At 63.1% G+C, this 55,374-nt stretch carries 58 protein-coding genes, 1 tRNA gene and 1 pseudogene (2 of these 60 only partly in view); 25 read left to right on the top strand and 35 right to left on the bottom strand.

Translation table 11 applies throughout. The features are described from left to right. Positions 1-914: the 3' portion of a glutaminase gene (locus AB4Y40_RS14935; RefSeq protein ID WP_368688346.1), read on the top strand. The gene continues 13 nt to the left of window position 1, outside the view; only the last 914 of its 927 coding nucleotides appear in the window; the start codon falls outside the window, past its left edge; its stop codon occupies positions 912-914. Between the two features lie 150 nt (positions 915-1,064). On the opposite strand, the gene AB4Y40_RS14930 is transcribed toward AB4Y40_RS14935, so the two are convergent. Together AB4Y40_RS14930 and AB4Y40_RS14925 are read right to left on the bottom strand one after the other, a co-directional pair. Next, a complete protein-coding gene (locus tag AB4Y40_RS14930) occupies positions 1,065-1,772 on the bottom strand; it encodes a carboxymuconolactone decarboxylase family protein (protein ID WP_368688345.1) in 708 nt (235 codons plus the stop codon). A 179-nt stretch (positions 1,773-1,951) separates the two neighbouring features. Then, positions 1,952-2,926 carry a LysR family transcriptional regulator gene (locus tag AB4Y40_RS14925; RefSeq protein WP_368688344.1) on the bottom strand — a complete coding sequence of 325 codons (975 nt, stop codon included), beginning with the start codon at positions 2,924-2,926 and terminating at the stop codon, positions 1,952-1,954. A 135-nt stretch (positions 2,927-3,061) separates the two neighbouring features. On the opposite strand from AB4Y40_RS14925, the gene AB4Y40_RS14920 reads away from it, so the two are divergent. After that, positions 3,062-3,616: a flavodoxin family protein gene (locus tag AB4Y40_RS14920; RefSeq protein WP_368688343.1), complete on the top strand. Its 555-nt coding sequence runs from the start codon at positions 3,062-3,064 to the stop codon at positions 3,614-3,616. A 51-nt stretch (positions 3,617-3,667) separates the two neighbouring features. Here AB4Y40_RS14920 and yfcF read toward each other — a convergent pair whose 3' ends face one another. Then, positions 3,668-4,300, bottom strand: coding sequence for a glutathione transferase (gene yfcF / locus AB4Y40_RS14915; RefSeq protein WP_368688342.1), 633 nt, complete (start codon positions 4,298-4,300; stop codon positions 3,668-3,670). 98 nt (positions 4,301-4,398) lie between these two features. Then, positions 4,399-4,668, bottom strand: coding sequence for a hypothetical protein (locus AB4Y40_RS14910; RefSeq protein WP_324159220.1), 270 nt, complete (start codon positions 4,666-4,668; stop codon positions 4,399-4,401). Here AB4Y40_RS14910 and AB4Y40_RS14905 point away from each other — a divergent pair. After that, positions 4,655-4,912, top strand: a complete 258-nt coding sequence (locus tag AB4Y40_RS14905) for a hypothetical protein (RefSeq protein ID WP_368688341.1) — start codon at positions 4,655-4,657, stop codon at positions 4,910-4,912. The two genes, AB4Y40_RS14910 and AB4Y40_RS14905, sit on opposite strands and share 14 nt — an antisense overlap. A gap of 175 nt (positions 4,913-5,087) precedes the next feature. Here the strand turns inward: AB4Y40_RS14905 and AB4Y40_RS14900 are convergent, their stop codons facing one another. Together AB4Y40_RS14900 and AB4Y40_RS14895 are read right to left on the bottom strand one after the other, a co-directional pair. Beyond that, positions 5,088-5,756 (bottom strand): response regulator transcription factor, encoded by a 669-nt coding sequence (locus tag AB4Y40_RS14900; RefSeq protein WP_368688340.1) that lies wholly within the window; start codon positions 5,754-5,756, stop codon positions 5,088-5,090. 18 nt (positions 5,757-5,774) lie between these two features. Continuing rightward, positions 5,775-6,680 carry a S1C family serine protease gene (locus AB4Y40_RS14895; RefSeq protein WP_368688422.1) on the bottom strand — a complete coding sequence of 302 codons (906 nt, stop codon included), beginning with the start codon at positions 6,678-6,680 and terminating at the stop codon, positions 5,775-5,777. Between the two features lie 162 nt (positions 6,681-6,842). On the opposite strand from AB4Y40_RS14895, the gene AB4Y40_RS14890 reads away from it, so the two are divergent. After that, on the top strand, positions 6,843-7,775 hold the full coding sequence (locus AB4Y40_RS14890) for a hypothetical protein (protein WP_368688339.1): 933 nt from the start codon (positions 6,843-6,845) through the stop codon (positions 7,773-7,775). Positions 7,776-7,886: 111 nt separating this feature from the next. On the opposite strand, the gene AB4Y40_RS14885 is transcribed toward AB4Y40_RS14890, so the two are convergent. Together AB4Y40_RS14885 and AB4Y40_RS14880 are read right to left on the bottom strand one after the other, a co-directional pair. Beyond that, positions 7,887-8,507, bottom strand: coding sequence for a glycine zipper 2TM domain-containing protein (locus AB4Y40_RS14885; protein WP_368688338.1), 621 nt, complete (start codon positions 8,505-8,507; stop codon positions 7,887-7,889). A gap of 203 nt (positions 8,508-8,710) precedes the next feature. Next, positions 8,711-8,956 carry a hypothetical protein gene (locus tag AB4Y40_RS14880; RefSeq protein ID WP_368688337.1) on the bottom strand — a complete coding sequence of 82 codons (246 nt, stop codon included), beginning with the start codon at positions 8,954-8,956 and terminating at the stop codon, positions 8,711-8,713. 303 nt (positions 8,957-9,259) lie between these two features. Here AB4Y40_RS14880 and AB4Y40_RS14875 point away from each other — a divergent pair, with 303 nt between their 5' ends. Continuing rightward, positions 9,260-9,448 carry a hypothetical protein gene (locus AB4Y40_RS14875; RefSeq protein ID WP_110386691.1) on the top strand — a complete coding sequence of 63 codons (189 nt, stop codon included), beginning with the start codon at positions 9,260-9,262 and terminating at the stop codon, positions 9,446-9,448. Between the two features lie 48 nt (positions 9,449-9,496). Here AB4Y40_RS14875 and AB4Y40_RS14870 read toward each other — a convergent pair whose 3' ends face one another. Next, positions 9,497-10,504, bottom strand: a complete 1,008-nt coding sequence (locus tag AB4Y40_RS14870; RefSeq protein ID WP_368688336.1) for an alpha/beta fold hydrolase — start codon at positions 10,502-10,504, stop codon at positions 9,497-9,499. 333 nt (positions 10,505-10,837) lie between these two features. On the opposite strand from AB4Y40_RS14870, the gene AB4Y40_RS14865 reads away from it, so the two are divergent. The 3 genes from AB4Y40_RS14865 (at position 10,838) to AB4Y40_RS14855 (ending at position 14,806) form a co-directional block, all read left to right on the top strand. Beyond that, positions 10,838-11,380 carry a hypothetical protein gene (locus AB4Y40_RS14865; RefSeq protein ID WP_368688335.1) on the top strand — a complete coding sequence of 181 codons (543 nt, stop codon included), beginning with the start codon at positions 10,838-10,840 and terminating at the stop codon, positions 11,378-11,380. Positions 11,381-11,522: 142 nt separating this feature from the next. Continuing rightward, positions 11,523-13,202, top strand: a complete 1,680-nt coding sequence (locus AB4Y40_RS14860; RefSeq protein ID WP_368688334.1) for an AMP-binding protein — start codon at positions 11,523-11,525, stop codon at positions 13,200-13,202. Between the two features lie 242 nt (positions 13,203-13,444). Next, complete coding sequence (locus tag AB4Y40_RS14855) at positions 13,445-14,806, top strand: MFS transporter (RefSeq protein WP_368688333.1); 1,362 nt, start codon at positions 13,445-13,447, stop codon at positions 14,804-14,806. Positions 14,807-14,825: 19 nt separating this feature from the next. On the opposite strand, the gene AB4Y40_RS14850 is transcribed toward AB4Y40_RS14855, so the two are convergent. Next, the gene (locus tag AB4Y40_RS14850; protein ID WP_368688332.1) at positions 14,826-17,054 is read right to left on the bottom strand and encodes a SulP family inorganic anion transporter; all 2,229 of its coding nucleotides are present in this window, start codon (positions 17,052-17,054) and stop codon (positions 14,826-14,828) included. Positions 17,055-17,239: 185 nt separating this feature from the next. Between AB4Y40_RS14850 and AB4Y40_RS14845 the strand changes: the two genes are divergently transcribed. Then, positions 17,240-20,554 carry an adenylate/guanylate cyclase domain-containing protein gene (locus AB4Y40_RS14845; protein ID WP_368688331.1) on the top strand — a complete coding sequence of 1,105 codons (3,315 nt, stop codon included), beginning with the start codon at positions 17,240-17,242 and terminating at the stop codon, positions 20,552-20,554. A gap of 28 nt (positions 20,555-20,582) precedes the next feature. Here the strand turns inward: AB4Y40_RS14845 and AB4Y40_RS14840 are convergent, their stop codons facing one another. The 5 genes from AB4Y40_RS14840 to AB4Y40_RS14820 all read right to left on the bottom strand — a co-directional run bounded on the left by AB4Y40_RS14840 (position 20,583) and on the right by AB4Y40_RS14820 (position 26,750). After that, the gene (locus tag AB4Y40_RS14840) at positions 20,583-21,377 is read right to left on the bottom strand and encodes a DUF899 domain-containing protein (protein WP_368688330.1); all 795 of its coding nucleotides are present in this window, start codon (positions 21,375-21,377) and stop codon (positions 20,583-20,585) included. A gap of 190 nt (positions 21,378-21,567) precedes the next feature. Beyond that, positions 21,568-23,004, bottom strand: a complete 1,437-nt coding sequence (locus tag AB4Y40_RS14835; RefSeq protein WP_368688421.1) for an aspartate ammonia-lyase — start codon at positions 23,002-23,004, stop codon at positions 21,568-21,570. Next, positions 22,961-23,962 carry a LysR family transcriptional regulator gene (locus AB4Y40_RS14830; RefSeq protein WP_368688329.1) on the bottom strand — a complete coding sequence of 334 codons (1,002 nt, stop codon included), beginning with the start codon at positions 23,960-23,962 and terminating at the stop codon, positions 22,961-22,963. The genes AB4Y40_RS14835 and AB4Y40_RS14830 overlap by 44 nt, the downstream gene beginning before the upstream one ends. A gap of 76 nt (positions 23,963-24,038) precedes the next feature. Next, positions 24,039-25,400, bottom strand: coding sequence for an MFS transporter (locus AB4Y40_RS14825; protein WP_368688420.1), 1,362 nt, complete (start codon positions 25,398-25,400; stop codon positions 24,039-24,041). 282 nt (positions 25,401-25,682) lie between these two features. Continuing rightward, positions 25,683-26,750, bottom strand: coding sequence for an asparaginase (locus tag AB4Y40_RS14820; protein ID WP_368688328.1), 1,068 nt, complete (start codon positions 26,748-26,750; stop codon positions 25,683-25,685). Between the two features lie 444 nt (positions 26,751-27,194). Between AB4Y40_RS14820 and AB4Y40_RS14815 the strand changes: the two genes are divergently transcribed. Then, positions 27,195-27,380 (top strand): hypothetical protein, encoded by a 186-nt coding sequence (locus AB4Y40_RS14815; RefSeq protein WP_368688327.1) that lies wholly within the window; start codon positions 27,195-27,197, stop codon positions 27,378-27,380. A 71-nt stretch (positions 27,381-27,451) separates the two neighbouring features. Here the strand turns inward: AB4Y40_RS14815 and AB4Y40_RS14810 are convergent, their stop codons facing one another. From AB4Y40_RS14810 to AB4Y40_RS14800, 3 genes are all read right to left on the bottom strand, one after another. Next, on the bottom strand, positions 27,452-28,639 hold the full coding sequence (locus AB4Y40_RS14810) for a porin (protein WP_368688326.1): 1,188 nt from the start codon (positions 28,637-28,639) through the stop codon (positions 27,452-27,454). A gap of 121 nt (positions 28,640-28,760) precedes the next feature. Beyond that, entirely contained in the window at positions 28,761-29,555 is a 795-nt protein-coding gene (locus AB4Y40_RS14805) for an ABC transporter substrate-binding protein (protein WP_368688325.1), read from the bottom strand. A 39-nt stretch (positions 29,556-29,594) separates the two neighbouring features. Then, positions 29,595-30,716 carry a M20 aminoacylase family protein gene (locus AB4Y40_RS14800; protein ID WP_368688419.1) on the bottom strand — a complete coding sequence of 374 codons (1,122 nt, stop codon included), beginning with the start codon at positions 30,714-30,716 and terminating at the stop codon, positions 29,595-29,597. A 179-nt stretch (positions 30,717-30,895) separates the two neighbouring features. On the opposite strand from AB4Y40_RS14800, the gene AB4Y40_RS14795 reads away from it, so the two are divergent. The 5 genes from AB4Y40_RS14795 to AB4Y40_RS14775 all read left to right on the top strand — a co-directional run bounded on the left by AB4Y40_RS14795 (position 30,896) and on the right by AB4Y40_RS14775 (position 34,957). Then, the gene (locus tag AB4Y40_RS14795) at positions 30,896-31,849 is read left to right on the top strand and encodes a LysR substrate-binding domain-containing protein (RefSeq protein ID WP_368688324.1); all 954 of its coding nucleotides are present in this window, start codon (positions 30,896-30,898) and stop codon (positions 31,847-31,849) included. Positions 31,850-32,366: 517 nt separating this feature from the next. Next, the gene (locus AB4Y40_RS14790; protein WP_368688323.1) at positions 32,367-32,873 is read left to right on the top strand and encodes a GNAT family N-acetyltransferase; all 507 of its coding nucleotides are present in this window, start codon (positions 32,367-32,369) and stop codon (positions 32,871-32,873) included. A 235-nt stretch (positions 32,874-33,108) separates the two neighbouring features. Next, positions 33,109-33,336 (top strand): hypothetical protein, encoded by a 228-nt coding sequence (locus tag AB4Y40_RS14785; protein ID WP_368688322.1) that lies wholly within the window; start codon positions 33,109-33,111, stop codon positions 33,334-33,336. 307 nt (positions 33,337-33,643) lie between these two features. Continuing rightward, complete coding sequence (locus AB4Y40_RS14780) at positions 33,644-34,453, top strand: DUF4377 domain-containing protein (RefSeq protein WP_368688321.1); 810 nt, start codon at positions 33,644-33,646, stop codon at positions 34,451-34,453. A 216-nt stretch (positions 34,454-34,669) separates the two neighbouring features. Then, positions 34,670-34,957 (top strand): DUF1330 domain-containing protein, encoded by a 288-nt coding sequence (locus tag AB4Y40_RS14775; protein WP_342918781.1) that lies wholly within the window; start codon positions 34,670-34,672, stop codon positions 34,955-34,957. A gap of 26 nt (positions 34,958-34,983) precedes the next feature. On the opposite strand, the gene AB4Y40_RS14770 is transcribed toward AB4Y40_RS14775, so the two are convergent. Beyond that, entirely contained in the window at positions 34,984-35,226 is a 243-nt protein-coding gene (locus tag AB4Y40_RS14770; protein WP_368688320.1) for a hypothetical protein, read from the bottom strand. Between AB4Y40_RS14770 and AB4Y40_RS14765 the strand changes: the two are divergent. The 3 genes and pseudogenes from AB4Y40_RS14765 to AB4Y40_RS14755 form a co-directional block, all read left to right on the top strand. Beyond that, a pseudogene (locus AB4Y40_RS14765) lies at positions 35,222-35,992 on the top strand (metalloregulator ArsR/SmtB family transcription factor); the annotation flags it as partial. The gene AB4Y40_RS14770 and the pseudogene AB4Y40_RS14765 overlap by 5 nt on opposite strands. After that, complete coding sequence (locus tag AB4Y40_RS14760; RefSeq protein ID WP_368688319.1) at positions 35,985-36,506, top strand: SRPBCC domain-containing protein; 522 nt, start codon at positions 35,985-35,987, stop codon at positions 36,504-36,506. The pseudogene AB4Y40_RS14765 and the gene AB4Y40_RS14760, both read left to right, overlap by 8 nt. A 399-nt stretch (positions 36,507-36,905) precedes the next feature. Further along, positions 36,906-37,613 (top strand): RibD family protein, encoded by a 708-nt coding sequence (locus tag AB4Y40_RS14755; RefSeq protein ID WP_368688318.1) that lies wholly within the window; start codon positions 36,906-36,908, stop codon positions 37,611-37,613. A gap of 175 nt (positions 37,614-37,788) precedes the next feature. On the opposite strand, the gene AB4Y40_RS14750 is transcribed toward AB4Y40_RS14755, so the two are convergent. The 8 genes from AB4Y40_RS14750 to AB4Y40_RS14715 form a co-directional block, all read right to left on the bottom strand. Beyond that, a complete protein-coding gene (locus AB4Y40_RS14750) occupies positions 37,789-38,577 on the bottom strand; it encodes a hypothetical protein (RefSeq protein WP_368688317.1) in 789 nt (262 codons plus the stop codon). 441 nt (positions 38,578-39,018) lie between these two features. After that, positions 39,019-40,263 (bottom strand): MFS transporter, encoded by a 1,245-nt coding sequence (locus AB4Y40_RS14745; RefSeq protein ID WP_368688316.1) that lies wholly within the window; start codon positions 40,261-40,263, stop codon positions 39,019-39,021. Positions 40,264-40,266: 3 nt separating this feature from the next. Beyond that, positions 40,267-40,989 carry an arsenical resistance protein ArsH gene (arsH, locus tag AB4Y40_RS14740; RefSeq protein ID WP_368688315.1) on the bottom strand — a complete coding sequence of 241 codons (723 nt, stop codon included), beginning with the start codon at positions 40,987-40,989 and terminating at the stop codon, positions 40,267-40,269. Between the two features lie 30 nt (positions 40,990-41,019). After that, the gene (arsB, locus tag AB4Y40_RS14735; RefSeq protein WP_368688314.1) at positions 41,020-42,090 is read right to left on the bottom strand and encodes an ACR3 family arsenite efflux transporter; all 1,071 of its coding nucleotides are present in this window, start codon (positions 42,088-42,090) and stop codon (positions 41,020-41,022) included. Between the two features lie 22 nt (positions 42,091-42,112). Continuing rightward, entirely contained in the window at positions 42,113-42,607 is a 495-nt protein-coding gene (locus AB4Y40_RS14730) for an arsenate reductase ArsC (RefSeq protein WP_368688313.1), read from the bottom strand. Positions 42,608-42,630: 23 nt separating this feature from the next. Next, positions 42,631-43,107: an ArsI/CadI family heavy metal resistance metalloenzyme gene (locus AB4Y40_RS14725; protein WP_368688312.1), complete on the bottom strand. Its 477-nt coding sequence runs from the start codon at positions 43,105-43,107 to the stop codon at positions 42,631-42,633. 12 nt (positions 43,108-43,119) lie between these two features. After that, positions 43,120-43,443, bottom strand: a complete 324-nt coding sequence (locus AB4Y40_RS14720) for an ArsR/SmtB family transcription factor (RefSeq protein ID WP_368688311.1) — start codon at positions 43,441-43,443, stop codon at positions 43,120-43,122. 435 nt (positions 43,444-43,878) lie between these two features. Then, positions 43,879-46,818, bottom strand: coding sequence for a GH92 family glycosyl hydrolase (locus AB4Y40_RS14715; protein ID WP_368688310.1), 2,940 nt, complete (start codon positions 46,816-46,818; stop codon positions 43,879-43,881). A gap of 321 nt (positions 46,819-47,139) precedes the next feature. On the opposite strand from AB4Y40_RS14715, the gene AB4Y40_RS14710 reads away from it, so the two are divergent. After that, the gene (locus AB4Y40_RS14710) at positions 47,140-47,529 is read left to right on the top strand and encodes a cupin domain-containing protein (protein ID WP_368688309.1); all 390 of its coding nucleotides are present in this window, start codon (positions 47,140-47,142) and stop codon (positions 47,527-47,529) included. A 126-nt stretch (positions 47,530-47,655) separates the two neighbouring features. Here the strand turns inward: AB4Y40_RS14710 and AB4Y40_RS14705 are convergent, their stop codons facing one another. From AB4Y40_RS14705 to AB4Y40_RS14670, 8 genes are all read right to left on the bottom strand, one after another. Next, complete coding sequence (locus AB4Y40_RS14705) at positions 47,656-48,060, bottom strand: SRPBCC domain-containing protein (protein WP_368688308.1); 405 nt, start codon at positions 48,058-48,060, stop codon at positions 47,656-47,658. Continuing rightward, complete coding sequence (locus tag AB4Y40_RS14700; RefSeq protein WP_368688307.1) at positions 48,057-48,371, bottom strand: metalloregulator ArsR/SmtB family transcription factor; 315 nt, start codon at positions 48,369-48,371, stop codon at positions 48,057-48,059. The genes AB4Y40_RS14705 and AB4Y40_RS14700 overlap by 4 nt, the downstream gene beginning before the upstream one ends. An 82-nt stretch (positions 48,372-48,453) precedes the next feature. Beyond that, positions 48,454-48,720, bottom strand: a complete 267-nt coding sequence (locus AB4Y40_RS14695; protein ID WP_368688306.1) for a hypothetical protein — start codon at positions 48,718-48,720, stop codon at positions 48,454-48,456. Positions 48,721-48,825: 105 nt separating this feature from the next. Then, a complete protein-coding gene (locus AB4Y40_RS14690; protein ID WP_368688305.1) occupies positions 48,826-49,101 on the bottom strand; it encodes a DUF6566 family protein in 276 nt (91 codons plus the stop codon). A gap of 79 nt (positions 49,102-49,180) precedes the next feature. After that, positions 49,181-49,594, bottom strand: a complete 414-nt coding sequence (locus AB4Y40_RS14685) for an Hsp20/alpha crystallin family protein (RefSeq protein WP_368688304.1) — start codon at positions 49,592-49,594, stop codon at positions 49,181-49,183. Positions 49,595-49,628: 34 nt separating this feature from the next. Continuing rightward, positions 49,629-50,069 (bottom strand): Hsp20/alpha crystallin family protein, encoded by a 441-nt coding sequence (locus AB4Y40_RS14680; RefSeq protein ID WP_368688303.1) that lies wholly within the window; start codon positions 50,067-50,069, stop codon positions 49,629-49,631. A gap of 287 nt (positions 50,070-50,356) precedes the next feature. Next, positions 50,357-50,429: transfer RNA gene (locus tag AB4Y40_RS14675), tRNA-Lys, on the bottom strand. A 45-nt stretch (positions 50,430-50,474) separates the two neighbouring features. Further along, positions 50,475-51,050, bottom strand: coding sequence for an Hsp20/alpha crystallin family protein (locus AB4Y40_RS14670; RefSeq protein WP_368688302.1), 576 nt, complete (start codon positions 51,048-51,050; stop codon positions 50,475-50,477). Positions 51,051-51,264: 214 nt separating this feature from the next. Here AB4Y40_RS14670 and AB4Y40_RS14665 point away from each other — a divergent pair, with 214 nt between their 5' ends. The 6 genes from AB4Y40_RS14665 to AB4Y40_RS14640 form a co-directional block, all read left to right on the top strand. Continuing rightward, on the top strand, positions 51,265-51,909 hold the full coding sequence (locus tag AB4Y40_RS14665; protein WP_368688301.1) for a diguanylate cyclase: 645 nt from the start codon (positions 51,265-51,267) through the stop codon (positions 51,907-51,909). A 169-nt stretch (positions 51,910-52,078) separates the two neighbouring features. Then, complete coding sequence (locus tag AB4Y40_RS14660) at positions 52,079-52,396, top strand: co-chaperone GroES (RefSeq protein WP_238468356.1); 318 nt, start codon at positions 52,079-52,081, stop codon at positions 52,394-52,396. Positions 52,397-52,471: 75 nt separating this feature from the next. Next, positions 52,472-54,094, top strand: a complete 1,623-nt coding sequence (groL, locus tag AB4Y40_RS14655; protein WP_368688300.1) for a chaperonin GroEL — start codon at positions 52,472-52,474, stop codon at positions 54,092-54,094. Between the two features lie 109 nt (positions 54,095-54,203). Further along, complete coding sequence (locus AB4Y40_RS14650) at positions 54,204-54,464, top strand: hypothetical protein (protein WP_368688299.1); 261 nt, start codon at positions 54,204-54,206, stop codon at positions 54,462-54,464. Positions 54,465-54,517: 53 nt separating this feature from the next. Continuing rightward, the gene (locus tag AB4Y40_RS14645; RefSeq protein WP_368688298.1) at positions 54,518-54,937 is read left to right on the top strand and encodes a hypothetical protein; all 420 of its coding nucleotides are present in this window, start codon (positions 54,518-54,520) and stop codon (positions 54,935-54,937) included. Between the two features lie 374 nt (positions 54,938-55,311). Then, positions 55,312-55,374: the 5' end (the start) of a PadR family transcriptional regulator gene (locus AB4Y40_RS14640; RefSeq protein ID WP_368688418.1), read on the top strand. It continues 582 nt past the right edge of the window; 63 of the gene's 645 nt are visible here — the first part of the coding sequence; it begins with the start codon at positions 55,312-55,314; the stop codon falls past the right edge of the window.

Below are 55,374 nucleotides of genomic sequence, written 5' to 3'. Positions count from 1 at the left end.
TCGACTACACGCCCATCCTCGACGCCATCCATCGCGACCTGCAGCCGTATATCGGCACGGGCCGCGTGGCCGACTACATCCCTGAACTCGCCACGGTGCGCGCCGATCACTTCGGCATGGCCATCGTCACGGTGGACGGCCAGGTGTACCGCACCGGCGACGCCGACGTGCGCTTTTCCATCCAGAGCATTTCGAAGCTGTTTGCCTGCACACTCGCGTTCCAGCTGCTCGGCGACGCACTCTGGCAGCGCGTGGGCCGCGAGCCGTCGGGCACGGCATTCAACTCACTCGTGCAGCTCGAATTCGAGGCGGGCAAGCCGCGCAACCCGTTCATCAACGCGGGCGCGCTGGTCGTGACCGACGTGCTGTGCCGCCGCTTCGTGCAGGCGGAAACCGCGCTCGTCGATTTCATGCGGCGGCTTGCGGGCGAGCCCGGCATCGGCTACGACCTGCGCGTTGCGCAGTCGGAACTCGCGCACGCCGAGCGCAACCGTGCGATGGCGCATTTCATCGCGAGCTTCGGCAATCTGGAGATGCCCGCCGATGCCGTGATCGACGCGTATTGCCGCCAGTGCGCGATCTCGATGAGCTGCGTGGAACTCGCGCGCGCGGCGCTCTTTCTGGCCAACGGCGGCGTTTCGCCCGCGAGCGGCGAACCCGTGCTCGACGCGAGCTCGGCCAAGCGCCTTTCTGCGCTGATGCTGACCTGCGGCACCTACGACGCGGCTGGCGACTTCGTGTACCGCGTGGGCTTGCCTGCGAAGAGCGGTGTGGGCGGCGGGATCATCGCGGTGCTGCCCGGCGAATTCGCGGTGTGCGTGTGGTCGCCGGGCCTCGACTCGACTGGGAATTCGCTTGTCGGCTCGCTGGCGCTGGAGTGGCTGACGACGCGCACCGGCCGCTCGATTTTCTGAGGGTGCGGCGAACCGTTCATCGTCGACGCGTTGCGCGGCGAAGCACCCGCCGCGACGGTGCGATATCACACGGATGTCGAGGCGGGCTGAGGTCAGTCGATCGAGATCTCAAGTCATCGGCCCCGTTTGCTCAACGCTGCTCCCACAGCATCAACCCGGCTTCACCCGCTTTTCCAGCACCTCTTTAATCACAGGCATCGCCGCAAATGCACAAGGCCAACCCGAGTAGAACGCCAGTTGCGTCACGACTTCGGCAGATTCCAACTGAGACAGCCCTGCGTCCATTGCGCGGTTGAGGTGATATGGCAACTGCGCCACATGGCCAAGCGCGATCAGCGCGCTGACCGTTACGAGACTTCGGTCACGCGGCGCGAGATCCGGGCGCAACCAGAGATCACGAAACAGCGCGTCGGTGGTGTACTGCACCACGCCTGGAAAAAGATCGCCAAAAAGCTCGGACACCCGCTCGGCACGCTGTGACTCGCCGACTTCATCAAGCGGCAAGAGTTTGGGATCTGCCAGCGGGACGGCCGCAGTGTCGACGCCGTGCCGCAGGAAACACTCACGGATCACTGGGACTACGGAGAGCGCATTCGGCCAGCCCGCGTAGTACGCCAGATGCGTGACGAGTTCTGAGAGTTCGCGCGGTGTAACGCCATTCTCAAGAGCCAATTCGACGTAGTGCGGGTAGCCTACCGTCTGGCTGCGCGCAATCAACGCAGCTAGTGTGACAAGGCTACGATCGCGTGGCGAAAGTCCGGGGCGTTTCCAGAGGTCCTCAACGATACGAGAGCGCGTATGAGCGCTGAGTGCAGGCGCAACTGCAGTGACATCATCAAACGAAACACTAGCTGCCATGATTCTCTTCCTGGACCGTGAAAAGGTCCTCGCCGAAAAACGCGACTCAGCCGCTTGCAATCAAATCAGGGCCTTGCACTGGAAGCATGGACGGCGCGCTTGTGGGCATGGACCGGGATTCCATTATCTGCGATGAGACCGGCAGGCAATCGGGCGTTCAGGTCGTTGGTGTTTCAACCTCAGGTTGAAACTTGCCTTGACGCCGCAAACGCATCCAACGACTCGACGGGGAGATGCAAGGCGGGGTCGGCGGCGAATGCGTCAGACAGGTAATCGAGCGTTGCCCGGACGCGAGGCGCGATCAATGCCCTGTGCGGATATTGCATCACCATCTCGTACGAGCCGGTGTGATGGACTTCGTGCAAGACCAGCTTCAACGCCCCTGACTGCAAATGTTTCCATGCGAGATGCAAACCCACCTGCCCAATGCCTACCCCCGCAAGCGCCGCCTGGAGTACCGCCTCGGGAGCCGACAGGGTCAAGACGGCAGATGCTGACGGGTCCAGCGAAATAACGCTGCCATCGTCTCCGCGAAATCCCCAAGTCGACATCTTGCCGCCCAGAAAGCGCCGCGCAATGAGCTTATGCTTCATCAGGTCCTCGGACGAACCGGGCACGCCTCTACGCGCAAGGTATTCCGGTGAGGCCACCAGAGCCAGGCTCATTCGGAATACCGGCTTGGATACGAGATTTGAATTCGGAATGGCCCCACCCCGAATAGCAATGTCATAGCCGTCTCGAACGAAGTCGACAACCCGGTCGTCGAAATCGACTTCCACCGACAACTCCGGATAAAGCGCTACCAGGCCAGGCAACGCGGGCATGAGGTGATCCCGGCCGAACGCCGAACTTGTCGAGATGCGAATCCTCCCGCTTGGCCCCTCGCGTCGCACCGCAACGGCGTCGACAGCGACATCGAGCGCATCGAGAGCGACACGGGCCTGGTGCAAGAAGGCATCGCCCTCATCGGTAAGCTGGAGAACACGCGTCGTACGATTCATCAGTCGTACGCCCAGTGCTTTCTCAAGACTTGCGACGTTCTTGCTGACTGCTGCAGACGTAATGCCGAGATTTCGTCCTGCGGCGGAGAAGCTCCCCGCGTCTGCAGCATGAACGAAGGACAGTATTGCACGCACTCGCTGGGACGAATCCATCGACTCCGCTACCGGAAAAAGGTCGGGACATTATCAACCTTAAGTTTAGGGAAGTTCAACCCCGCCCCAACTTCCGGCTACGCGTGCGAACGGCCACAATTTTCCGGACCGACAAACTAAAGGAATGGCACGACCATGATGATCTCCATCGTCTATGACAGCGGATATGGCCACACCGCAAAGCAAGCTGAGGCAGTGGCACAGGGCGTCCAGCGCGTGCCGGGGGCTGAAGCAAACCTCATCGCCGTGGCGGACGGCGCTGCTCCCTGGGACGTTTTGGCAGCGAGTGATGCCATCATTTTCGGGTCGCCAACGTACAACGGGACCCTGAGCTCACGACTCAAGAAGTTCATGGAAGAAAGCACCCGTCCCGCATGGTTGCCGATGGCCTGGCGCAACAAAATCTCCGCAGGCTTCACGAACTCCGGCGCACAAAGCGGCGACAAGCTGAACACGCTGATTGCTTTGGCAATGTTCGCTGCCCAGCACGGAATGATCTGGGTCGGTGTCGATATGCTCCCGGGCCGCGGAGAAAACGACATGAACCGCCTGGGCGGCTGGCTCGGCGCCATGGCACAGTCCGACGACGTCTCGCCCGAGATCTCACCGATTGCGAGCGACCTGCAAACGGCAGCGCATCTCGGGCAACGCGTCGCCGACCTGGCACGCCGCCTGAAGTCGACGAGTTGATTCTCGAAGGCGGGCGCTTACATTCACAGATGCGGCCGCGACGACGCAGCCTCAGAGCGGCGGCCGCTCGAGCGTGAGCCAGCGCTGCACGGAAGGCCTCTGCCACTGAGCCAGGGCGTAATGCGCCAGCCGATGCGGCACCGGATCGCCGTTCAGCACCACACGGTTCAGCATCAGCGCCAGGTCCACGTCGGCGATGGACCACTCGCCGAAAAGATGCTTTTCGCCTTGCGCGAGCAGCGCTTCGGCCATCGCAAAGAGCTTCTCTGCCGCGAGTTGCGCCGCGCCGGAAAGCGGCACCGGGGTCGGGCCGTAAAACACGACTTCGGTCGAGCGCTCCTGGCGAATCGGCATGAGATCGCTGCGCAGCCACGCCTGCACCTGGCGCGCGCGGGCGCGCTGCTGGCGATCCGCCGGATAGAGCGCCACGCCGGGGAAGGCTTCGTCCAGATACTCCGTGATCGCCGAGGACTCCGAGAGCGCGAAGCCGTCGTGGATCAGGGTCGGCACGCGCCGCGTGAGCGAGATCGCCGCGAATTCCGGCTGCTGGTTTTCGCTCTTGCCGAGATCGACGGTCGAAAGCTCGAACGCGAGCGCCTTCTCGTGCAGCGCGACGAAGACGGACATCGCATAGGGACTGGCGTACTGGGCGTCGGCGTAGAGGTGGAGAGTGGGGTGGGTCACAGTCGGCTCCGTTATTGGCGCCGACGATAGTAGCAAGCGCAGCCGCCGTTGCGCTCGATCATCGACAGGCCGATCGAATCGGCCCCGCCCCGCTCCGCTCACGCCGTCGTGGAAACCAGCCCCGTGGTCTTGCCGCTCGCGACCATCAACTGCGCCAGCGAAGTCTGCACGCTCGCCAGTTGCGACGCGATCTGGCTGACCTGGCTCGTGTCCGATTGCGACGCCGAGCTCAACGCGCTCTGCGCATTCTGGATCTGCGCCTTGATCTGGCTGATCTCGCCCGAGTTCGAGCCTTGCGCCGCGGCGCTGGAGGTCTGCGACGACACCTGCGCGAGCTGGGCCTGAAGCGACGCGATGAGCGCGTTCAATTCCTCGACTTCGCTCGATGACGAACTGCTGGAGGATGCCGCGCCGCCACCACCGCCACCGCCCGCTTTCGAAGAGGCCGAAGTGCTTTGCGTCGAAGTCGAAGTCGAAGCCGAGGTGGTGCCGCCGCTCGACGCGCTCGTCGACGAACTCGTCGTGTTGCTGTCGTTTGAATTCGACGATGCCGCGCCCGAGGAAGCGCCGTTGCCTGCGCCGCCCGTCGAAGCCTGCGTGCCGCCGCCGTAGGCAGTCGTCGTACTCGTCGTCGCGGTAATGGGTTGAATCTGCATGGAATCTTTCTCGCCGTAAGTCAGGGGCTGCGCCGCTGCCGAATAACGCCCTATCCGTGTGTTATCGGCAAGCCTGAAGGTTTCTTGAGCGCTGTCCGTGCCGCCTTTATCGCGGGGCGGTCGTGGCCTGCTTACACCATGATGTATCCGTGCCGCATGCCGAGCATCACCGCTTCGGTTCGATTGGTCGCGCCGAGTTTGCCGAAGATGGACGAGAGGTGGGATTTCACCGTGTTGTCCGAGATGTCGAGTTGCCGGGCGATCTCCTTGTTGCCGAGCCCGTCGGCGAGCATCGCCAGCACTTCGATCTCCCGTAGCGACAAGGCCTCGAACGGTCCGCCGGATGCCGGCTGGCGCAACGGTTTTCGTCCGGCCAGCAGCCTTGCGAGGATATCGGGCGACAGCACGCACAGGCCAGCGGCAGCGGCTTCGATGGCCGCGACGATTTCGGCGGGCGTCACGTCGCGCGACAGGATCGCCGTCGCATAGGCGGGCAGTTCGTCGAGGAACGCGTCGCTATCCGGGTCGTCGAGCAACAGGACCAGCGCCGCGGGTGCGTGGCCTGGGTCGAACAGCGTCTTGAGCGCGTCGCTCGCCTGAGGCTCGATGTCGGCTACGACGACATCCGGCACCGAACCGGCGAGGTAAGCGGCGAGCGTTTCGGTGTCGGCGGCGCTACCGAGGAACGCGAGTGCCGGGTCCGACTCGACGATCGTCTGCAGGCTCGCGCGCAGCTGCGATGACGCCGCAATGACCGCGACCCGCACCGGCCCCATGTCTTCCATCGTTCCATCCGCCATTTCGCCACGTCCCGGACTTCACCTGCATGCGTGTCGTTGGGGCCGTTCGCCCACGGTGACCGTGCACGCGTGGCGCTCGCCGCCCCGGATCAACGTGACGGGCAACGGCTGCCCGATGCCCGTCGAGCCCAGCGCGGCGTGCAGGTCGCCCATGTCGCGGCAAGGTTGGCCGGCCAGTTCGATCAGCACATCGCCGATGAGCACACCGGCCTGTTCAGCGGGACCGCCCGGCGCAAGCGAACTGATCAGTAATCCGCTATTGAACGACAGGTTCATTTTGTCCACCCATGCGTTCGGCAGGCTGACCTGCTGTGTGCCGACGCCAAGATAGCCGCGCGAGACGCGCCCCTTGACCAGCAGCTCGTCGGCGACGCGCTCCACCGTCGTCGCGGGAATCACCATGCCGGCGCCGCGCATCAGCCCCGACGTGCAGATGCCCACGACCTGGCCGCGCATGTCGGCGAGCGCCGCGCCCGAGAATCCCGGGCGCAGACCGCCGTCGAGCCGCACGAACGCGTCGAGCTGGCCGCCTCGCCACGTGCGCCAGGCACCGCCCGTGCCGCCGATCACGCCAAAATCGGCGCTGACGCCGAGTTCGTCGGTGCGCGCGACCGCGAGCGCCAGATGACCCGGCTTCAGTGAGCCCGCATCGCCGGACTCGACTGGGTCGAGGTCCACGCCGTCCAGTTTCAGCACGGCGAGGTCGGTGCCCGGATCGAGGCCTGCGAGGATCGCGGCGACCGTACGACCGTCGGTCAGGGTGATCTTGATCCCCTCCTCGCGCCGGATCGTGTGGGCAGCCGTCACGACGACGCCATGGCGCCAGATTACCCCACTCGACGGCATGCGATGCCGGCCGTGAATTGCCACGACGCTCTGCCCGACTCGCGCGACAATGTCGGCCAGACCGTCCGAGAAAATCACTAAAGGATTTGCGCTCGAGGATGTCGTTTCCATTTCAAGTCTCCTGCCAATGTGGGTTCACCATTCGTGGGTTCACAATGACAGAAGGACAGGCGGCGCACACCACCCAAATGGGTAGTCGGATCGATGCAGTGCACACGGAGTCAACACGGGAGGAAGGCCATGAGTACGCTTGCCCAATTCGCATCAGGCCTCCGGCGCACGCGCCAGTGGTGGATGGCCGTGATGACCGCGGCGCTCTGTTTGCTGGGCCAGGGCGCTTTCGCGCAAGCGGACGCCAGGGCGACGAGCCTGCGCGAAAAGTACCAGAGTCTCACGCAGCAACTCGCGCAAAACCAGTTCCAGCGCCCGCTGTACCTCGAATCGCAGGAACTGCCATCGGCACTCAAAGGCGATATTTACGGCGTGGTCAACTTCCCTTTCGCGACGGTCAACGACACGCTCAACCACCCGACTGAAGGGCCCGCGAACTGGTGCGACGTGCTGATCCTGCACTTGAACATCAAGTACTGCCATGCCTCGACCAGCGCGAGCGGTACGGTGCTCGCGGTGAATATCGGCAAGAAAACCGAGGAATCGCTGTCCTCATCCTACCGCGTGCAATTCGCCTGGCAGCAGGCCGTGAGTAGCCCTGATTATTTTCGCGTGGAGCTTACCGCCGCCACCGGCCCGCTGAGCACGAAAGACTACCGGATCGTGCTGGAGGCCATCCCCGTGGGCGACGATCGCACCTTTATTCATCTGACTTACGCCTACGGTTACGGCACGGCGGGACGGCTCGCCATGAAAGCCTATCTGGCGACGATAGGCAGCGACAAAGTCGGCTTTTCCACGACCCGCGATCCGTCGACGAACGAGACGCGATACATCGGCGGCGTGCGCGGTCTGGTCGAACGCAACACCATGCGCTACTACCTCGCCATCGAGGCGTATCTCGATGCGCTTTCCAGCCCGCCCGCCGCCCGCCTCGACAAACGCCTCGCCGAGTGGTTCGACGCGACCGAGCAGTATCCGCGGCAACTGCACGAGGTCAGCCGCGCCGATTACATGCAAATGAAGCACAACGAATATCAGCGTCAGCAGACTGCGCAGTAGTGCGCGTAGAGCCCGCGCAGCGCGCGGGCGTCACCTGTCCGATCGACTGGCAAACCGCATCAAGGGCCCAGTGACACATGTGCAAGGCAGCGCCACCGACAGCCGGCGAAATCAGTAGCGCGCCAACTGGCTGCCGTTGACCTGCACGCGGTCGCCTGGGCGCAGGTCGCCGGGCGTCGGCACGTTGAACGCGCGTGTCGAGCCGTCGCTCAGCTGCACGTCGATCTGGAATCCTGCGGGCTGGCCCATCTGCTGGCCGATCCGGTTGCCGGCATAGGCTCCGCCGAGCGCGCCGATGACGGTCGCGGCGTCGCGGCCGTGGCCGCCGCCGACCTGGTTGCCGAGCACGCCGCCAACCAGCGCGCCGACCACGGTTCCGGCAATGCCCGAAGCACCGGTGGCGTTGCTCAACGGCCGGATGCTCGAGATCGTGCCGTACTGCGCGCCATATTGATTGCCGTATTGCGAGTTGTACTGCGCACCGTGCTGACCGTTGCCTTGCGTGTCATACGGCTGTTGCGGCGCGGGCGGAGGCGCATAGGCGGGCTGCTGCACGGTGCCCGGTTGTGCGTAAGCGGGCTGGCTATACGCAGGCGCCGCATATTGGCCCTGGTAGCCTTGCTGCGCGCCGTTCGGCGAGTAGCCTGGGGCAACGCATGCGGACAACGACAGACTGGCTGCCGCGACAAGCGCGGCGGTGAGGGCGGACTTGATAGAGAGCATGAACGTCACGGTGGGTTCGCGTTGCCGCCGCTGCGGGCACGACAAGCATGAGGAGGAGTGGCGATTGCGCGGCAGTATAAGCAAAGCCCGCCCGGACGTCCGCTGCGCGCGGGTAACAACGTGTAAAGTCCGTTGCCGGATGAATGGCGGCGCGCCGAGCGCGGTGCCATTCATCCGTTGGAATCAAGCTGGCGCCGGATTCCCCGAAAGTTTCAATGCAGGGTTTGGACGCTGCCGATGGTGTCGGCATCGGCATCGTCGGACGCGGCCTGTTCGATGATCGCGCAGCGGAAGTCGAACTTGACGCGAAGGATCGCGGATTCGACCCGTGCGTCGCCGCGATGGCCCTTCAGGCGAGTATCGATCGCCTCCTCGACGGCGAGAATCGCCTGCTCGATACTCTCCGGATCGTCGCTGTCGAAGCCGACCTCGACCTCGATGCTCTCCAGCAGGTTCAACGCGGTTGCAATGTCTTCGGAAGCGACGAATAGCGTCTCGGCGTTCTCTCTCATCTACCCTCCCCGTTGGATTGTCCAGCTCGTCAGACAGCTGCGAGTTGCACGCCTATCGTTGCACATCCGGAACAAATCTGCCGGAGACGAAGGCCGGTGTTGGGATCGAAACAACGGAAGGGTTGCCGTCCGTCGTGAAGCGAATAGAATCGAAGGTTCCAGCCGATAGCGTAGAGGCAATCGACCCGGCTTCGGGCACGGTTTCGACCTGCTAGACTGGAAGTTCCCCCGCGAACCATGGAGGGAATCATGACGACTGTCTACGTGGTGAAGACTGGCGAGCAGTACCTCTGCTGCGCAGAGGACGGCGATATCGGCATGGCGCCGGAGATTGGCGGAGCCAAGTCCTTCGTCTCCTACGAGGAAGCCGAAAAGGCGGCGTCCGTGCACGCCGACCCCGGATACGAAATCGTCGCCGTCAGCGTTGCCACACACTGACGCGCAAGGCTGTTCCGCCTCGCCTTACCGGAACTCGCCAGCCGGTGCTTACGGCTGGCTTTCGGCTGCGCCGCCGGCCAGCGCGTGAGCCGATCCGGCGAGGAAGTTCAGGATGAACGCGTTCACCTCGTCCGGACGCTCTTGCTGCACCCAGTGCCCCGCCTTCGCAATCAGCTGCTTCTTCCAGAGGTTGGGCACGTTGCTCTCGAGCGCGTCGTAATCCTTCGCGGCCATTTTCACGACGCCATCCAGTTCTCCCGCGAGAAAGAGCGTCGGCTGCATGATCCGGGCGCCGTCGAGGAAGCTGGTCAGCGCCCAGTTCCGGTCAATATTCCGATACCAGTTGATGGGCCCGCGAAACCCGCTCCGCTCGAACTGAGCGACGAAATATTGCAGGTCCGTTTCGGTCAACCACGGCGGAAGCTCGTCGGGTATCGTGAGGTTGTCCACGAATCGAGTCGATTTGGGAAAGATCGCGAAATTGGCCGGCTGCCCTTTCACCACCGGGTCGCCCGACGCCGTGTAGAGAATGCCAAGCATCGAGCGGCGGACATCGTCGTCCAGTTCACGCTCGACGCGTCCCGGCAACTGAAAATAGTCCTGATAGAAGTGACACTCCTGCGTGATCTGCGCAAGGCGCACCGATGGACGCACCGGACGCCGAGGCATGTAAGGCACGCTCAGCAGGCCGAGAACGGGAAACAGGTCGGGGCGCAACAGCGCGGCGTAAGCGGCGACGGCGGCCCCCCAGTCATGGCCGATCAGGATCGCCCGCTCTTCGCCGAGCGCCTTGACGAGGCCGACCAGGTCGCCGACCAGGTTCAGGATATCGTAAGCCTCGACGGCTTCCGGGGCATCGGTGAACCCGTATCCGCGCTGGTCCGGCGCAACCGCGCGATAGCCCGCGGCCGCCAGCGCGTCGATCTGCCAGCGCCACACGTACCACGACTCCGGCCAGCCGTGGCAGAGCAGCACGAGCGGACCCGTGCCTTTTTCGACGTAGTGCATGCGGATGCCGTTGACGTACGCGAACTTCTCTTGCAGCCCGTTCATCATGGAGTCGACCTCGTCTCACGCGATGGGAAAGCGCCCGGCGCTCATTGTGAATGCAGCGCCGCAATGCTTCAACCACATCGGTCGTTTTGCGCGTGAGCCGGGATATCAAGGATCGACGCGTGCCGTGCGGCCCTCCACCCGCGCAATGGCGCTCAGGTAATCGGCGGGCGTATCCATGTCGACGCACCGTACGGTATCGACGTGCAGGCCTCGATCAGTTCACCGGTCACGACGACGACCTCCTGGAGTCGTACGGCGACGAAAGGCAGGCGCTCTTTACGTCAGCCGGCCACGCGAGTTCGTCCTAGAATTCCTGTCAGGGGGCGAGGCGACATGAAGCGCGAAGTGGTCACTGGGCTGCTGTGCGGCGCACTACTCGCCGGCTGCGTGACGGCCGGCGTCGAAGTCAGGCCCGAACAGATGGCAAACTTCAGGCACGGCGTCACGACGCTGCAGGACGTGATCGTGGCGCTCGGCCCGGCGTCGGTCGAGACCGCGCTCGACGACGGCTCGACGCTGCTCGTCTACACCTACGTGACATCGCGTCCGCACCCGGAAAGCTATATCCCGTTCATCGGTTCGCTGGTCGCCGGCTCCGACACACACTCGTCGGCGGCCGTGTTCCTGTTCGACTCGCACGGTCTCCTCAAAAGCGCGAACAGCACGGGCTCGAACGTCGGCACGGGCATGACCGCCGCCCATAGCACGCAGCCCAGAGCGCCTGCGCCCGTTTCCGAGGCGCCCGTTGTGGGCAAGGGCGTCCCGCCGCCCGCCGTTCAGACCGCCCAGCCGACGCCGGAAGAAGACGCCGCGCCCGCGTCGCAAATGCCTGGCGAACCGCTGGAAATCAACGTTCAGCCGGCTCCCGTCGAATAGCCATATCCCGCCGTGCAGGAATGCGTATCCGATCGTGCGCGTACGTGCGCTACAGCACACTTGGGAAGCCGTAGCGAGAATACGCTAGGAGTCCAAAATTAGAAGCAGCGAACGCCTAAGCAGTCGCCCCGCGGAGGACGAAATGTCAAACTTGCCCTGGCTTTCGCAATATCCCGCTGGCGTCGCGGCGGACGTCGCCCTCGACGACTACCCCTCGATGTCCGCCCTGCTGGAACAGGCCGTCGCGCGCTTCGGCGACCGGATCGCCTTTCATCAGTTCGGCGTGAATCTCAGCTATCGCGAGCTGGACGAGTACTCGGCGCGCCTCGCCGCCTATTTCCAGAAAGACCTGCAGCTGAAACCCGGCGAGCGCATCGCGCTGATGTTGCCGAACTCCCTGCAACAGCCCATCGCGATGTTTGCCGCGCTGCGGGCCGGGCTCACCGTGGTCAACGTCAACCCGCTCTACACCGCGCCGGAACTGGCGAATCTGATCAAGGATTCCGGTGCGCGGGCGATCGTGGTGATGGAGGTCTCCGCCGCCACCCTCGAGCGGGCACTCGCCCATGTCGCCATCGAGCACGTGATCGTCGCGCGCGTGGCGGAGATGCAAAGCTTCCCGAAATCCATCCTTGTCGACTACATCGTACGAAAGAAGAAAAAGCTCGTCCCGGACTGGACGATTGCCGGTGCGATCGCCTTCCGGACCGCGATGACCGCGCGCCCGGCGGCGGACTTCACGAGGACGGCGCTGAACCGCGAGACAAGGGCATTTTTGCAATACACCGGCGGCACGACCGGCGACCCCAAAGGGGCCGTGTTAACCCATGGCAACGTCGTCGCGGACGTGCTGATATTCGCCGCGTGGGTCAAGCCCGTGTTCCGGACGAGCGGCGAGATCACGCTCGTCGCGCTGCCCCTGTACCACGTGGCGGCCCTCGTGTGCCAGTGCCTCGTCTCGTTTCATCTGGGCACCCGCTGCGTGCTGGTGATGAACCCACGCGATATTCCCTCCCTCGTGAAGGACTTCGCCACGCACCGGCCAACCGTGTTTGGCGGCCTCAACACGCTGTTTACCGCGCTGATGAACAACGAGGCCTTTGGCGCGCTCGACTTCTCCGCGCTGCGCAGCACCTTCGGAGGCGGTACCGCGACCCAGCCGGCCGTTGCGGAACGCTGGCAGAAACTCACCGGCACGCCGGTGGTGGAGGCCTATGGGCTTTCGGAAGCCGCCGGCGCGGTGACGGCCAATCCCGTCACGCAGACTGCCTTCGAAGGCACGATCGGCGTGCCGCTGCCTTCCGTGCGCATTGAAATCCGCGACGAAAACGGCGCGGCCGTGCGCGCCGGCATGCCGGGCGAAATCTTCGTTGCGGGGCCCGTCGTCATGCAAGGCTACTTCAACCGGCCCGAGGAAACGGCGCATGCGATCGGCACCGATGGATTCTTCGCGACCGGCGATATCGGGATCATGGACGAGCGCGGCATCATCAAAATTGTCGACCGCAAGCGGGACATGATTCTGGTCTCCGGCTTCAACGTCTATCCAAACGAGGTGGAAGGCGTGCTCTTCCGGCATCCCGGCATTCTGGAGGTCGCGGTCGTCGGCGTGGTCGATTCGCAGTCTGGCGAAACGCCGGTCGCCTTCGTGGTGAAAAAGGAAGCAGGGCTGACCGAGTCGGACGTGATCGAGTTCGCGCGCACGAGCCTCACCGCCTATAAGGTGCCGAGGCAGGTGGTCTTCGTGAGCGATCTGCCGAAAACGCCGGTTGGAAAAGTGCTGCGGCGACAATTGCGAGACCGGTTGGTGAATCAAATCTGACTGGCCCGGCGCCGGAAAATCATTCGAAAAACGACGTTATCTTGCCCTCCTGCGACAGCACCAGTCCGATGTCGCTTCCAGCGCGTCACCATGTCGGCTTCGTTCTAGGTGCGACATTTCTGGTCGCATTAACTGTGCGAATCATTACCGTGCGATTTCAGCGCTAAACCGCTCGCCTCCCATGGCTTCGCCATTCCGGGTGATACGCACGCCTTATTCAACGCACAAGGGACGGCCAGATCATGAAAGCGTATCAGCCCAAGGTAGACCCAAAGACGCTTCGCAAGGTGATCGTTGCCGCTGCGGTAGGCAATTTCGTCGAATGGTTCGATTTTGCCGTTTACGGATTTCTGGCAACCCTGCTGACTCGCCAGTTCTTCCCGAATGGCGACCCGGCGATCGCGTTGATGAAGACTTTCGCGGTGTTCGCCGTCGCGTTTGCATTCAGGCCGCTCGGCGGCGTCTTTTTCGGCGTGGTGGGAGACCGGGTGGGCCGCAAGAAAACGCTCGCCCTGACTATCCTGATCATGGCGGGTGCAACAACGGTCATCGGCTTCCTGCCGACCTACGCATCGGTCGGCATGCTCGCTCCCCTGCTGCTCGCGATCGTGCGCTGCGTGCAAGGCTTTTCCGCCGGCGGCGAATACGCGGGCGCCTGCGCGTATCTGATGGAACATGCGCCGAAGCACCAGCGCGCGCGATACGGGAGCTTTCTGCCGGTCTCCACGTTCCTGTCGTTCGCGAGCGCCGCCGTGGTGGCGTCCGGACTGGACGCCATGCTGTCGCCCGAGGCGATGAGCAGTTGGGGCTGGAGAATCCCGTTCATCGCCGCGGCGCCTATCGGTCTGGTCGGACTGTATCTGCGCACGCGCCTTGGCGAAACGCCATCGTTTGCCGCAGTCGAGCACGATCACGAGCTGGCGCACGCCCCGCTGCGCGAAACGCTCAGGACCCAGGCAGGCGCGATCGTGCGCCTCGGTGCCTTCGTGTCCGTGACTGCGCTCTCCTTCTATACCTTCACGACCTACTTTGCGACGTATCTGCAGGTCGTCGGCCATCTGAGCCGGGCCAGCGCGTTACTGGTAACGGTCATCGCGCTGGTATTCGCCGCGGCCATCTGCCCGCTTGCCGGCCTCTACTCGGACGCAGTGGGAAGACGCAAAACCGTCTTCACGGCATGCGCCATCCTGATCGCCGCGGTCTACCCTGCTTTCGCGCTGGGAGGCTCGGGGGATTTTCGTTCCGCGATCGCCGGCGCCTGCATGCTTGCGCTCGGCGCGGTCTTGTCGGGGGTGGTCACGGCGGCACTGCTCTCCGAAATCTTTCCGACCCGCACGCGCTATACGGCTTCGGCGATCACCTACAACCTGGCCTATACGATCTTTGGCGGCACGGCGCCGCTGGTCGCCACCTGGCTGATCGAGTCGACGGGCAACAGCATCTCGCCCGCTTACTACCTGATCGCGGTCTCGCTGCTGGCACTCGTTGGCGGGATGTCCCTGCCCGAAACGTCGCGGATTTCGCTTGACGATCACCCGCATGAAGGCGTGACGGAGCGCGCCACGGCGCGAGGTCTGCAAGACGCACCGCACAATTCAGTCTGAGCGGGCACGCCTCCACCGCTCAATAGGCCGCGCGCAGGGCCTCCGTGGCAAGGGCGAGGCGCGACGCAATGACCTTCACCAGAAAGCGATGAAATTGCTGGGCGGCCGCAGGGTCGTCCTGCTCGAGCGCAACGAGCGCCGCCAGCGACAGCCTGCGCACCCGCGTCGGCGCCTCGGCAAACACGTCCGCGCTGCGCGGCTGCTGCGTGTACACGGCCATTTCCCCGATGACCGTGCCCGGCAGGCAGGCGCGCACCCGCACCGACCGCCCGTTGCCGAGCGGCAGCGAAACGGCGACGCGCCCGCGCTCGATGAGGTACAGCGCGTTGCCCGGGTCCCCACGATGAAACAGCGCTTGGCCCGCCCGCAGATCCTGCACTTCGAGTCGCGTTGAGAGCGTTTTCATCGCGCTGGCCGTGAAATGCGGCGCGAGCAGCGCGTGAAGGTCGTCACCGGGCTTCGGCGCGAGCGCGCTCGACGCGAGCAGTTGGTCTTCGACCCACTCCAGGCCCGCATCGAGCGTGTCGAATTCGCGAATCCGCAAATTGAGCGTGCCGGTTTTCGTCAGCAGATCGCGCGAGCGCGGCGGCAGCGCGGTCAGGATCAGGTCCGCGTCCGTCGCCGCGCAGAGCTGCCGCAGCTTGACGAAGCTGATCGATACCGACGCGTCGATGCCCTGGGTCGATGCGAAATCAAGTACGACGAATCGAACCCGCACCGGATCGCGCGCGGCGAGGCGCTCGCGGATGCGCTGGAGGATCGAATTGGCCGTGCCGAAAAAGAGAAACCCTTGCAGGCACATGCCGCACACCTGGGCGCCGAGGCCGCGCAACGCTTCGGTCTCCTCGATGTTGCGCTCGACGTTCGAAGTGCGGGTGCGCATGTCGAACGCCATGCGGATGCAGCTCACGCGGCCATAGAGCAGCGTGAACATCACGCACGCGGCAATCACGCCCACGGCCACGCCGATGAGCACGCCCCAGGCCGCGATCGTGCCGAGAATCACGGGCACGAGCAGATACTCGTACCAGGCGAGCTTCGCCCAGGCGCCGACCACCCACTGCACGATGAGGCGCAGCCCCATGAAAAGCTGGAGGCCGACGAGCACCGGCACGGGAAAGAGCGCGACGAAACCGGGCGACGCCGCCAGCACCACGAGGCACGCGAGCGAGGCGAACACGCCCGCCATCCGGCTCGTCGCGCCCACGCGCGCGTTGAGCATCGAGCGGTTGAACGACTGGTAACCGACCATGCCGCCCAACAGCCCGCTCGCGAGATTGGCGAGGCCCGCTGCCCGCATCTCGCGATTGAGATCGACTTCCTCGCCCGTCGCCGCGCCGATCGCCGTCGAATTCATCAGGATCGTGACGGCCGACACCGAGGTGACCACGAGGCTCTCCGGAAGGTGCGCGGCGATCGCCGTCCAGTCGATGCCGCCCTGCCCGAGCTGCGCGCGCAGGTGCAGCTCGGGTAGCCCGGTGAGCCGCAGCGCCGCGCGCGGCAGCAGCAGCCCCATGGCACGCGCTTCGTCGATCGACAGGCCCGCGGCGCGCAGCAGTACGTAGAAAAGCACGATGCCGAACGCCAGCGTGAGCGGCAGCGCGGCAACGTGCTTCCAGCTGCGCATCAGGATCGTGGCCAGCACGCCGACGACGAGCGCAGGCAGCCATGCGAGCCAGTGAAGATGCGTCAACACCGCGAGCGTGTGCCATTGCAGCGGCTCGCCCGTCATGACGCGAAACGCGCCGGCGAGCAGCAGATAGCCCGTGCCGGCGAGGAACCCGCCGAGGACCGGGTAAGGCAGGAACTGCAGCGAGCGGCTGCGCTTCGACGAACCGATCGCATAGAGCACGATGCCGGTCACGAGCGAACAGAGCGCGATGGCGATTAGCACGGTGAGCAGCAGCGTTTGCGGCGAACCGCCGTCCGCACGCACGCTGCTCGCGACGCCTGCCGCCACGCCCGCGAGAAACGCCGCCGCATTGCTGTCGGGGCCGCCGATGTTCAGGCGCATCGAACTCGTCAAAGCGATCACGAGCGCCGTGACGACACAGCTAACGAGCGCAGTGGGCACGCCGAGCATGGCGTAGCGGGCGAGATCGGCGCTGAAGATCATCGTGCCGAGGCTCATCGCGTAGCACAGCATGACGAGCGCCGATACCGCGCCGGCCGCCAGATCGCCGGGCAGCGCCGCGACGCGCGAGCGCGGCGGGACGTCGGCGACAGTAACGGTCTTGCCCGGCTTCACGTGAATTCCCGGTGGAATGCGCGAGGCGCGATGGGGAGCGATCCAGTATCCGTCCGCGCCGGAAAGCCTGTCAAACGCCGTACGCGGCCCGTGGCGCGCGCCTACACTGGAAATTCACCGGCACGATCCCGACGGGCTCGGAGCGGTTCGCATCAGGCAACCGGCATCGCATCCAGGCGGCGAACATGGATATTGAGCAATGGCTGCGCGCCCTGGGACTCGAGCAGTACGCGCAGGCGTTCGCGGCAAACGATATCGATCTCTCGCTGCTCGCGCAGCTGACCGACGCGGATTTGCGGGAACTCGGGGTGCAGTCGCTCGGCCACCGCAAACGCATCCTCGCTGCCGCCGCGCCGAATCCGCCAGCCGCGGCTCCACCTGTGGCGCAAGCGCCGGTCGCACCCCAAACGCTGGAGTTCCCCACGGACGAACGCCGGCAGGTCACCGTCCTGTTTGCCGATCTCTGCGGCTTCACCGCGCTCTCGCGTACGCTCGATGCGGAGGAGCTGCGCGCGCTGATCGGCCGCTTCACGGCGCTCGTCGACGGCATCGTGCTCGCCTGGGGCGGCACGACCGACAGGCATATCGGCGACGCGGTGATGGCGCTGTTCGGCGCGCCCCGCGCGCACGAGACGGACACGCTGCGCGCGGCGCGCGCGGCGCTCGACATCCATGAGGCGCTGACGCAATTGAGCATGCAGGCGGCACGCACGTTGCAGGCCCATATCGGTATCGCGAGCGGCGAAGTCGTCGCCGGCGCGCTCGGCTGCGTCGACGCGCGCGACTACACCGCGACCGGCACTCCAGTGAACCTGGCCGCGCGCCTGCAGGTGGCGGCGGCCGCCGGCGAGACCTGGCTTTCCGATGACGTGGCGCGCGCACTCGGTGACGCCGCCGTCTGCGACGCGCTCGGCGAGCAGCACTTCAAGGGCATCGACACGCCGGTGCGCGCATGGCGGCTGCGCGCGATTTCGAGCGACCCGGCGAGCGAATCGGCGAAGACGGGTCAGAGCCTTTTCGTCGGACGCGAGGCCGAGCTGGAGCAGTTTCACGGGATCGTCCGCGCGTGCGTCGCGAGGCGGGCCGGCCATATCGTCCATGTGCGCGGCGAGGCGGGCATCGGCAAAACGCGTCTCGTCGACGAGATGCGCCGCTATGCGCAGTCGCAGGGCTTCGAGATCCACCGGGGCCTCGTGCTCGACTTCGGCGTGGGCAAGGGGCAGGATCCCGTGCACACGATCGCCGGCAGCCTGCTCGGCCTGCCGGGCGGCGCACCGAGCGACGCGCGGCGCGCCGCCGCCGCGCGGTTCGCCGCCGTAGGCAGCCTCGAGGCCGGCCAGCACGCGTTTCTCCACGACCTCCTCGACCTGCCGCTCGCGGACGAATGGCGAACCGTCTACGACGCCATGGACCACGGCGCGCGCAAGCGCGGCAAGCAGGCGCTCGCCGCGCGACTGACCGGCGACGCCTGCAGGCGGGCGGCCACGCTGATCGTCGTCGAAGACCTGCATTGGGCCGAGCCCGAAGTGCTCGACTATCTCTCGGCCTTCGCCTCGGGCATCGCGAACGGCCCGGGCCTGCTCGTGACGACCTCGCGCGTGGAAGGCGACCCGATCGATGCGGCGTGGCGCGCGCGCTGCCGCGACACCCCGTTCGCGACGCTCGACCTCGGGCCGTTGCGCCAGGACGAGGCACTGAGCCTCGCGGGCAACTTCATCGACGCGACGCAGCGGGTCGCGCTCGCCTGCATCGAGCGCGCGGGCGGCAACCCGCTGTTCCTCGAGCAGCTCTTGCGCAACGCCGAGGAAGGCAGCGGCAACGCCGTGCCCGGCTCGATCCGCAGCCTCGTGCTCGCGCGGATGGACCGGCTCGCGCCGCGCGACCGCCTGGCCTTCCAGGCGGCTGCCGTGATCGGGCAGCGGTTCGGCATCGCGTTGCTGCGGCGGCTCATCGACGACCCCGGCTACGTCTGCGACGGCCTGCTCGCCAATGCGCTCGTGCTGCCGGAGGGCGAAGAGTACCTGTTCGCCCATGCGCTGATCCAGGAGAGCGCCTATTCGACGCTGCTGCGCGCGCGCCGGCGCGAGCTGCACCGCCGCGCGGCCGACTGGTTCGCGCACGGCGACCCCACGCTGCACGCCCAGCATCTCGACCGCGCCGAGGACGAACGCGCGCCGCAGGCCTACCTGGCCGCCGCGCTCGCGCAGCGCACGGCGCACCTGCTCGAGGCCGCGCTGCGCCTCGCCGAGCGGGGCCTCGAGATCGCGCAGACGGAAACGGACCGCCACAGCCTGAACTGCTGCAAAGGCGAACTGCAGCGCGACCTCGGCGACATCGCGGGATCGATCGCGACCTGGCGCGCGGCGCTCGCGGTCGCCCCCGACGACGCCAGTCTGTGCCGCTGCCAGCTCGGGCTCGCGGAAGGCCTGCGGGTGAGCGAAGGCCTCGACGAAGCGCTGGATCTGCTCGAGGCTGCGCAGCGGCTCGCGGAACGCGACGACCGGGTGGCCGAGCTCGCGAGCCTTCACTATCTGCGCGGCAACATCTACTTTCCGCTCGGCAAGATCGATGCCTGCAGCACCGAGCACGAGCGCGGGCTCGAATACGCGCGGCGCCTTGGCCTGCCCGAGGCCGAGGCCCGGGCGCTCGGCGGCCTTGCCGATGCCGCCTACGCGCAAGGGCGGATGCGGACCGCGTTCCGCCATTTCAGCGATTGCGTGGCGTTGAGCCGCGAGCACGGATGCGGCCGGATCGAAGTCGCCAATCTGTCGATGCAGGGCTTCAGCCGCATTTATCTGAACGAGCCGCGGCAGGCGCGCGAAGACGCCGTTGCCGCCGTGCGCGCCGCCACGCTGATCGGGCAGCCGCGCGCGCAATTGCTGGGCGAGACGCTCGGCGTGTTCGCCTGCTACGAGCCAGGCGATATGCCGGCTACGCAGGTCCATCTGGAGCAGGAAAGGCGCGTGATCCGGCAATTGGGCGCGCGCCGGTTCGAAGCGCAGAACGTGGAAATGCAGGGACGTGTCTGGCTCGCCGACGGGCGCCGCGGCGAAGCCATCGAGGCGCTGCGCGAGGCGCTGGCGATCGCGCGCGAGGTGGGCACGCAGTTTTCCGCGCCGAAGAATCTGAGCGCCCTCGCTCGCGCGGTCGACGAGCATGACGAGCGCACGCGCCTGCTGGCAGAAGGCGCGGACCTGCTGCGCCTCGGCGCGGTCGGCCACAACCATCTGTGGTTCTACCGCGACGCGATCGAAGCGATGCTGGCGGCCCGCGATCCGGCCGCCGTGCTGCGCTACGCGAGCGCACTGGAGGACTACACGCGGCGCGAGCCGCTCCCCTGGGCCGAGCTGTTCGCGGCGCGCGGACGCGCGCTCGCGCGCGTCCTGCAGGCGCCTGCGGACGAAGCCGCGCGAGGCGAACTCGCGCGCGTGCGAACCGTGCTGCTGCAGGCAGGCTTCCAGCACTACCTGGCCGCGGTCGATGCCGCGCTTGCCGCTTGAGGCACACGCCTGACCGAACACGTTTCGCTCAAGGCGTTCCTTGCTGGTCCTGCTTGCGGAACGCCGCCTCGCCGGCGTCCGATACCTCGACCCACTTCTTGTCCGGCGGCGCGTCTGCGCTGTAGTTGTCGTGCCAGTTCCACCACTTGTAGGTTGGGGTCTGGGGATAGCCCTCGGGCGAGTCCTCCCAGACCTCCTGGCGACCCAGCGGCGTAATGTCGAGGTAGTTCCAGGTACCCCCCATCTGTTCGTCGCCGCGGTTGTTGATGAAGTAGGTGCGCACTACGCGCTCGCCGTCGCGGTAGAACACGTTCGTGCCGTGCCACTCGTCCACGCCGAAGTCGGCGTCGAAGCTGTCGGTGATGGTGAACCACGGGATCTCCCAGCCCATGCGCGCCTTCAGTCGCGCGATGTCGGCCTGAGGCGCACGCGAGACGAACACGAGCGTGGTGTCGCGCGCGTTCAGGTGCGCGACGTGGGCGACCTGGTCGGCCACCATGGAGCAGCCCCGGCAGGCATGATCGGGCCAGCCGAACACGCCCGGTTCGAAGAACGCGCGGTAGACGATCAGCTGACGCCGGCCGTCGAACAGATCCAGCAGGCTGAGCTTGCCCGCAGGCCCTTCGAATGCATAGGCCTTCTCCACCGCCATCCAGGGCATGCGGCGGCGCTCGGCGGCGAGGGCGTCCCGAGCCCGGGTCGCCGCCTTTTCTTTCACGAGCAACTGCTGGCGCGCCTCTTCCCACGCCTGCGACGAGACGACCGGTGGTGTGCGCATGGCGGGCTGTCCGCCTTTCCTTCCGTTTTCGGTTGCTGAACTCATGGCTTTTGCGACCTCCTGAATTGGGCAAATTCCTGCGGCGCGATTGCGTCCGCTACGCGTCGCTCGTTGGGTGACGTGAGTAGTTTGCTACCGGGAATCGGCGGTTGGGAGTAACAAGTGTGGCGGCATTTCGAGGGAGTGCTGAGTGGCGTCGCGGGGCTGAGTCCACGTTGCCTCAATCCAGGGTCGATTACCTCGGCTCGAATACCGGGTACGAGGCCGTATCGATCAGCGACAGGGTATCGTCGCGCGAAAGCAGCCCGGATTCGTCGAGAATCTGAACGAGTGGCCGACCTTCCGCAACCGACTGTCGCGCCAGCTTGCTGACACGAGCATATCCAAGCTTTGGCACGAGCGCCGTGGCCACAGCCATCGAGTCCATCAGGTGTCGCTCGTTGCATGCAACGTCGGCGGTGATGCCGGCCACACACTTCTGCGCAAACCGCTCGATGCCGTTGGTCAGCAGCATGATGCTGTCGAACACACGGGAGGTCACCACGGGCTCGAAGTGATTGATTTCCAGTTCGCCATACTGGACCGCCTGAGCCACCGCGACATCATTGCCGATAACGGCAAAACTCAACTGGATCATCGCCATCGGCAAAACAGGATTCACCTTGCCCGGCATGATCGAGGAGCCGGCCTGCGCCTCCGGCAAGCGTAGTTCCCCAATTCCGCCCACGGGGCCGGAGGAGAGAACGGTCAAGTCCGATGCAATTTTTGCAATGGACGCCGCACAGGTGCGAAGCTCGCCCGAAACGCGCGAGAACACGTCCATGTTCTGCATCGCGTCGAACGCGTTTGCCGGCGCGACATAGTCAACGCCTACGATTTCCGAGAGGTGTCGATAGACAGCGGATCGATACCCAGCCGGCGCACCAAAACCCGTACCGATGGCCGTACCACCGAGCGGCAGCGTCCGCAGTTTGTCGCGCACTGCCACCAGTTCCTCCGCGAGACGTCGCGCAAGCGACGCATAACCGCCGAAAAGCTGACCGAGACGCATCGGCTGCGCATCCTGCAGACACGTACGGCCGAGGTGAAGGACGTCGGCAAACTCGATCGTCTTGCGATCGAACTGCGCCGCCAGTTTCTCGACTTCCGCAATGAGCGGTCCGAGCATCGCGTAGGTCGCAATCTTCAGCGCGGCTGGATACACGTCATTCGTGGACTGCGAGCGGTTGACATGATCGTTGGGATGGATCACGTCGTACGACCCTGGCGCGTGCCCCAAAAGCTGTTGCGCCCGATTGGCGATCACCTCGTTGAAATTCATGTTCGTCGACGTGCCACCCGAGCCTTCGAGCAGATCGACGATCAGTGAGTCACGAAACTTGCCTTCGATGATTTCCTGACACGCACGGCTGATTGCATCGCATTGTTCCGGCGTGATGACACCGGTGTCCCGGTTCGCGAGCGCGGCCGCCCATTTGCACTGCGCGAAAGCCACCGCAAACGCCGGATAGTGGGCAATGCTGAGAGGAGAAACCGTCAGATTGTCAACACCCCTCACCGAGTTGACGCCATACAATTTCTCGACCGGAATTTCGACTTCACCAACGTAATCGCGTTCGGTACGCGTTTCAGCTTTGGCTTGACTGTTCATTTGAGTTCCTGTTTCCAACATCAATCAGTTGTTCAATTTCCTGGCCGAGAGCCTTTTTCACTCGCGGCAGGAACGATGTTTCGATCACTTCGGATGCCGTATCGCATGCGTCTTCGAAAAAGGCGCTGTATTCGTCGCGCCGCGCGACCAGATACAGCGACCGTTCGAGGCCCAGTCTGTCGACGACGTGGCGAGTCACCCCGTCCGCGTAAGCCGCCCCCTGAAGCAGACACATCGGCGAGGTCACGGCCCAGCCGATGCCTTCGGCCACCATCGAAGTCAGCGCGTCAGCGTTGTCGAGTTCGAGCCTGGTCGGCGTGCGCACCTCAATGCGACGCAGATAGCGCTCGATCTGCATGCCGACCTGTGATTTCCGGTTGAAGCGCACGATGGGCAATGCGTCGGCCAAGGCCCGGATGTCTTCCACGGTTCGAACCGACTTGCGGAAATCCCGCGGCGTGATGACGAGGTACTTCTCGGACAGGAGCCGGAAGCGCACGACGTCATTGGCGTCGATCAGCGCGTCGCTCGTGACGATGAGGTCCAGATCGCGCCGCAGCAGCGCCTCGCCCTGCTGCGGGCTCAATCCCGTACGGATAGACAGTTGCGATACCTTCTCCAGCAGGCGCTTCGTAAAAGCCGAGCCGCAGGTGGCCGCGAACGAGTCGACAAATCCGATGCGAAGATCAGGCTTGATGCCTCGCCCCGCTTCGACGACCTGCGCCTTCAGATTGGCGATCTCCTCGCTGAGCACCGCTCCGCGGTTCCTCAATGCGATGCCGTATGGCGTCAACGCGAGCGGACGGGTCGTGCGATTGACCAGCACGACCCCCAGTTCGTCTTCCAGCTGGCGGACGATCTGCGAGACACCCGATTGGGAAATGCCCATGCGTGCAGCCGCACCGGACATGCTGCCCTCCTCCGCCACGGCGACGAAGACCTGCACCGCATACATATCAATTGGCTTGTTGAGCGACACGATGGACTCTCCCACAGTTGCGTTCAGCAGACATTGCCATGAGTGCGCCAACGTGGGAGCGTCAGACGCCTGGGCTTCAGTGGCGATGTCCCGCTGTGTGCAGGCTCACGTTCTGGGCGCCGTCCACCGCCGGCTCGTTGCCGCCCTGACCAGAACCCATATCCGAAAGACTCTCCTTGCCGGTTTCCGGTGCGAACAAATGGCAAAACACGCCACCGAACACCAATACGGCCACGCACACACCGAGCGCAGCGTGAATGCCAACCTGTTGCACGGCCACGGGCAGGAGAAACGTGCTGATCGCGGAACCGAACCGGCTGGAGGCAACGGCCAGCCCGACGCCTGACGCGCGCAGGTGGGTCGGGAAAAGCTCGGGCGGATAGACGAACTCGAGGTTCGCCGCCGCCGAGAGAATGCAGGCGAAAATGCCAAACGAGAGTATCGTGCCGAGCGGACCGAACCCGGCGTAGGCGAGCACCGCCAGTCCGATAGCCGCGAGATAGAAGCTGCCAATCAGGAACGCGCGGCGCGAGAGCCTGTCAACGATCAGCAGTCCAAAGATGGCTCCGGCGAAGAGCAGCACGTTATAAACGAGTCCACCGACAAAGCCGTCCTTGACCTGCAAGGCTTGCAGTACCTTCGGCGAGAAGGTACCGAGCGCAAAGTACGGGATGACCTGGCACGTGTAGAACACGCAGCCGACCAGGGTGTTTTTTCTCCAGCGGGCCGAGAACAGTTCTGACCAGGCACCACGACGTCGCTGGGTCTCGGCTGCCGGTGCAGGCAGAATGGTTTCCGGACCGAACTTTGCGCGGATGATTTTCAGTGCCTCGTCCTTCCGGCCGCGCTTCATCAGCCACATGGGCGACTCGGGTACGCCGAGACGGAACGGCAGGATCAGCAGTGCCGGCAATCCACTGGCGGCCAGCATGATCCGCCATGCGTCGGGACCGATGTCGCGAATGGCAAAGCCCGCGAGGTACGCGCAGACGTAACCCGCCGCCCAGGCCGCCGCGAGCACACTCAGGAGACGGCCACGATAGCGGCGTGGCGAAAACTCCGTGACGAGCGATTTGCTCACGACATAGTCGGCGCCGAGAATGAGGCCAAGGAGCACGCGCAACACCAGCAGCTGGGTCGGCGACGTCACAAAGAATTGCGCTGCAGAAATCGCCGCAAAGAGCAGCATGTCGAAGGCGAAAATGGTGCGCCGGCCATATCTGTCTGCCACGGGCCCGGCAAACATGCTGCCAAAAAACAGGCCGGCAAGGGACGCCGCACCGAGTGCTCCCATCCAGAGCGCGTTCAGGTGCAGCGCCCCTGCAGCCATGCTCACCGCGATGCCGATGATGCCCAGCACGAAACCGTCGCTGAACTGTCCGCCTGTCCCGCTGAACGCCACGCGCAAGTGGAAACCGCGCAGCGGAACGTCCTCCATGAATATCTGCTTGCTCACTTTCGTCTCCTGGACTCTGGTTATCAGCGAGGCGCCTGCCTGCGCCTTCTGAAACCAGTGTAGGGACTCAGATTCAAGAAAACAGCATGTCCGGTGTCAGTATCAGTAACTCTAATACTATGTCACGCGGAGGCTGAAGTAGAGCACCTCGACGTACGCCAACCGGTTGAGGCGCCTGGAACGGCACACGGCGCGGCGGTGCTTTGGCAGCACCGCCGCGCCTGAACGAATCATCTTCACCGGTGCTCAGCCGGTGGAAGCCGGTCAAAACTGGTGAAGCATTGCCTGGATGCTCGACGGATCTTTGGTCGCCGTGAGCGCAAGCATCAGGAGAATGCGGGCCTTCTGGGGGTTCAGATCGTCACCGAGAAGACCCACATAGGCCGGATCTTCCGGTATGAACCCGCCTCCTGTGCGGGAAGAGCGGACCACGATCACCCCCTGGGCGATCGCCTTCCTGATCGACGGAAGGGTGAGAAGCGATTCGCTGCCTGCTCCAACGCCGGCGACGACAATGCCCTTCGCTCCGTGCGCGACTGCGGCGTCGTACATGTAGCCGCCGTCATTCTGATAGCCGTAGACGATATCGACTTCCGGCAGAGCATCGAGTTTCGATACGTCAAATGGCGTAGCCGTGGTATTGCGTTTCAGTACGGACGTCTCGAAGTGAGGAACCTCGTCCACCAGCGTGCCCAGGTAACCCGCGTCGTTTCCCTTGAACGTATCCGGCGTCGTGCCGTTGGTCTTCGTGGTGTAGCGAGCCGAGCCGATCCGGTCATTCAGCACGATCATGACGCCGTGGCCACGCGCCTCCGGCGAGGCGGCAACCGTGACTGCCTGCAGGAGATTGCCCGGACCGTCGGCACTGATGGCCGTCGACGGCCGCATCGATCCCGTGACCACCACGGGCTTGTCGCTCTTGACAACGAGATCTAGAAAATAGGCGGTTTCCTCAAGGGTATCGGTGCCGTGGGTCACCACGACACCCGCGATATCCGGTTGAGCAAGCAGCTGATTCACGCGCTTCGCCAGTTTCAGGAGGATATCGTTGGTGATGTTCTCACTTCCGACATTCGAAATCTGTTCGCCGGACACCTGGGCAATCTTGCCCAGTGAGGGGACCGATTTGAGAAGCGCGTCGGCCGTCAGTACGCCCGGTTTGTAGCCCGTCGTCTGCGTTTCACTCCCCGCGGTACCTGCGATCGTGCCGCCGGTTGCCAGCACCGCTACGTGGGGCAGTTTATCGGGGGATGTGGATTGCGCCATGGCCGGCGCCACTGAGAACAGGCAGAGCGCAAGACCGGCTAACAGCCGGCCTAAGTAGTCGCTCATATGAGCATGGTTGTGTCTCACGGGATGTCTCCAGATTGGAAGTGTGGAACCCTCGATAGCCATCAAAATTGGCGTATCGCTGAAGACGAGTGTAGTGACACATTCAGGAAATCAAATCAGGCACGGGGCACCATTAAAGAAACTGATAGTGCGGAGTACGGAAGATGAAGATGTGATCCGCTTAGCCCCACTGCGGCAAACGCTTCGTGGCCCCTTTTTTTTGGGGCAAGCGCGCACTCAAACATCATTCGACTCTACTGGTCGGCTCGAGGCGATGGCGGCGAGCCTTCGATGGACCAGCGTGACTACGCCGTTGGATGTTTAGCGATGTCCGCGTGTTTAGCGGTGCAGCCAGGCATCCCAATCGGAATCGGCACATCTGCCCAAGGCGGCCAGGCGGACTATCATGAGAGGGAGCTGTATTCATCAGCGCAGGAGCCCATCATGACGTCGAATCCATCCAGGGAGCCGACCGGCAACTCCCTCAACCCCGCGCAAACGTCCGTCCACAAGACGCGCCAGCCCGATCCAAAGGGCCTGAAAAATCCGGCCCCAGACGACCTTCCTGATGCCGACGCGGCGGAGCCCGAGCCTCACGAGCATCTGCCGTCCAGAAGCGACGACAACTGATTCAGCATCGCAGGTGCCGACACAGTTCGACCTGTGCTCCGTTGGAACGGAGCACAAGGCGTGGTCCGAACTCAGAAGCTGTGCCGGATGGCAGCACGCACGACGAGCTGGCGCGAAGTCGAGGAAAGATCCTGCGCACCGGGCACGTATGCCTGGTCGAGCGACGAGCCGGACCTGTCACCCGCAACCAGCTGGAAGGCGCCTTGCAGATAGACGTCCGTGCGCTTCGAGAGGTTGTAGTCGGCCATCAGGCCCACCGAGTGGATCGAAGGCTGCACGCTACCGGTCGTCGCATCGTAGTGCATGATCGTGTAAACGTAGTCCGCTCCGACGAAGAAGGCCGGCGTGAACTGGTACTTGCCGTTGACCTCGAAATTCTGGTACCTGAGCGACGTCACGTGGCCGCCGGCGAGCGGTCCGGTCACCGGCTGGATCGTCTCGTCGCCTGTGAGATACCCAACGTTGGCCACGGGCTGGCCGATGTACGTATTGGTGTACGCGAAGCCGACCGTTGCCGATCCAGCCGTGTAGTTCACGCCCGCACCGAATATCTGCAACCGCGACGAAGCGAAATTGCCGTCCGCGCCGTTCGTGCTGCTCGCGCCCGCAATCGCGCCGCCCGAGGTCAGCGCAGGGTTGCTGGCGTTCAGGTACGCGGCGGCGATGAGCCATCCGCCCACCGTGTATTGCGCGCCCACGCTCACCGCCCGGTTGTTCGCGAAGTTCGTATCGTTGCTGAAGCTGTACGTGCCGCCAAACGAGAAGCCGCCGTACGTCGGGCTCGCGTACTTGATCGTGTTGTTGAGCCGGAAGGTATTGTCGGTATTGTCGTTGTCGAGCGGGTGCGAAAGCAGGTAGCCGCCCCAGTTGCCGTTCGCCGTGGTCTGTGCAAGATAGTCGACCACGGCATCGTATTGGCGCCCGAGCGTCAGCGTGCCGTAACGCTCATTGGCGAGGCCGACGAACGCCTGCCGCCCGAAAGCGCGGCCGCCTTGTGCAAGCGCTCCGTTACTCGCGTTGAAGCCGCTTTCGATCTGAAAGATCGCGCTGTTGCCTCCGCCCAGGTCTTCGGTGCCCTTGAGTCCCCAACGGCTGCCCTGCGCATAGCCGCTCGTCATTTCGTACACGGCGTGGCCGCCCACGTTGTTCGTGTAGTCAATACCCTCGTCGATTACACCGTAAAGGGTTACGCTGCTTTGCGCGAACGCAGGCGCCGCCGCACCGCACAGCGCCATGACGCAAAAGATCTTCCTCTTCATCAGGTTTCCGTTTTTTATAAGGCATGCTAAAGATGTCAACGAAGGCGTGCCCCCTTTTCCCTTCGCTGTGGCGGGCCGCATGCCTTGCGCCCACCACGCCGGCTACTCGGTCTGGTCTGCGTTATTTCGCGCCGTAAATGTCGAAGTCGAAATACTTCTTGTTGATGCGCGCGTAGGTGCCATTCGCGAGAATTTCGGCGAGCGCAGCGTTGAACGCGTCACGCAACGCAGTGTCCTGCTTGCGCAGACCGAGGCCGTCGCCCTGACCGAAGAACTTCGGATCGTCGATGGCGTTTCCGGCGAAGGTGAAGTCCTTGCCATCGGGTCGCTTCAGAAAGCCGTCGCTCGCCGCAATGGAGGCCTGAAACGCCGCATCGAGGCGGCCTGACGTCAGGTCCGCGTATACCTGATCCTGGTTCTGGTAGGCGACGATCTCCACGCCGGCGGCCTGCCATTTCGCGCGTGCGTAGTCCTCCTGGCTCGTGCCCTGCTCGACACCCACGCGCTTACCCTTGAGCGAGGCCGCATCGGGCAGCAGCGGCGAGCCGCGCCGCACGACGAGCCGCGCAGGCGCATTCGAGATCTTGTTGGTGAAAGCGATCTGCTCCATGCGCTTGGGCGTGATGGTCATCGACGACGAAATGATGTCGAACTTGCGCGCGATCAGGCCCGGGATCATGCCGTCGAAGCTGGTTTCCACCCATACACAATGCGCATTCAGTTGCGCGCACAACGCATTGGCGATATCGACGCCGAAGCCCGTGAGCGTGCCGTCCGGCGTCTTGTATTCGAGCGGCGGATAGGTGGGGTCGACCGCCAGCCTGATTTGCCGCCCCTTGAGATCCGCCGCGTGTACGGAGCCGGCCGTTGCAGCCGCCGCGAGCGCCAGTGAAAGCGCCATCGTCCATTTCTTCATTTGCCTGTCTCCTTGCTGTCGTTTCAGTTGTTTCGGGGGTTACTGCAGAATCTGCTCCGCGAGCTTGATCCAGTAGCTCGCGCCAATCGCGAGGCTCGCGTCGTTGAAGTCGTAGCCGGGATTGTGCAGCGAGCAATGCTGCGTGCCGTCCCCGTTGCCGATCGAGAGGTAGCTGCCCGGGCAACGCTCCAGCATGTATGCGAAGTCCTCGCTCGCCATGAGCGGACGCAGCCCGTCGATCAGCATCTGCGCCCCGCCCCACTCGAGCACGACGCGACGGGCCAGTTCGGTCTCGTCCTCGTGGTTGACGAGCACCGGGTAGCAATGGCGGTAGTCGATCTCCACGCGCGCGCCATAGCTTGCGGCCTGCCCTTCGGCAACTTCGGTTATGCGCCGCTCCAGCAGCGTGCGCACCTGCGCCGAAAGTGCGCGCACGCTCAGGTGCAGCTCGGCATGAGGCGCGATGACGTTCGAGGCGCTACCCGCGTGCAGCGCGCCGACGCTGACCACGGCCTGGTCTTGCGGCGCCACGTTGCGCGCCACCACGCTTTGCAGCGCCATGACGATCGACGCACCGACCACGACCGGGTCGATCGTCTGCTGAGGCGCGGCCGCATGGCCGCCGCGGCCGATCACGCGAATCGTCACCTCATCGGCGGAGGCCATGAACGCACCGCCGTGAAACCCGATCGTTCCCGCCGGGAAGCCCGGCACGTTGTGCATCGCGAACACGGCGTCGCAGGGAAAGCGCTCGAACAGGCCGTCTTCGATCATTCTGAGCGCGCCGCCCAGGCCCTCTTCGGCCGGTTGAAAAATCAGGTGCAGCGTGCCACGCCATTGCGGTTTTTGCGCAAGACATCGAGCGGCCGCCAGCAGCATCGCGGTGTGGCCGTCGTGGCCGCACGCGTGCATGACGCCGTCGTTGCGGCTGGCATAGGGAAGGCCCGTCGCCTCGTGAATCGGAAGCGCGTCCATGTCGGCGCGCAGCCCGAGGTTAGCCCCACGCCCGCGCTCCATCGTCCCGACCACGCCCGTGCCGCCCACGCCGCGCGACACACGATAGCCCCACGCCTCGAGCTTCGCGGCGACGAGCGCGCTCGTCGCGTGCTCTTCGAAGCCCAGTTCGGGCTGCGCGTGCAGTTCATGGCGCAACGCGATCATTTCGGCTTCTATCGCCGCCACTTCCGGCAACACCCACTGTCTGCCCAATTCGCCTCCCTCACCCTTGTGTGCATCGTGGAGCGAATCGTATGCAGCGCAAATTGCTGGGAACAGCCAGCGTTTTGTTATGATGACAACCTTCTGTTGTCACCCTGCGCCAGTCGGGCGTCTCTGCGCAAATGAAACTGCATCAACTGGAAGCGCTCGTCGCCAGCGCGGACGCCGGCAGCATCCGCGGCGCGGCCCGCGCGCTCGGGCTTTCCCAGGCCGCCGTCACGCGCGCCCTGCGCGAACTGGAGGCGAGCGAGCGTCTTCCGCTGCTGATCCGCGCGCCCGAAGGCATCACGTTCACCGAGCATGGCAAGGTGCTCCTCACGCACGCGCGCCTCGTGCTCAACCAGCTCGAGCACGCGCACAGCGATCTGGAGCGCTTGAGGGGACGCATGGAAGGCAGCCTCATGGTGGGCGTCACGCCGTGGATTACGCTGACCTTTCTTGCCGAAGCCGTGCAACGCTTTCGCAAGCGCATGCCCGAGATCCGCCTGGAACTGATCGAAGGACTGATGGCAGTCGCGCAGCCGCTGCTGCGCGAAGGCAGCATGGACTTTGCCGTCGGCCAGTTACAGCCCGGCGCGAGCGCGCAGGAGTTCGCATGCGAGCCGCTGCTGGCCTACGAGTCAACGGTGATGGTGCGCGAAGGCCATCGCAAGGCGCGGGCGCGCTCCATCCACGAATTGCTGGACGAGGACTGGGTGCTCAATTTCGCACCGGACGGTCAGCGGGATCTCATCGACTATCTTTTCACGCGCCATGGCGCGCAGATAGACGAGCGCCGTATTGTCCGCGCGCAGTCGGTAGCGACGTTGCAGACCATGGTCGAGCAGGCAGACATGTGCACGTGGAGCCCGACGATCCTGAGCCATGTGCCGCCGTTCGGCGGCCGCCTGCGGCCGCTCGCATTGCGTGAAGCGTTCGAGCCCCGACAACTGGGCATCGTCACACGCCGCAACAGCACGTTGAGCCGCGCTGCCGCCGCCTTCATCGACTGCCTGCTGCAGGTCATACGCCGACATGCGCGCTCGGCGAAAAAAGAAGACCTCGCCTTGTTCGAGACGTTGGAGCTGTTGATCTAGTACATGAGACTGCTCATCAGCGAGCGACCGGTCCACTGCGAACGGCCATTGTGATTTCGCGAGATTATCTGTGCATGCGTCTGGCTATTGATTCTGCGGCGATAGGAAAACGCGCCAACCCCCGCTGACCTTTGACGAGCGTAATCGAGATCGGTATTTTCCTGGTGCCTGATACACGTCCCAGGGATGTCTTTCGCGCGTCGTGCCCACCCGCATGACGCGCCTTTTTCTCCTCCGAAATTTTCCCTGAACGTCACCTCCACCGTGCGCCAGACCCAGCACGTCCGTGCCGGTTCACAAATGACCATCAACTTCCGGGCGAGCCTGCCGTTATAACGGTGCAGCAAAACGAAGGGCAAGGCCCCTTTTTTCAGGATCATGTCGACGCACGAAAGCGTCAACGTGCATGGCAGCGAATACCGCGTAAGCGCAAGTCTCGGCGTGGCGGTGCTGCAGTCCGGTGACCGCGCTACCTTTAGATATCCGAAATGATAAGCTTCAACTCCCGGGAATCCTGATGGACACAGCGTCGAGCCCTGCTCTTATTCGCCCGACCTCGGAAGACGACTGGCAAATCTTGAAGACGGTTTTCCTTGCTGCGCTGCTCGACAGCCCAACGGCGTTCGGCCTGAGTTACGCCACCGCGGCTGCGTTTAGCGAGCAGCAATGGCGCGAATGTGCTTCAGGTCAGACGCAGCCGCAATATCTGGTAGCCATGGTGCGAGGGCAAGCAGTCGGTCTTATCGGCGACGCTATAACCCGCTCGCGCGAATACAACCTGATTGCCATGTGGGTTCACTCGCAGTACCGAGGCCTGGGAGTTGCAGGTCGCCTGGTCAATGCAATCCAGGCGCGCGCGATCGAACGCGGACAGCGGAGAGTCGTGTTGAGAGTCTCGCCAGACAACACCCGCGCGGTAGGTCTCTATCGCCGACATGGTTTCCAGTTGTTGCCCGAACGAGAAGCGCTAGCCAATCAACCCGGCATCATCGTGCAGAAAATGGAATGGAATCGCGCTGGCTGAATGTCAGAGCGATTGCTCACTGAGATTGTTCAACCAGACAAAACCGGGGATGGAAACGCTCTTGCTCGATTCGCGGCTCGTAGGGTCAGCCGGCGAGCAGATGACCCGATCCTTGCGCTAGTATGGACGGGCAAAAAGGCGGATCGAAGACAGCACCGGCCTGGTGCTGCCGTCACCTGCCCGCTTTGTCCTGCTGTTCAGCCGCTGGCATCGCCGCGTTCAGACGGAGGTCGACATGAACGAACAATCCGTGCTCGGTATCATCCATGCGCAGGAACTCCTGATGGTGTCCCTCATCCGCATACTTCCGCCCGACGAACGGCGCAAAGTTTCCGAGGAGTTCCACGGCCAGGTCGAGCTGGCCGAAGCGCCGCATCTGAGCGACGGCCATAACCGCGAGATGACCGAAGCGTTCAGGACGCATATCCGCAAGCTGTCGATCTTGCTGGCGTCGTTGAGTTGATCGGGCCGAGGTTCGCGCCGGCGGAAATAGTCACGAAACGCGCCGTAATGCACGGATCGTCGCCGGGTTAGTCCGGGCGTGGCGAGCCATGCCCGGTCCGGTGCACCATGCCGACGGCGCCGCCGCGCTAGAAGACGCCCTCGCCTCACAGTGACTTTATCAACGGGGCGCAACGCCCCGGGGTTGTATCATTCACTAGTTCCCCCGGTCTCCCCATTTGCGATTGGATTATGTCGCGGCTTATTTCACGCGACAAGCTGCCTGAAACATCCACCGAACCAGCTGAGGTACCGCCGTGAAGTGCAACGTGCTCTTTCTGCTGCTCGCCCTTGCCGCATGCTCGCAAATACCCGACGCGAGCGGCCCGGCGCCTTCAACGAGCGCGTCGACTGCTGCCGCAGCGAGCGCGCTACCGGCGATCGAACCTGGGATCCTCAGTCAGTATCACTGGCAACTCAGCGACGCGTTTGACAGCAAAGGCATGCGCATTGATGCGTTGTTTGTCAGTGCAGAAAAGCCAGTGCAACTGGACTTCAGCACCGACCGCTTAAACGTAGTCAACAGCTGCAACAATATGGGAGCCAGTTACAGCGTCAAGAAAGGACGGCTGCAGATTGGCCAGATGGTGAGCACCATGATGGCTTGCCCTGACGCCGCTCGCGCCGCACTCGACGACGCTATTGCCCGGCGCCTGCGTGGCAGCCTCGGCGTGAGCCTGCTGGCCCGTAGCGATACCCCCCGCATGCAACTGCTCACCGATAGCGGCGACACGCTGACATTTACGGGTGTGCCCACTGCCCAGACGCGTTTTGGGGGCCCCGGTGAAACGGCCTTCCTCGAAGTGGCCGCGCAAGCGGTGCAGTGCCATCATCCGCTCATTCCGGACAAGCATTGTCTGCTGGTGCGTGAGCGCCACTTCGACGAGCACGGTTTGCCAACCGGAACACCCGGTGCATGGCAACCGCTGTATCAGGATATCGAGGGCTATACCCACACGCCTGGCATGCGCGATGTACTGCGCGTCAAGCGCTATACCATCAAGAACCCGCCCGCCGACGGACCCGCCATTGCATACGTGCTGGACATGGTGGTTGAATCGGAAAAGATTGAGGACTAGCTCGACGCTTCACGCTCGGCGCTTGAGAAACTGCGCAGCATAGCGTCGGTAGTCGCACGTGCCGAGTCCAACGCGCCGGTGAATCTCCCGACCAGTCAGTTTCAGCAGTCGGGTTTTCATCATGGGTCGACATCCGCGCCGACACTGCGTATCGATGCCCGATGCGGTTTCATGGCATCATCGTGCGGACCTTCACACAACCCGAGGAGCGACACGATGGCGACTTTTATTGTCTTCACGAAGGAAAGCACGCAGGATCAGAGTGAGCTCGACATCTACCAAAGCAAGGTGGGCGAGACCTTCAAAGGTCATCCGGTCAAGATTCTCGCTGCCTACGGACCTCAACAGGTTCTTGAGGGCGAAGCGCCAGAGGGTGTCGTGATCGTAGAGTTTCCATCGACTGCGGCCGCCCGTGCGTGGTACGACAGCCCGGCGTACCAGGAAGTCGCGCAGCACCGGTTCAAGGGCGCGCGCTATCGCGCCGTTCTTGTCGAAGGCGTGTGACAAGGCGACGAAGTTCGGCCGCGGAGTTATCCATCGAGCGCAAAGACGATCTCATCGACGCGGCCGTCCGTCAGGGGTTCCCCAACGAACGGCGGCACCCACGCCCTGGCGAAAAACGGCTGGTCGACGACGAGATCAGGTCCGGGGCGAATCACCACACCGCACGCTGATGCGTACACACGATTGCAGGGGTGATCGCCGGCGTGATTTTTCTCGATGTGGGCGTGAGATGCGTACAGGTCGCGAACATCGGCGGGCGAGTTCGTCACAGCGGGAGCCGCAATGGGCCATCTCGACCTCGCACTGTGGCTGATACGTCAGTCGAGCCCCGAGCTTTCCACTCTTGTTGCACGTTATATGCTGGTAGACAGGCGGCCGTCGCAGGCGCCGTACATAATCCCGGAGCATCTGGCGCGCGCAGATCCACTTGTCGAACGGTTTGAGCGCTGGGCCCGTTCGCGGCTCGCAGAAGGCTTTTCGCTCGAATCGGCGGCCGACGCTCTCGCGACGAGCAAGCGAACCCTGCAGCGTCGTATCGAGTCGGTGCTTGGCAAATCGCCTCTGGCGTACTTCCAGGATTTGCGCGTCGAGCGTGCACTTCACCTGATTAGGACGACTCACCTGGATATCGAGGCGATCGCCGCCGAGGTCGGCTACGCCGATGGCGTGACGCGACGCGCCATCCTCGCCAGGCTGGCGCAAGGCGAAGCCACGGTTGGCGATCTGGCCGGCCCTTTCGATATGAGTGCGCCGGCCATCAGCAAGCACCTGCGCGTTCTCGCAAGAGCCGGCCTCATCACTCAGGGGCGCGATCGCCAGTTTCGCCCGTGTCGCATCGCGCCTGAGCCGCTCAAGCAGGCCGCCGACTGGGCACTGCAGTATCGCGCCCTATGGGAGCAGCGGCTCGACCAGCTCGACAGCTACCTGCAACAACTGCAACAGAAGCCTGCCAGGGACTCCCACGGAAAGCCTGCGCCGAAAACCACGTCCAACGTTACCCCAACTCGAACCAGGAAGACTCGCCGCAATGAATGACAAACTTTCAGCCCCCTTCGTCATCGAGCGCCGCTTCGCTGCGCCGCGCGAACTGGTATACGCCGCGCTGACTGAAGCTGAGCATTTGAGTACGTGGATGAGCCCACCCGGGATGGAAATGTCCCACTGCACAGTAGATGCGCGAGTCGGTGGCGTTTTCCACTACGCGATGAAGCCGCGCGGCGTGCCCGACGCTCCCGCGATGTGGGGCAAGTGGACGTTCCGCGAATTGACGCCCCCCGAGCGCATTGTCGTCGTCGTGCAGTTTAGTGATGCCGAAGGCGGCGTGACGCGACATCCGATGTCGGCACAATGGCCGCTTTATACGCTATCGACGACGACGCTCAGCGAAGTCGAGGGTGGCACGCTAATGCACCTCGAGTGGCGCGCGCTGGACGCCAGCGAAGCCGAGGAAGCCATCTTCGACGCGTCGCATGGCAGTATGTCTCAAGGCTGGGGCGGAACTATGGACGCGCTCGACAAGTACCTCACGCAGCAGCAAGCCGAGCGCTGAGTCGAGAGACAAAAAAGGAAGCGCACTTTAGGTGCGCCTCTTCCGTTCGTGTGACCTCAAGCAAGCTGCCTTCTAACGTCAGTCAGGATTGTTGACCTGAAAGCAGTGAGTGCGTGCTTGAGGGCCGTAGCATGTTCGATTGACACCGGGTCTTGCGATATCGCACGGTCGCGCGCCTCATTTTGTAAGCTCGCGCGACAATGCGGCCGGATCGTTGTCCGAGGCACCACCTTTACAAAACGGCGCTTCAAATGGACAAAGCATCTGGACGTACCACAATTCACGGACATGCCGGGTTGAATGATGAAGCCTGGGCACCCCCAGGTACGCGAATTGCAACCTGAGCGATTCCGTTTGATTCCCCCAGCAAGCCATTGCGAAAGAAGCCAGGAGTCAACCATGCGCCCCCGAATCATCTGCCACATGATGTCTTCGATCGACGGCAAACTGCATCCGAGCCGCTATTCGATGCCGCACGGCTTCGACCGGCGTCATTTCGTGACGCAATACGAAAACGTGGCCGCGGGTCTCGGCGGAGACGGCTGGCTCGTCGGCCGCGTAACGATGGCCGAAATCGTGAAGGACGAACGCGGCGCTTCGATCGCAACGAGCGATGTCGGCACGCGCAAAGCATGGCTCAATCCCGATCGCAAACCGACCTTCGCGATCGGCCTCGACCCCGATGGCAAGCTTCACTACGCGCGCCCGACCGTGGGTGACGACCAGATCGCCGCGGTGCTCGGCGAGCACGTCTCGGACGACTATCTCGCCGAGTTGCGACAAAGCGGCGTCTCATACGTGTTCGCGGGTAAGGATGGACACGATCTGAAGACCGGTGTCGAGGCGCTGGGTGAAACGCTGGGTATCAAGACACTGCTTCTCGAAGGCGGTGCCGCTATCAACGCGGCTTTTCTGAAAGCCGGTCTGATCGACGAAGTAAGTGTGTTGATCTGTCCGGGAATCGACGGCGTGCGAGGCGTCCAGACGATCTTCGAAGGCCCCGAAGAGGGAAATCCCGGTTACGGTCGATCGCTCGCCTTCAAATCGGTCGAGACGCTCGAGGGCGGCAGTGTATGGGTGCGTTATAGCGTCGAATCCCTGGCGTGATCTGGCATCCGTATTCGGCGATTGATTGGTGAATTGCACCGCAGTGAAAGCGACCGGATGCAAGTGATTTGGTCGCCAAACGGGGCCATGAAAGGACCTTCGTTTGATGCATCGCAAAGACGTTCAGATGGCCGCTCCACTTCGCAAACGGTCATCCAATCGCCGTGTGACAGCGTCACGTCATCGGCCTTTGCTGACATTCAGTTGTCGCCGTTCGTAGGGCTGCTTCAGGCCGCTCTTCAGCACTTGGCCCGCTTCGGCCGGCTGCCAGTCGCAATGCGCTTGACGCCGAGGCCGCTGCAATGACTCTGTCTATCGCGTCTGTCAGCTCATTGAGGACCAGTGGTTTCGCGACAACCTCGTCTACTTTGCCGGCGAAGCTCGACGCATCCTGCGGCCACACCAACGCGATGATGTGTGGCCTTTCGATGCTGGTATTAAAGCCATCTACCAACAACATGGAGGCGCCGCGAGAAAATAGTGAAACGTCGAGCACGAAGAGTTGCGACGGTTCAAGCCAGGCCTCATGCCAGTTGTCGAATCCGCGCGTCTTCGGCCGCCCGTATCCCTTTACCCCAAGTAGAACGGCTAAAGAATCCCGGACCCACTTGTCGTAGCCGACAATCACAGTGGGGCCAGCGCCCGGCGGTAGTTTCGGTACTTCAAGAGCTGCAGACGCGCGTAGTCGGCACTCACGGCGCAGCCACTCCAGCTTGGACAGGTAATAACGGTCGTGCGCCCTCGCAAGCCCAGCGAGGGACGTTGTTGGGTCGTGCTCCAGGCGCTGCAGGTCCTGAGTTGCCTTGTTCAGTTCAGCGACCGCAGTGTCGAATGCGAGCGTATCTTCTGGCTTCAGCATGGGGGTCAGCAAAGGAGAAGTTGAACAACTCTCAATCGCAATAGCACAAATCGTGCTCGCGATCTCGTACCTGTGCAGCATAGTCCGATGGGCGAAGAACGCCATGGACTTTGATGATCAGCGAAGAATTCGAGCAATCCAGCGACGGGCCGACGCTTTCTTCACATTAACCGTCCGGCGCACTTCGCGGGCTCTTTTGAATCTATTAGCGGTCGTTGACGGCGGTCGATGAGCCGTTCGTCACGCTCGATGGTGCGTAGCGTGATTGCTCACGCGAAGTGCTTCCTCATGCACACGGCGGTAGACGGGCAGAGCCGTATGAATTGTGCCGTTTCACGCACCTCATCCGGCACTTCGGTCCGCTTGACTGCGCTGTATCAGCGCCCAAAGGTTCCAGACAGACGCTTCCAACTATCGCTGCCCCTTCGTCGACTGCAACGAGAAACCCCGGTAGCAGCACGGTCGTGACGTCCTCTGTTGGCAACTTGCACGTTGCCAGCAGGCTTTTGATCCCGACGAGATCGTCATCTTTGGCGGACCTTATTTTCATAGCGTGCTCCGTTCCCGTGCAGCAACCTTCCTTGATGCATCGGCCGTCGAGCGCACGACGAACATAAAGGCGCACGCCGATACCAGCGACACGCCCAAAACAGCCCATTCGACGGGAAGATAGTTACCGGTCATTGTCCAGATTGCCGCTGCCGAGATCGGCGCAATGCCCTTCGCGATGTTCGACGGCATCGAAAGCAGGCCGCTCACCGCGCCGTACCCTTCCGTCCAGAGGATGTTTTGGACAATGGTTCCACGCAAAATCGTCATCATGCCGTTGGCACCAACATAAATCAGCGCGAACAGGATCAGCGCCGCAGGCGATGTACCGGCAACCAGAAGGATCACAACCGATGCTGGAAAGGCAGAGGTGACCGTCAAGCCCACGATCTTCGGCGACACGTTTCGCCCAACGGTGAACCATAGCGTTCGCACGAAAACCTGCGCCGGGCCGATAACCGCCATCGTTGCGAGAATGACGGGCTGCGCTACGTGACGTTCAACCATCAGCGGGACCAGGTGAAAGGTCAGCGCGGCGAACGTCGCGTAGTAGGCAGTGAAGCAGACCGCGAGCCCCCAGAAAACCGGTGTACGGAGAGCCCGCCTGACGGACTCGTCGTTCTCGGCCTTGACTGTCCCTTTGCCGAGCGTCGTAGTCGCGCGGTCGCGCAGTGCCGTTAAATGGATCGGGAGGCAGACGCAGCAGTTGATTACCGAGAGCGAGAGCAGCGCGTGTCGCCATCCCTGGTAATCGATCAGCCCCTGCGTAAGCGGAATGAACACCGTACTCGCGAATCCCGCGACGAGCGTGACCAATGTGATCTTCGTTCGAAAGCTGTGTGGGTAGTTACGGGTAAGAATCGCGAACACCGGATCGTAGAGTGTCGCTGCCATCGCAATACCCAGGCCCACCCAGGCAGCAAAGAGCGTCACAAGGCTTCCGGCCTGCGACCAGAGCACCAGCATGACGGACGCAAGCAGCGACCCCGCCGTCAGCACCACGCGGCCGTGGCCGTGGTCAATCCATCTACCGACCGGGTATGCGGCCAATCCGGAAACGAGGAGGCCAAGCGACAGCGCTGCGTCGGTGGACGCCCGACTCCATCCAAGCTCGAACTCCATCGGTACGACGAAGAGCGAAAAGGCGTAATAGACCGTTCCCCATGCGACGAGCTGGGCGACGGCCAGCGCCCATGTCGCGGTGTTCTCGCCTGGCTTTCGATCCGAAGCGGGGGACGCCATGGGTCAGATGCTTGTCTGGTTGACGCGCTTCATCAGTTCCTCAGCGCTCTCCTTGCGCTCGCTGTACCGGTCCACAAGATACGGACCGATGTCGCGCGTCAGCAGCGTGAATTTGACCAGTTCCTCCATCACGTCAACGACGCGGTCGAAATACGCTGAAGGCTTCATGCGACCTGCTTCGTCGAACTCCATGAAGGCCTTGGCCACCGACGACTGGTTGGGGATGGTCAGCATGCGCATCCATCGCCCAAGCACGCGCATCTGGTTGACGGCGTTGAACGACTGCGAGCCGCCGCTAACCTGCATCACGGCGAGCGTCTTGCCCTGGGTCGGCCGCACCGCCCCAACCGAAAGCGGAATCCAGTCGATCTGCGCCTTCATGATCCCGGTCATCGCGCCGTGCCGCTCGGGCGAGCACCAGACCATGCCCTCCGACCACTGCACCAGCTCGCGCAGCTCGGCCACCTTGGGATGGCTGTCCGGCGCGTCGTCCGGCAGCGGCAGGCCGCTCGGATTGAATGTGCGCACTTCGGCACCCATCGCCGTGAGCAGGCGTGCAGCTTCCTCGCTCAGCAGGCGGCTGAACGAGCGCTCGCGCAGCGATCCATAGAGCAGCAGGAAACGCGGCGGATGCGGCGACGCCTTTGCAGGCTGCAGGCGATTGATATCGGGCACGCGAAACAGTGCCGGGTCCACCTGCGGGAGGTCAGTCGTGAGATCGGACACGTTTGCCCTCTGTGATCGTTTCCATATCCGTCAGGCGCACTCGTACCAGTTCTTTGAGCGGTTCACAATGCGCACCACGAGCAGCATGACGGGTACCTCGATCAGCACGCCCACGACCGTCGCGAGCGCGGCCCCTGAGTTGAATCCAAACAGCCCGATTGCGGTGGCGACGGCCAGTTCGAAGAAGTTCGACGCACCGATGAGTGCCGACGGACAGGCAATGTTGTGCTTCTCGCCGACCGCGCGATTGAGCCCGTATGCAAGAGCCGAATTGAAAAACACCTGGATCAGGATCGGCACAGCGAGCAGTACGATAACGAGCGGCTGCTTCAGAATGGCCTCGCCCTGGAACGCAAAGAGCAGCACCAGCGTTGCCAGCAACGCGGTGATGGACCATGGACCGATCTTTGCCATCGCGGCATCGAATGCGGCCTGCCCTCTGACGAGGAGCACCTTGCGCAGGATCTGCGCGAGAATGACCGGAATCACGATGTAGAGCACGACCGACGTGAGCAGCGTCGCCCACGGCACCGTGATCGCGGAAATGCCGAGCAGCAGGCCGACGAGCGGCGCAAAGGCGACCACCATGATGCTGTCGTTCAGCGCGACCTGGGAAAGCGTGAAGAGCGGATCGCCGCCGGTCAGGCGGCTCCAGACGAACACCATCGCCGTACAGGGCGCGGCGGCAAGCAGGATCAGGCCCGCGACGTAACTGTCGAGTTGCTCTGCAGGCAGAATCGGCGCGAACAGGTGCTTGATGAAGAGCCACGCGAGCAATGCCATCGAGAACGGTTTGACCAGCCAGTTCACGACGAGCGTCACGCCGATGCCCTTGACGTGCTCGCGCACCTCATGCAGCGCGCCGAAGTCGACCTTGACGAGCATCGGGATGATCATCACCCAGATCAACAGGCCCACCGGCAGATTGACGTGTGCATATTCCATCCGGCCGATCGCCTGGAAGACCCCAGGCAGGCCTTGCCCAAGCAGAATGCCGGCGACGATGCACAGCGCGACCCAGACGGTCAGGTATCGCTCAAAGAAGCTGATGGCCGGTTTCGCGGCCGACTTCCCCGAAGCGGCAACATTGGGGGTGTTCATTGGGTGACTTGATGGAGAGGATTCAACTCTGAAGGATGTCGTTTAGCGCCTGCTGCAACTCGGTGTTGTCCAGACTTTCGAGTGGGAGCGCGAGCAGTTGCAGCATGCGGTAGCCGATCGCTTCGCGCGTGAGTTCGAACGCGTGCCGCTTGCCTTCATCGCCGCCTGGCGCGTTCGACGGATCGGCGTAGCCCCAGTGGACCTTGACAGGGCTACCCGGCCAGAACGGGCACTGTTCGGCCGCGGCGCTATCGCAAACCGTGATGACGATGCGCATCTGCGGTGCGCCGTCCTGCGCGAATTCGTCCCAGCTTTTGCTGCGATAGCCCTGCGTATCGATACCGGCGTTCGTCAGCGCTTCGAGCGCGAACGGATTAATGCGACCGCTCGGGGCGCTGCCCGCGCTGTACGCGCGGACGTCCTTGCCGAGCTTCTTCGCCCAGTGGTTCAGCATGCCTTCGGAAAGCACACTGCGCGCGGAATTGTGCGTGCAGAGGATCAGTACGTTCGTGGTCATTGTCTTATCAGCGGGCAGCGTGATCAGCAGCAGGCCGAACCGGCAGGTTTAACAGGGATGCCAACGGGTTTGCCGCTCGGGGCACAGCAGGACGTTGCCCCTGCCGACGACGATGTTTGCCTGCTCTCGCCATATACCGGAGCGCCGTCCAGCGTATGGAAGTGCTCCCAGGCAATCCCCTGAGGATCGAGAACCCAGTGCTTGTCGCTGCGCGCATAGCAGCAGGTTGTCTCGCCCTGGTCGAGCAGGGCCATGTCCGCCGCCTCTGCCCGCGTTGCGAGTTCGGCAAGCTCGGCCGCGTCGTCCACCTGGAAGCCGAGGTGGTCCACGCCGGCCTTCGTGCCGCGCGTTGAAATCGCAAAGTTCACGCGAGGATCGTCCAGCATCCATTTCGCGTAGTCCACCTCGACGCGCGCCGGTTCTGCGGCGAACAGCTTCGAATAGAACGCGATACTGGCTGCGAGGTCGTCAACGTGGACGTGGATGTGAAACCGCTTCATGGTGGTTCTCCGTCAGCATTTGCATGAGTCCGCGCCAGGTTGAAGGCAAGGCTGCCCCTGACAGCAGTTTTCGGTCAGGAAACCCATGACCGCGCTCATCTGGTCATAGGCGGCCCGATAGATCAGGCTGCGCCCGTCGCGCTCCTGCGTGACGAGCCCCGCGTGCATCAGCTCCTTCAGGTGAAAGGAGAGCGTCGCATTGGGAACGTCGAGCTGTTCCGCCATGGCGCCCGGCGTCGAGCCGGTCGGACCAGCGACGACCAGCATGCGGAACACACGCAGGCGCAGTTCGTGGGCGAGCGCCGCGAGGGCGCGGATAACGTCTTTATCTTCCATAATTCTAATATATTCGAAATATTGCGTGAAAGCAAGCCACTGCGGCGGTTCACCGGGAACATACGCTCTCTGACTTCCATGCGCGGCCAAAACGCCGCGCTAGCTAGAAAACGACGGATGGCAACGCCGACGCAGTGAGGTCAACGGCGGCTATCGATTTGAGAGCGGACGTCAACGGGACGGTGGTCGAAGGACCGCTCAGGGTGGCGGATTCAACCTCCAGTGAGCTCGCTCAATTTGCCAACGCCAGGCGGAAAGCCCCGACGGCCCACAATGCGTCGGCCTGGAGAAGCGGCTGCGATCGCACGAGCCAATCGGCAAGCGACGTCAGGCTGATCCCTGGCCGCACAGGGTCCCGATTATGCGCTAGCCCACCCGCCTGCATCGGCGATATCGGGTGCACGTGGGGCGCCGCCTGCGCGGCGCCCCACGTGTTCAGGGCGCTGCCGCGATACCGAACACGTGCAACTTGCCTTCGCTGGACTGCCTCGGCAATGTGACGCTCGCCACCAGCTTGCCGGGTGTCAGCGGCACCGACTGCGCAAACAGATAGGTCTTGACGCCGTCGGTCGAACCATTGCCGCCATTGCGATACGCGGTGGTCAACGCGATCGGGTCCACCGGTGCCGCACTGCCGCCATTCAGGGTCCAGTCGTCAAACGCGAGCGTGAACGGCGTGACCGTGCCATCGGTATAGGTCACGACCGCGGCGCCCGAGCCGGGGCCGTTGTTGGCCGAACCCAGCAGAACCAGCGAATGGCCGGTCGTGCCGGGCGGCATCGCAATCGTCTGTCCTACCGCCACCGCATTATCGAGCGGTCCATTCGACAGAACGAAGCTTGCTCCGCCGACAACGAACGGCTTGCCCGGTGTCGCGCCGGCCGCCGCCAACGCAGTCGACGAGTAGCTGAACAGAGAGCCGTCGAAGTCCGAACCGAGGCCGTCGGTGTCGGTGCTGCCGTCGGCGCTGATGCCGTGGTTGTTGAAAGCATCCGCCACGTTGCGCGCAACCGGCACCCCATAGGACGGCGGCGCCTCGGCCGGGTTCGCGCCCCACTGCGAAGGCGACGAACCCATCACGAAGTTCAGCGTCGCGCCGTTGGCAAGTGCGTCGACGTCCAGCCAGGAACTATTGTGAGCGCTGCCATTGACGGTGAGCCCCTGCACATAATTCGCGCCAGGCGCGCCGGGTGCATTGATGCGCAAGGTCTTGCCGTTCCCGAGATGAACGACGATCGAGGAGAATTGCGGGCTGCCGATCGCAAAGCCCCCGACACCCGGGATCTCCGGATAGAGGCCCAGCGCGCCCCACACATACCAGCCCGACACGGCGCCCAGGTCGTCATTGCCGGGCAAACCGTTCGGCCCTGTGCCAAAGGCGCTCGCCATGATCTGCTGGACGACATTCTGCGTGCCCGACGGCGAACCCGCCCAGTTATACAACCAGGGCACCTCGAAGGTCGGCTCGTTGCCCATATAGAAGTTGGGCAGCGTCGTCCCCGCGTTCAGCACGGTAAAGAACGTATTCAGCCGCGACACCACCGCCGTATTTCCGCCCAGTTGCGCGAACAGCCCGGTCGGGTTGAACGGCACCATCCACGTGTACTGCTCGGCGTTGCCCTCCACGTAGTTGTCGATGCTGCCCTGGTTCTCCGCAATCCACGTGCCGTCGGAGTTGCGTCCGGCGATCAGAGGCGGCGTCAAGGAAGTGTTGAGCAGGTACTGCCAGTAAGCCGAGCGGCTACGCAGCATTTTCTGGATCGCCGTGTTGCCCAGTGCACCGGCAAACTGTGAGATCGCGAAATCGCTGCTGCCGTACTCCAGCGTGGACGAAGCCTGTCCCCATTCACCGTTCGTGATGTAGCCGAACTGGAGATAGCTGGCGCGCCCTCCGTTGGTCGTCACGCCGTTGCACGCGGTGCCGGGAATGTTGGCCATCTGGATCATATGGCTCAAGGCGCCCGCCGTATCGAACTTGCGCGCACCGAAGGCATACGCGCCCGCCACGATGATCGAGCCGGCGTCGCCCGGCATCACGCCGTCTTCGACGTTGTCATTGACCCAATGTGGAATTGCCCCGCACTGATCCGCATCGTTGACGAGCGACTGCGCCATGTCGCTCGTTTCCTCAGGAAATAGCGTGGCTTTGAGCGGTATCAGCGAACGATAGATGTCCCAACCCGAAAAGCTGGTGTACTGCGCAGCATGGCCAGCACTGACCTGATGAACCTTCTGGTCGAAGCCGATATATTGGCCGTTCACATCGCTGAATACGCTCGGCGCCCATGATGCGTGATAGAAAGCCGTGTAGAACTTCGTCAACGCCGTGGTATCGCTACTGCTCACCTGAATGGTGTTGAGGCGCTGATTCCATATCGCATCGGCGACCTTCTTGACACCGTCGAAATCCCAGGAGGGGTTTTCTTTCTGGAGATTATTTTTGGCGTTTGCGACACTCACATATGAAATACCGACTTTCATCATGACAGTGGCGCCTTTGCCGAAATTCATCATGGCAACGCCATTGTTGAAGGATGACGTCTTTACAAATGGCTGACTGAATTCCGCATAAAAGTACACCGGAACATTCGTTGAATTACCGCAAAAATGTCCACCCGTGGTACTGCCCGAAATGGTTCTCGCGTCGACCTGCGTGACCGAGCCGGCTACGCTCGTCTGTGTGTTTGTATACGTCGTGTTGAGCACGAGCGTCGAAGGCTGATTGTCAGGATACGTGAAGCGACCAAAGCCGGTACGCAGGGTTGCAGTCAACTCGACCTTGACCTGGTTATCGAGCACGACGGAATAGGCACCTGCTACCGACTTCTCGTTGGTATGGCTAAACGTCTGCGCGAGCGGCTTGCTGGCATCGAGCGTCGGCATGACGGGGAATTCGCCGTCGTTGCCGGAACAACCGGCGCCGCTCATATGGGTGAGACTGAAACTCTGGATCGAGCCGATGTCGTAGTAGTAACCGGCCGGCGAACCGGGCTCCGCGCTGTTCGAGGGAGCCGAGGTGGTATTCGTATCGGGTGCCCACTGCACCATGCCGTTCGGCAGGCCCGCTGCGGGTACGACACTGCCAGCCTGCCCTGCTGGCACGGGGTTCGGAGAGTTGCTGGCCAACGTGCCGATCAGCGGATTGACATACCGCGTCAATTGCATGGTGCCATGATCGGAAGCGGGAATTTCCTCGGCGGCGGCGACAGCCGCGTTTGCATTGCTGGAACCCGCACCGGGACTACTCTGAGCCGTTCCCTGAAGCTGGTCAGCCGCGACAGCGGCGGAGCCGGACTGGCCTGGACTATCACCTCCACAACCCGCCAAAGAACCAATGATGATCATGGCGGCCGCAAGACGGCGTAAATCTATCATGGCTGTCTCCTGAGTATCACTACGCGTATCTGATTTGTTTAGTTATCCTGTTTATCCAGGTAGCATGTGGTATCTGGCTCGAAGTCATGCTATACGAGACATTTGAATGGCGTCAATTGATTATCTATTGGCGTTTTGTGTTTATCAGAAATTACTAAACAAGCGAATTCCTGACGCAACTTCGCGTGTTAGTCGCTTCGCATAATCTGTCTAACATGTACGAGCATGTTCACGGCGAAGACGACTGAGTTCACGTGTGTCAGATTGTTATGCAGGCGCGCAACTGCGCTAAAAGTGCCGGAACGGTGGCAGGAACAATCGATGCGTACCTGGCTTTTTTATCAGCCCATAGGCAGGAGCGAGCGCATGATAGAACCAACTGACTTTCTGGCCATGACAGCTGACCTACGCGAGGGTTATCGCAATGAGGTCGTCACGACGGTCAACGATCACGACATTCACGTCAGCGTGATGGAGGTGCCGTACTTCTGGCATTTCCATCCCGATTCCGATGAGACGTTCATCGGAATCGAAGGCGTATTGATAATCGATTTTGAAGAAGGGGCAATAGAGTTGCGCGCGGGTCAGTTGCTGACCATTCCCGCGGGCGTGCGCCACCGCACGCGTCCCGGCGGCGCACGCTCGATCAACCTGACGGTGGAAAAAGCCAATGCCACGACGATCCGCTGTGACGCTCCCCGGGAAGGGTGACGACATTAAGGTCGAACGCCGGAGCAATCGAGGCCTGTCTGGCAAATCGAAGTCGCCGGCAGGACTACCAGGTAATACGCAGCGAGAATAACGGGCATTGCACCAGGAGTGCAAGCACCCACGCCCTCACACGTGCAGTACGTCCTGGAGCCGCTGAATGACGTCCGGCCATCCCTTGCCCATGCCCTGGAAAGCTGCCTTGCCGAGCGGCGAATCGAGGTCGAAGCCCTTGTGCTCGAGCGACAGGCGGGTACCGCTTCCTTCGGCTTCGAGCCGCCATGTGATCGTCGTGTTCAGCGTGCCGGGTGCGAACGAATAGGACAGCAGCCGTTCATGCTCGACGGCGACGACCTCACAAGGCTGCTGGCCCCACGGTCCCATATCCAGCGTGAAGCGATGCCCGACGACCGCGCGCACATCGCCAGCCGCCCACCATCTGGCGTGAATGGCAGGGTCGGTCAGGGCAGTCCAGACCCTCGCCGACGAGTGCGGAATGAGGCGGGTGAGCTGGATGAGACCGGGTTCTGTCATTGCGTGTCCTCGTCGAGTATTTCAGTGAGTGCATCGAGACGTTGCTCCCAATACTGCTCGAACGGATGCAGCCACTCCGCGAGCTCCCTCAGCCTGCCTGCGTTCAATCCATAAAGGCGCTGACGTCCGCTCGCCTGTTCCGTGACCAGGCCCGCCAGACGCAAGACCTGCAGGTGCTCGGAAACCGCCGGGCGGTTCACGGCGAACGCGGACGCGATTTCCCCGGCTGCACGCGGGCCGCCGCGCAGCATTTCGAGGATGCGTCTGCGCGTCGGGTTTGCAATCGCCCCAAAGACATCGGTTGTAGTCATTTGCACATAATACGTCGGAAATCTCCGACGCGACAATTGCCTGAGACCGCCCTTCCGCTTGGCCGTAGGCCCTATCGCGCACTCACACCCCGGAAACTCCGTCCCTGGCGTCCCCGCCTGCGTTAGCCCCGGGCGCGCGATTTCGCCGCTCAACGCTGTCCGGATGCAGCACGTCGAGGACCGTCCGGCCCCTTTCCGTCAGGTGCGCGCGACGCCTGCCCACGGAGCCGTGTTCCAGCATCACCAGTTGCCGTTCGAGGAGCGCGTCCAGTTCGGCGCGGTTCATGTCGAGCTGGTCCGGTGCGTGGCGAACCAGCATCAGGGTTGCAAATTCGTGTGGACTGAGCATCGACGTCTCCCGTCAAGAATGGAACCGTGAACCGGGGCACGGTGCGGAAAAGCGAAACGTGTTAAACAGCGGACGCGGGCATTGCTACCCTGCAGAGGGGCATCTTCACCCGGATGATTCCCGTCGCCTCGTATCTGCGAAGCGTCCCGCATCGATCGCGCGGATGGCGTACTCGACCGTCTCCCGATGTGCGTCGTCCGCGCTTGGCCAGCGCTCTGCGACGCAAGGCAGATGCCAGTCCTCGACCGTCTGCTCGCCGCGCCGGATACGCACAATGGCCACGTATCTGCCTGATCCCTGCGGGAGTACGCAGTGCCGCACAGCAATAGCGCTGGTTTCGATCGCGAAGCCCTTCCAGTTCTGATTGCGTGTATCGTCCATGGTTGTCTGAGCGCATGCCAAAAACGGCGCGGACCCGGCGGCCCGCGCCGCACGACCGGAAACATTCCTGTGCATATGCCTAACCAACGCTCACCTCGATACGACGGGGCTTCGCTTCTTCGCGGCGAGGGATGGTCAGCCTGAGCACGCCATCCCGCAGTTGCGCGTCGATGCGCGAAACATCGAAGTCCGGGCTGAGCGCAAAGGCGCGCCGGAAATGCGGGTGGCGGACTTCGCCATGCTGCAGCCTCAGCCCGGATGGTGTCGGTATCACCGCCTCGGCCTCGATGGTCAGATTGCCGTCCTGTACGCGCACATCAAGATTCTCGCGCGGCACACCCGGCAGGTCCGCATACAGCGTGATGCCCCGGCTGTCCTCGAATACGTCGACGGCGGGCGCGATACGGGTGAGCTGCTTCGACGGTTCGCCGCGCACATCTGCGGAGATGTCGTTGCGCGCCGCACCCGTGGCCAGTTCAGTGCTGTCGTTCATGATGTCCTCCGTGGTCTCATGGTTCACGTCGCGCTCACTGCACGGTGACCGCGCGCGGCTTCGATGCCTCGGATCGTCCGACGCTGATGGTCAGGCAACCATTTGCGTAGCGCGCATTGACGTTCCCGGGATCCGCGTGCTGAGGCAACTCGATGACGCGCCGGAACGCCCCCATGAAGCGTTCGCTGGCGTACACGCGTGCATCGTCACCCGCTTGCCGCTCCGGCGGCCTGCGTTCGCCACTGATCGTCAGCAGTCCCTTGTCAATCGAGACGTCGATCGTCGCCGGGTCGAGCCCAGGTGCAAAGGCAACGATCTCCACACTGTCGTCGGTACTGCCGATGTTGATAAGCGGAAACGTCTGGCTGCGCGTGGCGCGCAGGCTTGCGGGAAAGGCTGGAAAGAGGCTGGCCATCTGCCGTTGCAGGCGGTCGAATTCGCCCAGCAGATCGGTACTGAAGAAGGGATCGCTCATGACTGGCTCCTGGAAAACCGGGGCCGACACGGAGGACGAATGGAACCACGCGCTCCAGTCCGCATGTCCGTGGGAAACCCCGCCGACAAACAAATCGAAACACGCAGCGCTTATCGCGACTGCCTGAGCGATGAATAAAATAGCGCATGGAACGAAAATTTCAAGAGGTCCCGCAGCATCTCAAGAGCGACGTTTCATGGACGATGGTGACAGGTGTCGGGAACGGTGCCCGAGCGTGCGCGGCGCTGCGTCCGGTGGCCGCTGCGGCGCACACTCCCGGTTTGATGTGGGCCGTACTGGATTCGAACCAGTGACCAACGGATTAAAAGTCCGCTGCTCTACCAGCTGAGCTAACGACCCGGTCCACTTTTACCGTTACTGTCTCAACGCTTTCGCGTGCTTGCCCTAACCGATATCGATCGTCCGGCTCGCGCACGGCGCCGGTTCCATTTTCGGAATGGTCAACGTGAGAACGCCATTGTCGAACTTCGCCAGGGCGCGCCCGGGATCGGCGTACTCCGGCATCGGAATCGTGCGCACGAAGCGTCCATGGGCACGCTCCAGCCGATAGCAGCCGTTCTCCTCACTGCGCACATCCTGCTTCTTCTCGCCGCGCAGCACGATCGCACCGTCCTCGACGCTCGCCTGCAAGTCTTCGCGGTCCACTCCGGGCAACTCGGCAGTCACACGCAGCACCGGTCCTTCATCGACGACATCGATACGCGGCTGGAAGCGCGATGAACTGAAGTCGCCAAACCACCGATCGAGTGCGACACGGCCGGTAAGCGGGTCAAGAAAAAACTCCTCCACGGCGCGCCATGGTTCGCGGGTGAACAACCGCGCAATGTCGGGCAAGGACGTGCGCAATGGTTCGCTTTCGCTCGCCGGCGGCGGCGGCGTTTCCGGGCCTCGTGCATCGGACTTGCGGGAGGCTGCTCGAAGGAACTTGAAGGGATTCCACCGTTTCGGATCAGGACTCATCGTATCCTCCTCTACGTTCTGGAAGGACAACCGGATTGCATCGATTGCGCCAAACGCGCCTGGCGACTTCACGGCCTGTGAAGGGCAGCCATAGGCGGTGCTCCGCCTACGGCTGCACGACAGCAAGCCTTGTCGCGTCTACCTGAGCGATGCATAAAATAGCCCATGGAACGGAAATTTCAAGTGCCCCTTGCAACACGCCACGGGAGGCTTCATGGACCTTTTCGACAGACTTCGCGAACAGGCCGAAAGCGTGCGCCTGCCGCTCTTCGCGGTCACCGTCAGCGCCGCTGCGCAGGTCAATACGCCGCTCGTCGCGATACTTCACTGGCACGGTTTCCGGCGCGCGACGCCGCTCATGCTCCCCGGCGTGGAGATACCGGCGCGGCCAGTCCCCTGCACCGCCGTCCAGATCCAGGCGCCCTGGCAGAGCGTCGAAGCCGTCGACGCCATGTTGCTCGACGCGGCCTGGCAGTTCGGTGCGTGGGAGGTCGAGCGCATCGAGCGGCGCGGCTGCAATACGATCGGCGCCGGTGCTGCCGAAGCGCTCGCCTGCCGCCAGGCGTTTGGCGACTACGGAAGCGACATCCCGCCCGACGAGGCACTCATTGACGGTGCGAATGATCGCGATGGCCTGATGCGACTGGCCGCGCGACGCGGCTACGTGCGGTGGCTCTTCCGACCGGTGAAGAGTGGCGTGTGGCGGGCGCTTGATGAAGCCGACGACAGCCTGGATGCGGACGGCGGTCGGCAGCCGCCCTGCCCCGTGGAGCCGCAGTCGCGCAGCGCGCGCGAGCGCGCCCCCGGACGTACGGTCTACCGCCTTGGGACCGTCCGCCGTATCCTTTTGCCGCTTTGAAATATTTTGTTACATTTGCGATTCGCGCTCCCTCTTGAACCTTGAAAGCGGCGCCTCTATTTCGCTTTCCGCCAGACATTGGCTCGGCTGCACCGCAGCGCTCTGCGCGCCGCGGCACCCGCAGCCGGATTCCCTTATTGGTGATCCTTTAATCGCTCAGGAGATGGAAATGCAGATTCGTCCCCTCTACGACCGGGTTATCGTCAAGCGAATCGAAACGCAGCGGACGACGGCCTCGGGAATCGTGATTCCCGATTCAGCGGCAGAAAAGCCAGAACAGGGCGAAGTCGTCGCCGTCGGCAGCGGCCGGCTGCTGCAGGATGGAACGCTGCGCGCGCTCCAGCTGAAGGTCGGTGACCAGGTGCTCTTCGGCAAATACGCAGGCCAGACCGTCAAGGTCGATGGCGCGGAACTGCTCGTCATGCGCGAGGAGGACGTCATGGGCGTCCTCGAGGCCGACGCGGGCGCCGCCCGCAAGGCCGCCTGAACTTTCGACCGCTCGCGGACACCCGCCCGGTCGTTCGCGACGTGTCGAGTCAACGACTTTACCCGGAGCAACAACATGAGTGCAAAAGACGTCAAATTCCATGACAGCGCCCGCGCCCGTATCGTCAAGGGCGTGAACGTGCTCGCCGATGCCGTGAAGGTCACGCTCGGACCCAAAGGCCGCAACGTGCTGATCGAACGCAGCTTCGGCGCACCCACCATCACGAAGGATGGCGTATCGGTCGCGAAAGAAATCGAGCTTAAGGACCGCCTCGAGAACATGGGTGCGCAGGTGGTAAAACAGGTTGCATCGAAAACCGCCGACGTGGCGGGGGACGGCACCACCACAGCCACCGTGCTTGCCCAGGCGATCGTGCAGGAAGGCATGAAACACGTCGCCGCGGGCATGAATCCGATGGATCTGAAGCGCGGTATCGACAAGGCTGTCGCCGCCGTGCTCGACGAACTGCGCAAGCTGTCCAAACCGATTTCGACGAACCGCGAAATCGCTCAGGTCGGTTCCATCTCGGCCAACTCCGACGAGGCAATCGGGAAAATCATTGCTGACGCGATGGAGAGAGTCGGCAAGGAAGGCGTCATCACGGTCGAGGACGGCAAGTCACTCGAGAACGAGCTCGACGTGGTCGAGGGCATGCAGTTCGACCGCGGCTACGTGAGCCCCTACTTCATCAACGATCCCGACAGGCAGGCCGCGTATCTCGATGACGCGCTGATCCTGCTGCACGACAAAAAGATCTCGAATATCCGGGACCTGCTCCCGGTCCTCGAAGCCACGTCCAAGGCAGGCAAGCCCCTGCTGATCGTCGCGGAAGACATTGATGGTGAAGCACTGGCCACGCTTGTGGTCAACGCGATGCGCGGCATCCTGAAGGTCGCCGCCGTCAAGGCGCCCGGTTTCGGCGATCGTCGCAAGGCCATGCTCGAGGACATCGCCATCCTCACGGGCGCGACCGTCATCTCGGAAGAGACCGGCAAGCAGTTGCAGAAGGCCACGCTCGAGGATCTCGGGTCGGCAAAACGCGTCGAGGTCCGCAAGGACGACACCATCATCATCGATGGCGCCGGTGACCCGAAGCGCATCGAGGCGCGCGTGAAGTCCATCCGTGCGCAGATCGAGGACGCGACGAGCGATTACGATCGCGAAAAGCTGCAGGAGCGCGTCGCGAAGCTCGCTGGCGGCGTGGCCGTGATCAAGGTCGGGGCGGCCACCGAGGTTGAAATGAAGGAGAAGAAAGACCGCGTCGACGATGCGCTGCACGCCACGCGTGCGGCGGTCGAGGAAGGCATCGTGCCGGGTGGTGGCGTCGCGCTCGTGCGTGCGCGTTCGGCTGTGACGAGCCTGAAAGGCGTCAACAGTGATCAGGACGCGGGCATTCAAATCGTGCTGCGCGCACTCGAAGCGCCAGTGCGCGTGATCGCCTCGAACGCTGGCGATGAGCCTTCGGTGGTCATCGCGAAGGTGCTCGAGGGCAAGGGCAACTTCGGCTACAACGCGGCCACCGGCGAATACGGCGATCTTGTCGAGGCGGGTGTGGTCGATCCCACCAAGGTCACGCGCACGGCTCTGCAGAACGCCGCATCGATCGCAGGGCTGATCCTGACGACGGATGCAACGGTCGCCGACGCGCCGAAGGACGAGAAGCCGGCGCAGGCGAGCGCGCCGGAACTGGAGTACTGACCGCGTCGGTTCCGCTCTGCACCGGTCGTCCAGCCCGGCCGGTGCATTTTCTTCGGCACTGTTCTTTTAGTCTTCGCGGGGGCAGTGCCGCTTTTTGCCCTAAACCGTCATGAAACTCGAACTTCATATTGACTCAAGACCGCTCGACATCGAGATCGATGACGTCGTGGCGGGACTGCTGGCCGTGCGGCTTGACCTGCCGGCAGGCGCAGACAACCAGGATGCCCTCGCACGCTATCTCAGTGAAAAGGGTGAGCCGTGGATCCTTGACGAGGAACACATGCGCAGACGCATCCTTCGCCGGCTGATCCTGGACATTGCTGACCCGGCGCTCATAATCCGCCATCTGATGGCTGACGATTCACCGTGAGCAGACAGCCGAAATAATACGCTGGCCGCACGTGACTCTATTGGCATTCCTGTATGAACTCCGACGATAACCGGGCGCGCCTCTGCTCATCAACGAGACTTCCTCCCGGCGTGCTCGGGTGCGACTACCTCAAGTTTCTGCAGCTGCGTATCGACGATCGATTGCTCTCGCTGAGCGACAGGGCAGTCGACGACGACAGACTGGTGGAAGCGACGAATGCTATCCGCTGCGGCGCAATGCGCAGGGCGCGCCCGGCAATGAAAGTCTTCTTTGATGGTTGCCAGTTCTGGGTCGCCAGTCATCTGCACCGCTATCTCGCAGCCCGCCGCCTCGATGCCAGCCATCAGGAATTCTGGTGCGAAATCGAACCGGGCTGGAGTATCAGTGCCGTGGAGTACGCGCTGAGCAACCTTGGATCTGGCGGCGACCTGAGCGTACTGCCCACCCGAGCGTTTGCTGGCAACACGTGCTAGTGCCCGGGTTGCGGGACCTCCGCAAAAATCTGCCCGATCACCGCAACGCCATCCGCGGCCCGTACGCCCTGGCCCTCAGGCAATACAAAGATCGGATTGATTTCCGCCTGCCTGTACCCGCCCGCCGGTCTATTTCAGCGCCGACCCAGATTCCGACCCCACATCATGCAGCACCGCAACCGTCGCCTTGTGCGCCGATAACCCCAAATATTTTCTTTGACAAACGCTCTTACGATATATATCTTAAGACATGTTTTAAGACACTCACCAGACAAGGAGGCCCTATGCGCCACCATCCGCACTTTGGTCACACCGGCCGTCAGGGCCACCCCGCGCGCGATCCGCGCGACTTCTTCGGCGGCCGCCACCCGGCCATGCAGGCGCTTCACGCGCTGCGCCACGCAATGGGCCGTCATCGCGGCGGCGACGGTCCTGGC

The sequence above is a fragment of the Paraburkholderia sp. EG287B genome (assembly GCF_040965595.1).
Taxonomy (GTDB): domain Bacteria; phylum Pseudomonadota; class Gammaproteobacteria; order Burkholderiales; family Burkholderiaceae; genus Paraburkholderia.
This window is presented reverse-complemented; position numbering and strand designations above follow the sequence as displayed.

Coding starts and splice junctions, on each gene's coding strand:
- AB4Y40_RS14685 (WP_368688304.1), bottom strand. CDS start 49,594: ATGAACGACAGCACTGAACTGGCCACGGGTGCGGCGCGCAACGACATC.
- AB4Y40_RS14925 (WP_368688344.1), bottom strand. CDS start 2,926: ATGGATTCGTCCCAGCGAGTGCGTGCAATACTGTCCTTCGTTCATGCT.
- AB4Y40_RS14860 (WP_368688334.1), top strand. CDS start 11,523: ATGTCAAACTTGCCCTGGCTTTCGCAATATCCCGCTGGCGTCGCGGCG.
- AB4Y40_RS14680 (WP_368688303.1), bottom strand. CDS start 50,069: ATGAGCGATCCCTTCTTCAGTACCGATCTGCTGGGCGAATTCGACCGC.
- AB4Y40_RS14920 (WP_368688343.1), top strand. CDS start 3,062: ATGATGATCTCCATCGTCTATGACAGCGGATATGGCCACACCGCAAAG.
- AB4Y40_RS14710 (WP_368688309.1), top strand. CDS start 47,140: ATGCGTACCTGGCTTTTTTATCAGCCCATAGGCAGGAGCGAGCGCATG.
- AB4Y40_RS14900 (WP_368688340.1), bottom strand. CDS start 5,756: ATGGCGGATGGAACGATGGAAGACATGGGGCCGGTGCGGGTCGCGGTC.
- groL (WP_368688300.1), top strand. CDS start 52,472: ATGAGTGCAAAAGACGTCAAATTCCATGACAGCGCCCGCGCCCGTATC.
- AB4Y40_RS14785 (WP_368688322.1), top strand. CDS start 33,109: ATGAACGAACAATCCGTGCTCGGTATCATCCATGCGCAGGAACTCCTG.
- AB4Y40_RS14670 (WP_368688302.1), bottom strand. CDS start 51,050: ATGAGTCCTGATCCGAAACGGTGGAATCCCTTCAAGTTCCTTCGAGCA.
- AB4Y40_RS14665 (WP_368688301.1), top strand. CDS start 51,265: ATGGACCTTTTCGACAGACTTCGCGAACAGGCCGAAAGCGTGCGCCTG.
- AB4Y40_RS14755 (WP_368688318.1), top strand. CDS start 36,906: ATGCGCCCCCGAATCATCTGCCACATGATGTCTTCGATCGACGGCAAA.
- AB4Y40_RS14815 (WP_368688327.1), top strand. CDS start 27,195: ATGACGTCGAATCCATCCAGGGAGCCGACCGGCAACTCCCTCAACCCC.
- AB4Y40_RS14745 (WP_368688316.1), bottom strand. CDS start 40,263: ATGGCGTCCCCCGCTTCGGATCGAAAGCCAGGCGAGAACACCGCGACA.
- AB4Y40_RS14865 (WP_368688335.1), top strand. CDS start 10,838: ATGAAGCGCGAAGTGGTCACTGGGCTGCTGTGCGGCGCACTACTCGCC.
- AB4Y40_RS14800 (WP_368688419.1), bottom strand. CDS start 30,716: ATGATCGCGTTGCGCCATGAACTGCACGCGCAGCCCGAACTGGGCTTC.
- AB4Y40_RS14750 (WP_368688317.1), bottom strand. CDS start 38,577: ATGGCGTTCTTCGCCCATCGGACTATGCTGCACAGGTACGAGATCGCG.
- AB4Y40_RS14805 (WP_368688325.1), bottom strand. CDS start 29,555: ATGAAGAAATGGACGATGGCGCTTTCACTGGCGCTCGCGGCGGCTGCA.
- AB4Y40_RS14875 (WP_110386691.1), top strand. CDS start 9,260: ATGACGACTGTCTACGTGGTGAAGACTGGCGAGCAGTACCTCTGCTGC.
- AB4Y40_RS14810 (WP_368688326.1), bottom strand. CDS start 28,639: ATGAAGAGGAAGATCTTTTGCGTCATGGCGCTGTGCGGTGCGGCGGCG.
- AB4Y40_RS14930 (WP_368688345.1), bottom strand. CDS start 1,772: ATGGCAGCTAGTGTTTCGTTTGATGATGTCACTGCAGTTGCGCCTGCA.
- AB4Y40_RS14795 (WP_368688324.1), top strand. CDS start 30,896: ATGAAACTGCATCAACTGGAAGCGCTCGTCGCCAGCGCGGACGCCGGC.
- AB4Y40_RS14760 (WP_368688319.1), top strand. CDS start 35,985: ATGAATGACAAACTTTCAGCCCCCTTCGTCATCGAGCGCCGCTTCGCT.
- AB4Y40_RS14700 (WP_368688307.1), bottom strand. CDS start 48,371: ATGACTACAACCGATGTCTTTGGGGCGATTGCAAACCCGACGCGCAGA.
- AB4Y40_RS14660 (WP_238468356.1), top strand. CDS start 52,079: ATGCAGATTCGTCCCCTCTACGACCGGGTTATCGTCAAGCGAATCGAA.
- AB4Y40_RS14840 (WP_368688330.1), bottom strand. CDS start 21,377: ATGAGTTCAGCAACCGAAAACGGAAGGAAAGGCGGACAGCCCGCCATG.
- AB4Y40_RS14905 (WP_368688341.1), top strand. CDS start 4,655: ATGAGCGCGTTCAATTCCTCGACTTCGCTCGATGACGAACTGCTGGAG.
- AB4Y40_RS14790 (WP_368688323.1), top strand. CDS start 32,367: ATGGACACAGCGTCGAGCCCTGCTCTTATTCGCCCGACCTCGGAAGAC.
- AB4Y40_RS14825 (WP_368688420.1), bottom strand. CDS start 25,400: ATGGAGGACGTTCCGCTGCGCGGTTTCCACTTGCGCGTGGCGTTCAGC.
- AB4Y40_RS14820 (WP_368688328.1), bottom strand. CDS start 26,750: ATGAGCGACTACTTAGGCCGGCTGTTAGCCGGTCTTGCGCTCTGCCTG.
- AB4Y40_RS14645 (WP_368688298.1), top strand. CDS start 54,518: ATGAACTCCGACGATAACCGGGCGCGCCTCTGCTCATCAACGAGACTT.
- AB4Y40_RS14730 (WP_368688313.1), bottom strand. CDS start 42,607: ATGACCACGAACGTACTGATCCTCTGCACGCACAATTCCGCGCGCAGT.
- AB4Y40_RS14720 (WP_368688311.1), bottom strand. CDS start 43,443: ATGGAAGATAAAGACGTTATCCGCGCCCTCGCGGCGCTCGCCCACGAA.
- AB4Y40_RS14890 (WP_368688339.1), top strand. CDS start 6,843: ATGAGTACGCTTGCCCAATTCGCATCAGGCCTCCGGCGCACGCGCCAG.
- AB4Y40_RS14775 (WP_342918781.1), top strand. CDS start 34,670: ATGGCGACTTTTATTGTCTTCACGAAGGAAAGCACGCAGGATCAGAGT.
- AB4Y40_RS14705 (WP_368688308.1), bottom strand. CDS start 48,060: ATGACAGAACCCGGTCTCATCCAGCTCACCCGCCTCATTCCGCACTCG.
- AB4Y40_RS14870 (WP_368688336.1), bottom strand. CDS start 10,504: ATGATGAACGGGCTGCAAGAGAAGTTCGCGTACGTCAACGGCATCCGC.
- AB4Y40_RS14835 (WP_368688421.1), bottom strand. CDS start 23,004: ATGTTGGAAACAGGAACTCAAATGAACAGTCAAGCCAAAGCTGAAACG.
- AB4Y40_RS14725 (WP_368688312.1), bottom strand. CDS start 43,107: ATGAAGCGGTTTCACATCCACGTCCACGTTGACGACCTCGCAGCCAGT.
- AB4Y40_RS14855 (WP_368688333.1), top strand. CDS start 13,445: ATGAAAGCGTATCAGCCCAAGGTAGACCCAAAGACGCTTCGCAAGGTG.
- AB4Y40_RS14695 (WP_368688306.1), bottom strand. CDS start 48,720: ATGCTCAGTCCACACGAATTTGCAACCCTGATGCTGGTTCGCCACGCA.
- AB4Y40_RS14715 (WP_368688310.1), bottom strand. CDS start 46,818: ATGATAGATTTACGCCGTCTTGCGGCCGCCATGATCATCATTGGTTCT.
- AB4Y40_RS14845 (WP_368688331.1), top strand. CDS start 17,240: ATGGATATTGAGCAATGGCTGCGCGCCCTGGGACTCGAGCAGTACGCG.
- AB4Y40_RS14650 (WP_368688299.1), top strand. CDS start 54,204: ATGAAACTCGAACTTCATATTGACTCAAGACCGCTCGACATCGAGATC.
- arsB (WP_368688314.1), bottom strand. CDS start 42,090: ATGAACACCCCCAATGTTGCCGCTTCGGGGAAGTCGGCCGCGAAACCG.
- AB4Y40_RS14690 (WP_368688305.1), bottom strand. CDS start 49,101: ATGGACGATACACGCAATCAGAACTGGAAGGGCTTCGCGATCGAAACC.